Genomic DNA, 57,671 nt, shown 5'->3' on the forward strand with positions numbered 1-57,671 from the left:
TGCTCATGGTGAGCTGCCGGCGCGGGTCGAGCGTGGTGGTGACGTCCTGCTCCAGGACGTTGGTGATCGTGGTGCTGGTGAGCAGACCCGCCGAGTTGATGTTGTACGCCGTGCGGGTCCTGGTGCCGTTGGCGTCGTACGCGGCCGTGGTGTGTCCGTAGCTGTCGAACTCGGCCCGCGACGTCGTCTTGTACGTGTACGCGCTGCCGTTCCAGCCGTCGGCGTGCCGCTCCATCGTCCGCGCGCCCCGCGTCGGCGCCTTGGCCTGCGGGAACGTGGTCGAGAACTCCGGGTCGTCGTAGAAGTAACGCTCGTTGGAGACCACCTGCGCCGGGCGGTTCACGCCGGTCGGGGCGGTCAGGGTGTTGATGTTGCCCGGCGCCGAGGGCTGGCTGCCCGCGGTGTAGCCGCCACACGCCTTGGACACCACGTCGACCTCGGCGAGCAGCCCGACGATGTTGCGATCCTTGTTGATCGGGGCGTACGTGTTGGTGACGCACGTGTCGTACTTGGCGTCTACCGGCACCGAGTGGGTGTAGGTGCGCTGCAGCGTGCCGAACAGCGAACTGTTGACGTCGTCGTCGTAGGAGTTGTTCGTCTGCGAGAGCCGGTAGGACGGGGTCCCACCGGAGTTGATCCGCTGCCGCTGGAACGTCGACGCCTGTGAGATCCAGGTCGCGTTCAAGGCGGGAACACCGGTGCGGGTACGGGTCGCCGACGGCGCCGAGATCCAGTAGGTGTTGATCGTCGACGACTCAGCCGGCCCACCGTCACCGCGGTAGCTGGTCGACTCGAGCACCCGCCCCGACAGGTCGTCGAGGTCCTCGTGCTTGCCACCCTGAGAGTCGGTCAACTGCACGACCGTGGTGTTGTTGTTCTTGCTCATCCCGCGGAAGTAGGTGGCCTCCGACAGCGTCTGCTTGTCGTTGGTGAGGTCGCCGACGCGGGTCTGGACCTTGCCGTACCCGCGGAACTGCCCGTACGTGCGGTACTTCGGCTTGACCAGCTCGTTCACGTCGTAGTGCCAGCCCGCGCCACCCAGGTAGTCGTAGCTGGTCGTGTGGGCGGCAGCGCCACCGGTCGGGTCCGTCTGCGTGACCTTGGTGACGACGTACTTGTTGAACCAGTCGGTGAACGGCTCGGTGTACAGCGGCGGCGTCCAGCGCACCGGGTAGCACGCCGAGGTGTTCGTCGCCGGGGCCAGCGTCACCGGGGCGGTGCACGCGTTCTTGCGGCCGTAGGTGACGGTGATGACCGACCCCGACTCCGTCTTGATCTGCTGCACCCGGTGCCGGTAGAACGCCGGCAGGCCATCGGTGACGGTGTCGACCCGGTTCTGCAGCTTCTCGCTGCTGAACGTCACCGACGGCAACGTGATCGCCGGGCTCCCCGCGTAAGCGGACCGGGTGATCGAGTTCAGCCACAGCGTCGGCGAGGTGCCGTCACCGGTGGCCGGCATCGTGTGCGCCAGCGTGTAGGCGTCGACCCGCTCGTGCTGGCCGGTCGCCGTCGAGTACTGCTTCGTCGTGATCGACGCGAGCCGCACGGTCGCGAAGAACGACGGCGACCAGTTGTCACACTCCGCGCCCGGGGCGCAGATCAGGTCGAACGGCACATCCGGCCAGTTCGCCTTGTTCGTGCTGTTCAGCGGCTGGCAGGTGCCCGACACACAGCGGTCACCGGTGCCGAACACCACCTGGTTCGCCACGGTCCCGTAGGCGTTGCCGTCGGTGAACCCGTAGTCGATACGTTCCAGCCAGCTGTCACGCACGTACGAGGTCTTCGTCGCGCCCTCGTACCGGCCGTAGACGTTGGTGTCCTGGTGGTAGTAGTACGCCATGGCGTTGCCGTGGGCGTCCTTGGTGTAGTCCAGATTCCAGCGGTACGCCGTCGTGCACCACGACTTGTCGAAGCCCGCCGAGTCGTAACACGGGTCCCCCGCGAACGGCGAGTACACCGGCACCGTGTCGACCGAGTTGGTGCGCGGCTTGCCCGACGTCCACCCCGGCAGCTGGTTGCGCCCGAACTGGAACACCGCACCGTTACGCATGGTGACCTGCCAGTACGACGTGTCCTTGGCACCGGACCCGTTGTCACCACCGGCGACCTTGGTGATCACCTCGCCGTTGTCGTCCTCGGCCTTGTACACCTTCTTGGTCTCGTCCCACACCAGCGACGACGACCGGCCATCCAGCGACATGGTCAGAATCGGACCGTTGTGACACTGGTCGTAGATCTTCTTCGGCGCGTCCTTGCCCTGCGGCTTCTCCGAACACGAAACAAACGTCTGCTCGATGTACGACTCAGGAGTCGACCAGCCGTCCCCCGCCCAGTTCGCCTGCGCCTGCGTCGACACGGTCTGCCCGTCCACGCCCGACGAGTTGTAGCTCAGCGCCACACCCGGCACCAGACCCGACGCCGCCGGCGGCACCGTCACCGGATAGCTGTAACTGAACCCACCGGTACTGCCACCACCGGCCCACGTCCCGGTCGGCGACAGCTTCGTCGCCGCATACGAGCCACCGGCCGCGCCACTCTCGCCGGCGCTCGCCACGGCGGCCAGCACCAGCGACTGCTCCGCGGGCACGTCCACGACCGCCGACACACTCTGCGTCCTGGCGTCGTTGGTCCCCGCCACCTCGGCAGGCTTACGGCACGCGGCCACCTCAGGGGTCGTCAGCGCACACGACGGCAACCGCACCAGCCGCAGACGAGAGGCGAAGTTGCCGCCGTACGCCTCCGCGAACCCGGCATAGTCCAGGCCCAGCCGCGCCCGACCCGCCTTCGCCGACGACGCGCTCAGGACCACGCCGTCGATTCCCAGGCGCCGCGCCTTGTCCTGGCCCAGGACCTGCACGTCCACCTCGGACACCGCGGCGGTCGTGGTCGCCTGGGCGGCCTGTGCCCACACCGGCGAACCGGCCGCCCGCGCCTTCGCGGCCCCGTTGAGACGAATCGACGCGCGCGCGGCTGAGGGAAGCTTCGTCGCGGTCGGCGTGAACGCCTGCTCGGCGGGATCCGGCGTCTTCGCGGCCGTCTTCGGCTTGACCTCGAAGACGCCGTCGACCGCGCGTCCCGGGCTGACCGCGGGCGGTGGCACGGGTTTCGGGGATGCGGCGCCACGGCTCGCCGGACTCGCCACGGCCACGCTGTCGGCGAGCAGAAGAACCGACAGCGTGGCGCAGGTCGTCATGAACAGTTGCCGAGCGATTCGCCGGCGGCGCGTCGGTAAGACCGGATCCGCCCCGGGATCAACTCGACTTCGAAGGGATATCGGTTCGGATGATGAATGCAAATACTTCATTCTCACGCCCGGAATCTCTCACGATCCCGACGCCATCGAAATCCCGCATTTTGTGATTCACGCCACACCTATTTTCAGGCAGAAAACACCCTCAATCCCGGTCCACCGGCCCGTTTTCGGCGCGCCATTTTTCCCAGCGGGACCCGAGGTCGGCAAGGGCACGTTCGGTCAGGCGCGGCCCTGAACCGAGAATCCCGTACCCCCCGAGAATGTTCAGCTCCGTACGGCGTGACTTCCGGTCACCAGGGCGTTGCCATTCGATCACCGGAATCGTCATGTCCGTCAGGGAGGCGACACCCGAGGAAAGCCGCCCCGGCCCGATGAATATCACCTCTGACCAGCGTATACGGTACGTCCGGCCGAGGCGGCGAACGAGAATCCTGTCGTCGGTCACAACAACACCGAGCATCAGACACCGACCTGCGACGATCACCAGCACGACCGTGACGAGCCCAAAGCCCGCAGCGACCATCCTGTTGACGACATCGCTCACGGTCGACGCCTCAGAGGCTGCGGAGGCAGCCGACGCCAATGCCATCAGCAAAGCCGCGAAAGACGAAACAGAATTCCAGAACCACGAACGCCAAACAGACTTCATCCCCGCTACGACTCCCACCTCCTCCTTGGAAAAGGATAAGGAAAATATGCCATCCGCCGGGCCGACTTCGCCAGCGATTGCGTCACCGGCGAAGTCGGCCGAACTGTTACGACGTGCGGTGAGCCGGCCCGTCCTGCCCCAGACGAGTACGGAGCTCCGACCGATGCGCTACATGATCAGGGAGGGGAGAACCTTGGTGAACACCTCTCCCCAGGTCTTCGGAGGGTCGACAGCGACCTGCGCCGACACCGCGGGAAGGGTCCATCCGGTCATCTTCATGGTGAAAGGAAGCGCGCCCAGCTCTTTCCACCCATCGGTCTGTACAGCCCTCAGGGCATCTCTGTACTTGGAGCTCAGGAACTTCATCGGCGTGAAGGGAACCGATGTTCGCACACCCTTCAGGGTCCCGAACTGCGCGAGCCGGAAAGGCGCTGCCAGCCCCGCGCTACCCAAGGTGACCGCCCCATCGACCATGATCCCCTTCTCGTTACCCTTCCAGCCCTCCTCATCGATCTTTTCCCAGGTACGCGCACCGAAGGCGACCACGCTCGCGCCTCCGCACGTGACCCATCCGACACCCGGTGAGAGACAGAACAGAAGCGCGCCCCCGCCGGCAATCGCCCCGCGATGGTCCTTGGCGAATTTCCAGGTGTCCCGGAAGCCGCTCTTGGCGCAGTCCGTGAAACCGTCGCAGCCGACCGGTTTGGCCCGCAGCCTCTGGATCTTGGGCTTGGTGCCGCCCGTTCCGGTGCCGGTGGAGGAGTTGCCGCTGTTCTCGCCCAGGTTGACCGGCGGAACCTCGACGTAGGGCTCGTCCCAGGTGTTGATGTAGCTCGGTTCCCTCGCGTCGTTGCGAAGGCCGGTCGGGTCACTCATCGTCACCGGGCTGTTGTTGGCGTACGCGTAGCCGTTCCAGGACTGGCTGTCTTCCTCGTTGAAGTCGGGGTCGACGCTGATGAACCGGCCGACGACGGGGTCGTAGTTCCGGGCGCCGACCTGCGTGAGTCCCGTCGTGCCGTTGAGGACCTTGTTGAGGAAGCCGCGGTTGTCGGGCACCGTGGCGGCCGCACCGCGCGGAGCACCGTACGGCGTGTACTGGCGCCATGTGGGCGTGGACATGGACGCGTCGAGGTAGACCGTGGGCGTGCCATGGTGGTCGCCGATGGCAAACCCGTAACTGGTCCCGGTCCCGGTGCGGACGGCGTTGCCACCGCCGGGCAGCGGGTAGTAGCGGACGCCGGTCTGCGCTGCCGTCGCGGTGTTGAGCGTGATCTGCTGACCGGACAGGTAGAGCGTCGACTTCCCGGGTTCCTTCTGCAGGAGGACGTTGCCGTCGGCGTCGTGGATGAAGGTGCTGTCTCCCCCGGTGCCGCCGGTGACGGCCGTGAGGCGACCCATGTCGTCCCACTCGAGGCTCTGCGATCCGTTGCCGGCGTTGCGACTGATCATGTTGCCGGCGCTGTCGTAGCTGAAGCTGCTGGTGCCGGCCTTGGTGAGAGTGTGCGGCTGACCCTTGGCGTTGCCGTTGTAGGTGTAGTCGGTGACGGTGTCGGCCCCACCGGACGTCGAGTACTGGGTCTGGCTGGTCCGGTCGCCGAGGTCGTTGAAGCTCCAGCTGGTCCAGTACGCGCTTCCGGCGCCGAGCCGGGAACCGACCATCGCCCGGTTGCCCGTGGTCGGCTCGGTCGCGCAGTCCACGTTCGCGGTCCACGCGGCCCGGAGGCGCCGCAGCTCGTCCACCCGGAAACACTGCGTCTCCTTGAGGGCGGCGTCCCCGGAGCGCGTGTCGGCGATCTGGGTGATGTTGCCGATGGCGTCGTAGGTGAGATCGGTCTGGTTGACGGTCGACGGGCTTCCGGACTGCCGGGTGACCGCCTGGCTGGTGAGCCGGCCGGTGTGCGGATCCCAGGTGTTGGTGACGTAGCCGTAGTTGGGTGAGCTGCCGAAGACCTGCTGCAGCACCCGGCCCTGCGCGTCGTAGGTCACCCCGCTGCCGTAGGCGGCCAGGCCGCCGACGGTGTTGGGCATGTCCATGACGCCGGAGTAGCCGTAACTGACGGTCTCGGCCGGCAGGCCGCCCCTGGCCGGGTAGATCTCCCGGCTGACCAGGCCGGTCACCGGCGTGTACAGCTTGCTGAAGGTGTACGTGCCGGCCAGCGCACCTTCGACGGCCGGAACGGTGACGGTCGCGCCGCGCGAGGATCCGAACTCGTTGAAGTTGTTCTGCTGCACCTTGTACGCGTCGCGGCCGGAACCCCGGTACGCGGTGCTCGACGTGAGCTCACCGAGTGGGTGGGTCATGCCGGGCACGGCGTTGTCGGAGTTGTCGTAGACCCACTCGGCAACCTTGTTCGCCGGGCTCTGCCCGTCGATTGCCGAGGCGTACGTGCCCGTCTTCCGGCCGAGCCTGTCGTACGTGAAGGAGATCGTCTTTCCGCGCGAGTCGGTGGACTGGGTCAGATTGCCGTTGCCGTCGTACTTCAGATCCTTCACGGTGCCCGAGTCGGGGTCGGACTTGGTGAGGATCTGACCGAGCAGGTTGAACGTCGACGTCCACGTGTTACCGGTCTGGTCCGTCGTCGTGTCCTGCAGCCCCTGACCGTTGAAACCGAACGTCGAGGTGACCCTGGAACCGCCACTGACCGTCCAGTCGCCGGTGAAGGTGTTCGCCGGCGCGGTCAGCGTCGGCGTGGACTTGTAGCTGTCGGTCTTGACCGTGCGTCCGAGCAGGTCGACGTGGTCGGTCTTGACCGTGCCACCGGCGGGCGGGAACACCGTGACGGCGTCACCGGCGTAGACCTTGGTCGTCGTCTCCTTCGGCTGGACCTGGTTGTTCTTGGCCTGCTCCTGCTTCACGGCGCGGCCGAGACCGTCGTAGGTGAACAGGGTCTGGGTGTCGACCTGCTTCTTCAGGTCGGCGGCCGAGATCAGGGTGGTGTTCGGTGTCGCGCTGTCGTCCCACCAGTTGTCGTAGGTGGCCCTGGTCCAGCCGCGGCTGTCGTAGAACTTGTCGGTGACCGACCGGCCGCCACGCGGCGTCATCCTCTGGGTCTGCCGTTCCCGCAGCATCCCGTCGTAGATCAGGGTGGATACCTGGTAGGCGGAGGACTCGTTCAGCCGCTCCGTGGTGACCGAGGAGACCCCGGTCTTCGACAGCACATAGGTGTACTTGTAGTTGGCCGGCAGGTCGGTGGTACGGGAGTTGGCCCATACGCCGGTGACCCGGCCCAGAGCGTCGTACGAGCGCGTCGTCACCACGTCGTTGAGGTCCGAACTGGTCAGCGGCAGGTGCCGTCGCGGATCCAGAACGGTGGTCACGTCCTGGCCGAGCGCGTTCGTCTCCTTGGTGCCGATGACCAGACCCACCGCGTTGAGGCTGCGCGTGGTGGCCTTCTTGCCGTCGTTGCCGTCGTACGTCGCGGTCTGGAAGCCGTAGCCGTCGTACTCGGCCCGCGACACCGTGCGGTAGGTGTAGGCCGTGCCGTTCCAGTCCTCGGCCTTGCGCTGCATGGTGCGCAGACCGCGGCTCGGCGTCTTCACCTGCGGGAAGGTGGCGTCGAAGTCCACGACGTCGTAGTAGAACCGCTCGTTCGAGACACGCTGGTCGCGTCCGATGGTTCCGGTGGGGGCGGTGAGCGTGTTGATGCTGCCGGTGCTGTAACCGGCGCAGGCCTTCGACACCGTGTCGACCCCGGCGAGCAGGCCCACCAAATTCTTGGCGGTGTTGACCGGCGCATACGTGTTCGTGACGCACCTGTCGTACTTGGCGTCGACCGGGACCGCGTGCGAGTAGGTGTGCTTGACCAGGCCGAACGTCGGGCTGGTGATACTCGTGTCGTACGAGTTGGCGGTCTCGGTGAATCGATATGCGGCGCTGCCGCTGCTGGTGGTTCGCTGGCGGCTGAGAGTCGTGACCGGTGCGACCCACTTCGCGGTCAGTGCGGTCAGGCCGGTGCGGGTCCGGGTCGCCGTCGCGTCCGAGATCCAGTACGAGGTGATCGTGGAGGAGTCCGCGGGGCCGCCGTCGCCGCGATAGGTGGTGGATTCGAGCACCCGGCCGGCCAGACGGTCGTCGTCCTCGTGCTTCCCGCCCTGGGAGTCGGTCACGTTCACGACGGTCGAGTTGTTGTTGCGGCTCATGCCGCGGTAGTAGGCCTCCTCGCCGAGGGTCTGCGCGTCGTTGGTGAGGTCACCGACGCGGGTCTGCACCTTGGCGTATCCACGGAACTGTCCGTAGGTGCGGTGCTTGGCCTTGACGATCTCGTTGTCGTCGTAATGCCAGGCGATGCCCCCGAGGTAGGCGTATCCGGTGGTCTTGGCGGCGGCCGCGCCGGTGGGATCCGTCTCGGTGATCTTCGTGACGACGTACTTGTTGAACCAGTCGGTGGTGGGCGCCGTGTAGGCCGGCGGGGTCCAGCGCACCGGGTAGCACGACGAGGTGTTCGTCGCCGCGTCGAGCGTGACGGGTGTGGCACAGACGTCGGTACGCCCGTAGGTGGCCGTGATGACGGAACCCGACTCGGTGGTGATCTGCCGGATCCGGTGCCGGTAGAACGCGCTGAGCCCGTCCGTCGTACTGTCCACGCGGTTCTGCAGTTTGACGCTGTCGAACGTCACCGCCGGAAGCGTGATCGCCTGGCCGGCGCTGTAACCGGTCCGGGTGATCGAGTTCAGCCACAGCGTCGGGGAGGTGCCGTCACCGGTGGCCGGCATCGTGTGCTGCAGCGCGTAGCCGTCGACCCGCTCGTGCTGGCCGGTCGCGGTCGAGTACTGCTGTGTGGTGATCGACGCGAGCCGGGCCGTGGAGAAGAACGACGGTGACCAGTTCTTGCAGGTCGATTCGGTGGCGCAGATCAGGTCGAACGGGACGTCCGGCCAGTTCGCCTTGTTGGCGCTGTTCAGCGGCTGACAGGTCCCGCTGACGCATCGGTCACCGGTCGCGAACTCGATCCGGTCGGGCACGGTGCCGTAGGCGTTGCCGTCGGTGAATCCGTAGTCGATGCGCTCGAGCCGGCTGTCACGCACGTACGTCGCGTTGGCGGCTCCCTCGAACCGGCCGTACTTGTTGGTGTCCTGGTGGTAGTAGTAGGCCATCGCGTTGTTGTTGACGTCGGTGACGTAGTCGAGGTTCCAGCGATATGCCGTCTGGCACCAGGACTTGTCGAACCCGTCCGCGTTGTAGCAGGGCCCGCCGGCGTGGGGTGAGTAGACCGGGACCGTGTCGACGGAGTTGGTGCGGGCCTTGCCCTGCGTCCAGCCCGGGAGCTGGTTCCGGCCGAACTGGTAGACGGTTCCGTCGCGTGTCGTGATCGTCCAGTACGAGGTGTCGGCGGCGTCGGACCCGTTGCCGGTGCCGGTCTCCTTCTTGATGACCTCGCCGCTGTCCTTCTCGGCCTTCCACGTCTTCTTGTCCGCGTCCCAGACGATGGAGGACGCCTGCCCGTTCAGTGACATGGTCAGGATCGGACCGTTGTAGCACTGGTCGTAGATCTTCTTCGGTGCCGCTTTCCCCTGCGGTTCTTCCGCGCACGAAACAAACGTCTGCTCGATGTACGACTCCGGAGTCGACCAGCCGTCCCCCGCCCAGTCCGCTTGCGCCTGTGTCGAGGCCGTCTTGCCGTCGACAGCAGAGGAGTTGTAACTCAGCGCGACGTCGGGCACCAGGCTCGAGGCCGCCGGCGGCACGGTGACCGCATAGCTGTAGGTGAAGGCGCCGCTGTTGCCGCCGCCGGACCAGTTCCCCGACGGCGACAGCTTGGTCGCCGCGTAGGTGCCGCCGTCGGCGCCGTCCTCACCGGAACTCGCGACCGCGGCCAGTACCAGCGACTGCGCGGCGGGTACGTCCACGACGGCCGAGACGCTCTGCGCCTTCACGTCGTTGGCCGCCGCGACCTCGGCAGGCTTGCGGCACGCGGCCACCTCGGGGGTGGTCAGCGCACACGACGGCAGACGCACCAGCCGCAGGCGGGAGGCGAAGTTGCCGCCGTACGCCTCCGCGAACCCGGCATAGTCCAGGCCCAGCCGCGCCCGGCCCGCCTTCGCCGACGACGCGCTCAGGACGACACCCCTGATGCCGAGCCGCTGTGCGGTGTCCTGGCCAAGCACGTGAACGTCCAGGTCGGACACGCTCGCGGTGGTTCCGGACGCGGGTGCCGCCTGTGCCCACACCGGCGAACCGGTCGCCCGGGATTTCGTGGATCCGTTGAGCCGGATCGACGCGCGCGCCGTGGAGGGAAGCTTCGTCGCGGTCGGCGTGAACGCCTGCTCCGCGGGATCCGGCTTCTTCGCGGCCGTCTTCGGTTTCACCGCGAAGACACCGTCGACCGCACGCCCCGCACTCACCGCCGGTGGCGGCGCCGGCTCCGGGGATGCGGTGCCACGGCTCGCCGGACTCGCCACCGCCACACCGTCGGCGAGCAGAAGGATCGAGAACGTCGCGCAGGTGGTCGCGAGAAAATGCCGGGCGATCCGGCTTCGAAGGGCTTCCCGTGGGAAGGATGGATGCAAGTACCTCAATCTCACGACCGTGAATCTCGCATGATCATCACCCCCATTTTGTGATCCAGGTCACCAGAAGGCGGCCATGAGAGCCCGGTGAGAGTCCGCTGAGAGCGAGATGAGAGTCGAAGATCAGACGGTATCGGCGTGGCCCGTGCCATAACCACCGGAACGCGCGGCGTTCCGGCCAGGTGATCACCAACTGATCCAGGCAGGGGCATGTCTCGACGCGGACGGACTCCTGCCGCTCTCGTTTGCGGGGAAGACTTCACGATGCCTGAAAACCGTCTGCGGCCTCGTTGGCTGGTCGCGGCAACCAGCCTGGCGACAGTGCTCGCCGGTATAACGATCCCGGCTCCGGCCACTGCGGCCCCGATCATCGGCGAAGTGGCCAAGTCAGCACCGGCACCGGGTCCGCTGACCCAGGAGCAGGCTCTCGCTCAGGCCCGTAAGTCGGGCCGGTCGATCACCGTGGACAGCGCCACGACCCCGACCGACCTGGTGACCGCCAATCCGAACGGCACCCTGACCCTGACCCGCTCGCTGGCTCCGGCCCGTAAGCGGGTGGCCGGCAAGTGGAAGGACCTGGACGCGACGCTGGTCCGCAACCCGGACGGGTCACTGAGCCCGGCCGTGTCCACCACACCGGTCGTGCTCTCCGGCGGCGGCACCGGTCCCCTCGCGAAGCTGTCCGGCGCCGGGCAGTCGTTCGAGCTCGGCGCACCCATGAAGCTGCCGAAACCGTCGATCGCCGGTGACACGGCCACCTACGCCGGCGTGCTGCCGGGCGTGGACCTGGAGGTGCGTGCCACGAAGTTCGGCGGCTTCTCCGAGGTCTTCGTCGTGCGCGACGCGGCCGCGGCCGCCGACCCGGCCCTGAAGAAGCTCACCCTCTCCACCAAGGCGAAGGGCCTCAAGCTCACCGAGGACAAGGCCGGCAACCTGGTCGGCAAGGACCGCGCCGGCCGTACGGTCCTGACCGCACCGACGCCGGTCATGTGGGACTCGGCACCACCCACCCCGGCGGCCTCGAGGAAGCTGGCCGGACTCAAGGGAGCCGGCAACCCCGCGGAGGTCGCACCCGAGTCGTCGAGCGCCGACGGTCCCGGGATCTCGGCCAAGGTGGCGCCGCTGGACATGGCAGTCGCCGCGAAGGGCATCACCCTGAACGCGGAGAAGCTGCTGAAGGACCCGGCGGCCAAGTACCCGATCTACATCGACCCCGAGTTCAACTGGCAGTCCAGCGGGCCCACCCCGTCGGGCTGGGCGACGGTGGCCGAGCAGTTCCCCGGCACGAACTACTGGAAGGACACCACCGACCCGAACAACCGGCTCCAGGTCGGCTACTCCCCCACCGGGTACAACGGCCTGCAGATCAAGGCGCGTACGCTGCTGAACTTCACCGTGCCGGTGTCCTTGCTCAAGGACGCCACGATCTCGTCAGCAGTGATCAACATGACCAACGTCTGGTCGTACAACTGCACCGCCTCGACCATCAACATGTACGCGCCGTCCACGGACCTGACGTCCGGCAACGCGACGTGGAACGCCTGGGACGGTGTCTCGCTCGGCAGCGCGGTGCAGTCCAAGAGCTTCGCCCACGGCTACAACTCCAGCTGCCCCGCCAAGGGCGAGGCGTTCGTCGTGACCAGCACCATCGCCAACGACGTCAAGAACAACAACACCACCCGGACCTTCATGCTGAAGGCGGGCAGTGAGTCCGACGTCGACGGCTGGAAGAAGTTCGACCTGTCGACGGTCAAGATGACCATCCTCTACAACCACCGGCCGAACATCCCGACCGGTCTGAAGACGAGCCCGACCACGTCGTGCTCTGCCAGCCCGTCCACCGCCATCGGTGACGGCCCGGTGAAGCTGTTCGCGACGGTCTCGGACCCCAACAAGGACACCATGGGTCTGGAGTTCAAGCTGTGGAAGACCAGCGACACCAGCCAGACCGCCCTGGCCACGTCCAACATGAAGACGTTCACGGCCGGTAACAACACGACCCCCGTCATGGACATCTCGCCGGCCATCCTGCGGACGGCGTCCGGAGTGCCGGCCGGTCAGACGTCCGGTGGCACCATCACCGAGTTCTCGTGGAAGATCCGGACCACCGACTACGCCGAGGTCCCGTCCGACACCAGCCACCACTCCAAGGACTGGTCGCCGACCTGTAAGTTCCGCTACGACCCCACACGCACCGGTGCTCCCGGCGTGACGGTCGTCGGCGCCCAGATCGGCCGGATGGTCACCATCAACATCACGCGCAACGAGAAGGGCACCGCGCCGGCCGGCTACCTGGTCCAGCTCAACGGCGGCGCTCCGATCAGTGTGTCGGCCGACGCCTCCGGCAACGCCACGGCCCAGGTCGTACCCACCCGGTTCACCAACATCGTCGCGGTGACCAGCAAGTCCGCCGCAGGCAACATCGGTGAGACCGGCACCGAGATCTTCAACGCCGCACCGGCCAAGCCCGCCCAGCCCGACGACCTGACCGGCGACGACTTCGCCGACGTGGTCGCCGTGGGTGGCGGCAACGACCTGCCGCCCGGTCTGTGGGTCGCCGGTGGTGAGAACAACGGCCAGGTGGCCGCGTTCGGCACCAACATCGGCGTGTACGGCAACGGCACCACCGGCACCAAGGCGCCGGCCTCCTACAACGGAGCACAGGTCGTCACCGGCGCGTTCACCGGCAACGGCATGCTGGACGTGATGGTCTACTACCCGACCGGCGAGAAGGCCGGCAGCGGTTCGGTCATCGGCGGCAACGGCGACGGCTCGGTCCTGCTGCCCGACTCGGGTAACCAGTTCACCGTCACCGCCGACAAGCTGCTCGAATTCAGCGACGTCACCAGTGACTATGTCCCGGACAGCCAGCCCGCGCAGATCACCGGCGTCGGCGACATCATCGGGTACGGCGACGTCTACCCCGACCTGCTGGGCATCGCCGGCAACGCCACCGCCGGCCACCACCTGAACTACTACATCACCAGCGGCCCCGCCAGCTTCCAGTTCCCCTACACGCTCACCACGGCGACACCGACCGGCGGCAGCGACTGGAACAACTGGACCATCGCCGCCACGCGGACCAGCGCCGGCACCGAGATGTACCTGTGGAACCGCGGCGCCGGGGCGCTGTACCTGTGGCGCAACCTCGACTTCACGACCGGTGAGCTGACCTACACCCAGCACACCATCGCCACGTCCGGCTGGCGTACCACCGCCGCCACCCTGCAGGCGGCCGACATCGATCGTGACGGCGACGCCGACCTGTGGACGATCGGCAGCGGCGCCACGGTCACGGCACACCTGCTCAGCGACCTGAACGGCACGCCCAAGGTCACCGCACAGCCGAACCAGACCATGGCGACCGGCAACCACCTGTGGCTGCTCAACGACGCCGAGACCGGTGTGGTGGGCTCCGGCGCGGCCAAGGACGTGGTCGGCACCATGAACGCCTCGGGCACGTCCGCCGGCGGTACGGCCACGGCCGCCACCTCCTGGGACACCGGCGACCTGTTCAGCCCCTCGGTCGAGCTCAACGGCGCCGACGTCGCCGCCGCGAGCCGGACCGGCTACCTGACCACCGCGGCACGCCCGATCCGGACCGACACGGACTTCACCGTGAGTGTCTGGGCCAAACCGCTCACCGGTGGCACCGTGCTGTCGCTGGGCGGCGCGAACACGGCCGCGCTCAAGCTCTGGGCCGATCCGTCCGACCAGTCCTGGCGGGCCGCCATGAGCCACAGCGACGTGACGAGCCCGGGGTGGGACACCGCCATCGCACCGGCCGGCAGCGCGACCTGGGGTGTCTGGTCGCAGATCACCGTCACCTACAACGCCACCTACGGCACCTTGATGCTCTACCTCAACGGCAGCAACGCGGGCCAGGCCATCCACAACACCAAGTGGACGCCCGGTAGCGGTGACGCCGGCCTGCGCATCGGTTCGCACCGCAGCGGCAGCGGAACCGCGACCGCCGGCTACTTCGGCGGCAAGATCTCCAACGTGCAGACGTGGAACAAGGTCTGGACCCGGCCGGCACCGATCCCGTCCGCGGCCGCGACCACGTTCGCCACCGGCATGGAGCCCGGCGAGCCCCGCGCCAACTGGCGCAACACCGTCGACATCGGCGCCGGGCACGGCGCGGCGATGAACGTGGGCGGGGTCTGCTGCTCGCTGACCGGACCCGAGCTGGCCACCTCCAACAGCGTGGCGGAGGCGGACGGCGCCCGTACCGGAACCGGCGTGCTGTTCTACTCCGGCAAGGACAACGACCTGACCTACTCGTACGCCTACCTGAAGGCGTTCGATCTGCGGCACCTGACCCTGCGGCGGGACGCGGTCCTGTCGTACTGGATCTATCCGCAGAGCACCGCCACCTCCGGCATGGTCAGCGGCAGCAACAGCACCTGCGTCGCGATCGATCTGGTCTACACCGACGGCACCAACCTGCGCGACTCGAGCCTCGTCGACCAGCGCGGCAACCGGGCGCACCCGGCGTACCAGTGCGGCAAGCTGACGCTGGACACCTGGAACGAGGTCGTGGTGCCGGTCGGCACGTCCGGTGTCGGCAAGCAGATCGAGACCGTGACGATCGGCTACGACCAGCCGGCCAACACCGGCGGCTACCGCGGCTTCATCGACGACATCAAGATCACCAACGTGGTGTCGGCGCCGCAGTTCTTCAGCGGCTCGGAGGCCGGCGAGCCGGCGCTGACCTGGCTCAACAGCCTGGTCGCCACCAACACCTCGGTCAACGTGGGAGGCATCTGCTGCAACCTGCCCGGCGCCGAACTCGTCGGCACCAGCACTCCACCCGGAGGCGCCCACACCGGCACCAACACGGTGATGTACTCCGGAAAGGACCTGACCGACACGGCCACCTCCTCGTACGCCTACACCAGGGCGTACCAGGTCAACAGCGTTCCCATCACACCGACCACCAAGCTCAGGTACTGGATCTGGCCGCAGAGCACCGCCACGAGCAGCATGGTCAGCGGCAGCAACAGCACCTGTGTCGCGCTCGACCTGGGCATCGTCGACCAGGTCACCGGCACCACGAGCAACCTGCGCGACAGCATGGCCGTCGACCAGACCGGTGACCGGGCGCACCCGGCCTACCAGTGCAACAAGCTCACGATGGACACCTGGAACGAGGTCGTCGTCCCGCTCGGCGGCTTCGGCAACGGCAAGCTGATCACCCAGATCAACGTCGGCTACGACCAGCCGGCCAACACCGGCGGTTACCGCGGCTTCATCGACGACGTCCGCATCAGCGAGTAGCACCCGCACACCGCTCCGGGGGTGGTGCCCGCTTTGGCGGGCACCACCCCCGGACCCGTCACACGTCCCTGCCGATCGGAGTCACAGCAACGCGTCGCAACCTCACAACATCTGCGAGGCGGGCGTCGACCGGTGGAGGCCACCAGCCACCAGCCGCCGCCCACCGCCCACCAGCCACCGGCCACCGGCCACCGGCCACCGGCCACCGGCCACCGGCCACCGGCCACCGGCCACCGGCCAGATCTTGTGAGGTTCGGCCGCCCCAGCCACCCCAACCACACAAGATCCGCCGGAAGGCGGGAGACACCCGCCGATCTTGAGAGGTTGCGCCGCCGCAGCAGCCCAAACCTCACAAGATCCGCGCAGGCGGACGGCGGACGGACGGCGGACGGGCGGACGGCGGGCGGCCGGCGGACGGCGGGCGGCCGGCGGACGGCGGGCGGCCGGCGGACGGCGGGCGGCCGGCGGGCGGCGGACCGCGGACGGGACGGGACGGCGGACCGCGGACGGCGGCGGACGGACCGCAGACGGCGGCGGACGGCGGCGGCGGGCGGCGGCGGGCGGCCGGACGGCGGACGGGACGGCGGGCGGGCGGACCGCGGACGGCGGCGGGCGGACCGCGGACGGGACGGCGGGCGGCCGGACGGCGGGCGGGCGGACCGCGGACGGCGGCGGGCGGACCGCGGACGGCGGCGGGCGGGCGGCGGCGGCTCACAGGAACGGCGGGTCAATTCAGCAGGCGGTCGAACCAGGCCCGGGTACGGCGCATCACGTCGAGCTGGTGGTTGCGTTCCCGGAAGGAGTGGCCCTCCCTCGGATAGGTCACGAACTCGTGCTCGACGCCGAAGTGACGCAGCGCCCGATGCAGGTAGATGGCCTGCCCGTACGGCACGTTGGTGTCCTCGGCACCGTGCAGGATCAGAACCGGGGTACGGATGCGGGCGGCGTACGAGACCGGGCTGACCGCGTCGTGCGGGTGCGGCCCGGTCCCCGACCAGCCGACGCTGCCGCCGAGCGCCGCCTCGAACAGCCCGTTCTCGCCGTCGGCGGCGAGCATGCCCCAATCGGCGATACCGGCGCCGACCAGCGCGGCCCGGAACCGGTCGCTCTGGCTGACAGCCCACGCGGCCATGTACCCGCCGTGGCTCCACCCGGCGATGCCGAGCCGGTCCGGGTCCGCCACACCGTCGGCGATGAGCAGGTCGATGCCGGTCAGAATGTCGGTCCACTCCTCCTGCCCGACCCGGCCCGCGACTGCTGTGGCGAACTCGTGGCCGTGTCCCTGGCCACCGCGCGGGTTGGGCAGGAACACCGCGTGACCGGCGGTGGCCAGCCACTGGGCGCTCGGCCACCAGAACAGCTGACAGGCGTCGGCGTAACGGGCGTACGGCCCGCCGTGCACGATGGTGACCAGCGGGAACGGGCCTTCCGCGGCGGTCTTCCCGGCGGGCAGCACGAGCAGGCCGTCGAGTGCGAGGCCGTCGCCGGCGCAATAATGCAGCGGCTGTTGCGTACCCAGAAGGATGCCGTTGATCTCGGGTCTGGTGTCGGTGATCTTCCGCAACGGCCCGGCCGGTGGCCCGGCGTGGACGTTTGCGGGCTCGTGGCGGCCGCCGGTGAGTGCCGCGATCCGCATGCCGTCGACGCTGACGGTGACGTCGTCGAGGCGTCCCGGATGCCGCGCCAGGACGGTGAGACCGATGGCGTCGAGGCAGGCCACGGTCGTGTTCAACCCGTCCGCGAGCACGACCAGCGGTGCCGCGCCGGTCTGGCGGAGGGCGGTCGGGCACACCGGCGTGCCCTCGGTGCGGTTGCTGCGGACTCCGCTGGTCAGGGCCAGGTCGAACACGGCCGTGCCGGCCTGCAGCACCGGCGGCGTCAGCGCGATCCAGCCGAGATGCCAGCCGTCCTCGGCGGTCCACCAGGCGAGCGAGTACGCGTCCGCGTCGACCGGTCCGAGGTCCTCGGCGCTGCCGGTGACCGGATCGAACAGGTGCAGCCGGCCGGTCCGCGGGCCGTAGTCGCTGTCGGCACTGGCACGGGTCAGCACGGCGAGCGGGCCACCGCCGGGCCGTTGCCGCAGCTCCACGACGTGCCGGCCGGCGAACACGTCAGGCGTGGTGATGACGCCGGTACGCGGATCGAGCAACCGCAGGCGGTCGTGCGCCTCACTCTGACCCGCGACCACGGCGTCGTCCCGCTCGCGGGCCCGGCGCTCGTCCTCCTCGGTGGGTTCGTCCTCGGCCAGCAGCGCGATCAGGCCGGGGCCGGCGAGCGGCAGATGGCCGGAGACACCGGCACGCCAGCCGGTCAGGACGGTGACCTCACCGCCGGCGAGAGCGTGCAGCTGCGGCGTGCCGCGTTCCGCCCGGTCGGAGAGGAAGAACAGCGTCTCCGAGTCGGCCGACCAGCACGGCTGCGACACGGTGGCCGGGTCCGAGGTGACCCGCCACGGCACGCCGTCACCGTCGAGGTCGGTGAGCCACAGCTCGGTGTCGAGACGGTCGCCGGTCACACAGCCGGGCGAGACGATGTGGCAGAGCCGGCGCCCGTCCGGTGAGATCACCGGCGCCCGCGGAACACGGCCGTCGACCACGAGTTCAGCGCTGAGCTCCGTCATGCGGGCCAGTCTGCCAACATCGATCGCCCTCGGCCCGCCATTAAAATCCTGCCATGTCGCCTCGTCCCACCCGCAGACTCGTCCTCGAGCTACCGGCTGATCTCATGGACAGGATGGCGGGCGCCGCCGAGCTGTCGCACCGGACCGTGGACCGGTTCGTGCAGGACGTGCTCGCGGCCGAGCTGGACCGCTACGACGCCGCGTTTCCGCTGCCCGCCCCGGCGCAGGACGTCCAGCAGGCCCTCGACGCCAATCCGGCGGCGGCCGAGTTCTTCGCCACGATCAGCCGCACCAACCATGCGGCCATCCTGAACAGGATCGACGAGGCGAAACGCCCGGCGACTCGGGCGAGGCGCATCGAGCAGGCGATCGCGATGCTCCTGGAGGGCAGGACTCCCTACCGCGACTGACGCGCCAGGCGAGCCGCACCGTCAGCGGGCGTGCCGCAGCGCCCAGTCGAGGACCTCGTCGGCGATCTGCTCCCAGCCCTTCTGCGCGGGCAGCAGGTGGGCGTATCCCTCGTACTCCCGGCGTTCGGTGATGGTGTCGGACTTGTAGTGCCTGGCGTTGGACTCCTGGATGGCCGGCGGCATGATGTGGTCCTCGGAGCCGGAGACGAACAGCAGCGGCGCCCGGTCGTCGTTGCGGTAGTCGACCCAGGTGTCCTGGTGGCCGGGCTGGAAGTTGGCCAGGACGCTGCCCCACAGGATGCCGCCGTTGGCCGGGATGGCGTACCGCTCCCAGAGCGCCCGGGACTCCTCGGGAGTGAACGTGTTGGTGAACGCGTATGTCCACTCCTCCAGGCTCAGCGGCACCGCCCGGTGCCGGTTGCCCGGGCTCTTCAACACCGGGAACGTCGACTTGACCTGCGAGAGCGGCACCACCCGCACGCCCTCGGTCGGTGCCGAGTTCAGGGCGACACCGGCCGCGCCGTAGCCGTGGTCGAGCAGGATCTGGGTGAACGCGCCGCCCGCCGAGTGGCCCATGATGATCGGCGCCTCGGGCAGGGCTTTGATCACGTCCTCGAGGTGGGCGATGATCTGCGGGACCGTGACGTTCACGATCGGTGACGGGTCGGCGTTCAGCGCCTCCACCTCGACCTCGAAACCGGGATACGCCGGCGCGATCACCCGATGCCCCTTGGCCTCGTAGTGGGCGATCCAGTTCTCCCAGCTACGCGGGGTCACCCAGAATCCGTGGACGAGAACGATGGGCTTCATGCGAGACATCCCTTCGATGAGGTGTGCGGGTCGTGACCGGCCTGCTTACTCAACGTAAGGTTGAGGGGCGTCCGTTCGCGTACGTAGGTCTACGTACTGTGCGAGTTCCCCGCGCGACTTGATGCCCAGCTTCGGGTAGATCCGGTACAGGTGTGTGCTGATCGTGCGCGGCGACAGGAACAGGCGCTCGGCGATCTCCTTGTTGCTCAGTCCGTCGGCGGCCAGCCGGGCGATCTGTTGCTCCTGCAAGGTCAGCGATCCGGCGTCGTCGCCGGCCCGGCGCAGCGACTCACCGGAGGCGCGCAGCTCGGCGCGGGCGCGCTCGGCCCAGGGGGCGGCGCCGAGCGCGTCGAAGGTGGCCGCCGCCGACCGCAGCAGCGGGCGTGATTCGGCGGAGCGGCGCCGGCGGCGTAACCACCCGCCGTAGGCACGTTCCAGTCGGGCCCGCTCGAACGGCCACTCGGACAGGTCGGCGGCCAGGGCCGCCTCGTACGTCCGCCCGTCCCCGGACAGCACGGCTTCGGCATATCGCAGCGCCACCACCAGCGACGGCGAGGCGGATTCCCGTGCCACGCCGGACAGCCGGTCGATCTGCGCCCGCAGCGCCTCCTCCTGCCCGCTCCAGATGGCGGCCTCGATCAGGTGCCCGAACGTCACGAGCGGCAGGTACGCGTGGTGAGCGACGTCGCCGGGGTCGAAGATGCGGCACAGCTGGGCGTACGCGTCGGCAGGCCGTCCCGCGGCCAGCGCCGCGACCCCGCGGATGAGCTGGACGAGGGCCAGCATGGGCAGCCTCCCGCCGGGCAGAAGCACCTGTTCGGCCCGGTCGGCGGCGTCCAGGGCGGCATCGGTGTCGCCGGCGAGCGCGTGGGCGTGACCGAGCGTCAGATGTGCCGTCAGGGTCCACGCGGGCTGGCCGGTCTCGGCGGCGAGCGCCGCGGCCTCGGCCGCTGTCGGACGGGCCATCCGGGTGTCGCCCTGGCACGCGGCGGTGAAGGCCTGGCTGGTCAGCAGCTGGGCGAGGACGCCGACCCGGCCCTGCGCGCGGATGCCGGCAACCGCGGCGGAGAAGAACTGGGCCGACAGCGGCAGCGCCCCGATGCCGCCGGCGCTGAGTCCGAGGTGTTGCTGCTCGGCCGGGGTCAGATCGAAGCGGGCCCGCAGCTGTGTCATCCGTTCCAGCGTCACCGCGCCGCGCTGCACCGGCGCGATCAGTCCCACGGCCGCGGTCAACCGCGGGTTCTCCTTGGACGAGTCGAACTCGTCGGCGACGGCGAGGTAGGCCTGGATGGTTTGCACGGGCGGGTTGGACCAGTAGAAGCGGAGGCTCATCACGATCAGCGCGTCGATCGCCCGCTGCTGGTCGCCGTCGCGGCGCAGCGCGTCGATGAGCTCAGCGAACAGCATCAGCCGCGCGGTTCCGGACCACCCGGTGATGAAGAAGGCCTCCCGCAGGTAGGACAGCCAGGCCTGGTCGGCGGGCCGCAGGTGCTCCTCCGCGACATCGTCGATCAGCTGCCGCGCCGCCGCGATGTCGCCCTGCTCGGAGGCGACCTCGGCGGCTGCCAGGAGCCGCCGGCCGCGTTCGGCGGGGTCCTCGCTCAGCTGCACGGCACGCTGGAACGCGGCCAGGGCAACACTCGCCGCCTGGCGGTCACCGGCGCGGGTCGCCGTCTCGGTCAGTTCGCGGGCCAGGGCCTCGTCGGGGCCGGCCGCCGCTCCGGCGCGGTGCCAGACCCTCCGGTCGAGGTCGGTGGCGATCACCTCGGCGAGCGCGGCGTGGACACGACGCCGATCGGCCACGCCCGCCGACTGGTACAGGGCCGAACGCAGCAGCGGGTGCCGGAACCGTAGCCGGTACGTGTCGTCGACCCGGACCAGCCGGGTGGTGACGGCGGGTTCGATGTCGGCCACGGTCACCGGCCGTCCGGCGAAGCGGCTGCCCGCCGCGAGTATCTCGTCGAGACCGTCGCCGTCGTCGAGGGCCGCCACCAGGAGCAACGACCGGGTGGCCGGCGGCAGTTCGGCGACGAGGGCGGTGAAGGTACGTTCGACGCGGGTGCTCAGCGGCAGCCACGACGGCAGCAGCGCCGCTCCTCCCGAGGTGGCCGCGACCTGGCCCAGCTCGACCAGGCCGAGCGGGTTGCCGGCCGCCTGCGCCAGCACCCGGTCCCGCAGCGGCGGCGACAGTCCGGGCGCGACCGTGTCCAGCAAGGTTCCGGAGTCGGCCGGGGTCAGCGGTTCGAGCCGCTGTTCGGGTAGTCCGGCCTGGGCCAGGAGCCGGTCGACGTCCTCACCGTCACGGATCGTCAGCACCATGGCGACCGGCTCCGAGCCGAGACGGCGGGCGGCGAACGTCAGCGCCTCCCAGGAACCGCGATCGAGCCAGTGCGCGTCCTCCACGGCGATCAGGGCCGGCTCGTCGCGGGAGCCGATCAGTGCGAGCAGGGTCATGGCCGCGGTGTAGGGCGACTCGATCCCGGTGCCGCCTGCCGACCGGTCCCCGCCGAGCAGCCACCACAGGCGGTGCAGTCCGGCGTACGGGATGTGCACCTCGGCCTGGACACCGGCCACCGCGGCGACTCGGACACCGCGGGCAGCGGCCAGCTCGCAGCCGTACGAAAGAATCGTGCTCTTGCCGATGCCCGCCTCGCCGCACAGGACCACCGCGCCACCCGCCTGCCTCTGCGCCTGATCGATCAGAGCGGTGACCGCCGCGATCGGGACATCGCGTCCGACGAGCATTCAGACTCCGCGTGCGGAAGGGTCGAGCTCGCGCCAGCGGGTCGGCGTGCAGCCGTATCGCTGCTTGAAAGCGCGAGCGAACGACGAGTGGTCGGAGAACCCCGACGTCCGGGCGATGGCCGCGACCGACACCAGCGCGTTCGCCGGATTGGTGAGCGCGCGGGCCGCCCGATGGAGCCGTTCGGTGCGGATCCAGTCGCCGAGGCTCACGTCCATCCGGGCGAGCACCGCGTACAGATAGCGCTTGGAGATGCCGAAGTGGGCGGCCAGCAGGTCGGCGCTCATGCCGGGGTCGGTGACATGCTCGCGGAGGAACATCATGATCCGCGTACCGAGGGTCTGGCTGAGCGGCTGCCGGCTGAGGAACTCGTCGCCGCCCGCGGTGGTCAGCAGCGCCCGCAACAGCCCGATCGTCGGGTCGGCCAGTGACGCCGCCTGGGCGTCGGACAGCTCGGGGAGCCCGGCCAGGTCGGTCACGTGCCGGCGGAACATCGGTCCGAGCGGGCTCTCGCCGATGTTGCGGACCATGACGTCGCGCAGAAACAGGTGCGGCAGGCCGAGCTCGCTGAGTGCGACGGTCAGCGACCAGGCCTCGACCGGCTCGTCGGCCTGCAGCCGCAGGGCGCCCCGGCTCGAGTACGGCACCATCGATCCGGACGGCCTGCGGTCCAGGCGGTCGTCCTGCTCGATCCTGTATGCACCGGACGAGATCGTCAGGATCAGCCGGGGCTCGTCGTCGCGGCGGGCGAGACTTGCCGACCGGAATCCGTAGAAGTTGCCGAGCCTGGTCCGGGTGACGTTGAGGCCACCGAAGTAGCGGTCCATGTGCCGGAACCGGACCAGGCGTCCCCGGTCGGCGGGCCGCGCCCGGAACGGCACCGAACAGGCGCGGGCCGCCTCGTCGAGGATGTCGGCCCGCAGCGACGGCTCGGCGTCGGTCAGATTGAAGTGGCGCACCGTACCGCCCTTCCCCAACTCGCGCGGCCAGCTCGGGAAGCCTATCGCCGCACGCTCGGGCGACGCGCCCGGCGAGGTGTGCATCTTTCTGTGCGAGACGTGCACCGCAACGGGGGCCACCGCCGGCCGACGGCGATAGCGGCCTGGCTCACGCCGGCGCGCTGCTCGCCGTCAGTGCAGATCCGCCATGAACTCGCCGGGGTGATCGGGGCAGACGAACAGGCGCAGCTCCCCGAAACGGCCGACCGTCGTGCCGACGGTGTCGTCGCTGGCGATCGTGAACAGCAGCACCAGCATCCGGCCGCAGACCTCGCAGCCGAACGAGTTCACGCCGGTCAGATGCCAGGTCGGCCAGCCGCCCACCTTCCAGCCGGAGACGCGCGTGATGACGTCGCCGCCGCCGGGGCTCGTCCGCTCGACCAGCTGCCGCAACCGCGGCAGCAGGTCCTCGGGAAGCTCCTCCCGGAACGGGAAGTCGACGATCGGCTCGGTCGTGATCGTGCACGGCGTCAGCACGTAGAAGTCCTCGTCCTGGCGCGCCGGCTTCGGCGGGGCCGCGAGAACGTCCCCGACATCGGCCTCCCGGCGCCACCGCAGCGCGACTGCCGGGCTGTCCGGAGCCTGGTTCGGGGCCGACTCGTCGTGGCCGTTCGGGCACCACAGGATCTGCAGCACATCCAGGCCTTCCGGCCACCAGGGACCGGGCACGTCGCGGGCGAAGATCTGCGCGACCGGCACCATGGACACCGGGGGAAGACCGGAGGGCTCGAAGTCATCGGGTACGGAACACGCGGGCCACGGTTCGTCCCGGGGCCAGAGCAGCGGCCCACCGAGCGAACTGTCCCGCACCCCCGGCATGCCCGGCTCCGCGTCGATACGGACGGCGTCCCTGCCGTACGGCTCGAGCTCCGGCATGATCCTCAGGATCTCGTCGACGGGCGGACGCTGCACAGACACTCCTTCACACGGCGGGCGGGGCTCCGTACCGTACTGCAGCAGTGATCATCAGCGCTGCCCCAGCGGACACGACATGGCGCGCTCGATGACGTCAGGATGGTCGGGGTGGGGCATGGACTCATCGGTCATCTCGAAGCCGTGACGCCGGTACAGCCGCTCGGCCACGGTGTTGCCGTCCACCACCCACAGATCGACACTCGGGTGACCGTTCTCGGTCGCCCAGGCCACGACCTCGCCGACCAGCAGGTCACCGACGCCCCTGCCACGCCACTCCGGGCGTACCCACATGCTGTAGAGCTCCACCGCACCGCCGCGATCCTCGGGCACCCAGCCACCCACCAGCCCGGCGTCGTCGTCCGCCACGGCCTTCAGCCCGCGAGCGGGGTCGAGCCGGTCACGCCAGTCGCTTTCGGTATAGCCCTGCTCCCTGGCCAGGGAGGACGAGAACGCACGTGGCGATTCCGCCAGCGCGGCCAGCCTCACCTCACGCCAGGTCCGCCAGTCATCGGGTCCGAGACGACGCATCAGCCGTTCCTTCCGTCGGGGTGCGCCGACGCTATGGACTTCCCGCCCACACCACAACCGAAATTGGCCACCCGGCGCTCCCCACCGGCGAGCCACAGGTCACCATCTTGAAGGCACCGCAGGAGCGCAGCCCGCACCCCGATAGGGTCGGCCGGTGGCTGGGGGCGACAAGCGCTGGGTGAAGAAGGCGGAGAGCGACGGAATCGAGGAGATCGCGCTGCTCCTCCTGGAATGGCTCGCGGAGCAGGGTGTGGACGCCATGCTGCGTGTCGACGCCCAGCGGCTCAGCGACCGGCGGCCCGCCTGGACATTCGCGGCCGGTGGTGGGCCGCTCAGCGTGGGGGTGCGTGCCGACGGGGCCACCGCCGGGCAGTGCCTGGCGCGGGCGGTGGCTCAGCTGCGGGAACGGGGCGTGGAGGTCCCGTACTGATCCGTATCGGACGCCAAGGCCCCGGCCGGCCACCTGCACCATCGCCGCAGTCGGGTCCTGCCCGTCAGGTCATCGGTGACGCCGTACGGCTCCGAGCCTGCGATGTCCCTCCGGAGCTGTCGCGGCGGCGATAGCGTCGGCCAGCTCGCCGACGGTCTCCAGAGACGCGAACGCCTCGAAGTCGACGGCGATGCGGTAGTGGTCCTCGATGGCGATCAGCAGTTCAAGCTCGTCGGCACTGGTTTGGCCGAGGTCGGCGAATCGCGCGTCCGGCGTGATCAGCCGGTCGTCGATGTTGACGACTTTGAGCAGCAGGGTGGTGAGCTCGTCGGGAACGGTCGTTGTCATCTCGGATTCTCTCCCTCGTTGCGGCGAACCAGTGGGCGGGCGGTGACCTCGCGGGCGCACCGTTCGGCCAGGTCCCTCTGCCGCCGGTCGGCGGCGGCGAACTGCTCGGGGTACGCCCGCTCGTACCGCGCGTACCAGTCCTGCTCCTTCAGTGCTCGCAGCACGGCGGCGTCTCTGGTGTCATCGCCCTTGCTGTGCGGGCCGAGCCGGATCGTCTCGAACTCGATCACCAACGGGCGCGGATGTGTGCGCACCCGCATCATCGGCTGGCGCAGCCGCTTGCGGATGGCGGTCACGTCCGTGCCCCGCACGCTGATGTGATCGATACCGAACGCGTGTGCCCGGCCGGTGATGCTCCCGGCGAGATGCTCGGCGGTCGGGGTGGACTGCGCGATGCCGTTGTTCTCCACGACCAGGACGAGCGGCAGCCGCCACAGCGACGCCATGTTGAGCGCCTCGTAGATCGCGCCCTCACCCCAGCTGCCGTCGCCGATGTGAACGAGTGCGAGCTGTCCCGGCTCACGACGCTTCAGCGCGAGGGCGGCACCGGCGGCGACCGGCACGTTCTGGCCCTGAACACCGGTGGACAGGAAGCGGTCACGCCGCAGGTGCTGGCTGCCGCCGATGCCGTGGCAGACCGCACCCTCGCGCCCCATGATCTCCGCGAGCAGACTGTGCGGGTCACCGAACCGGGCCAGGTAGTGCCCGTGGCCCCGGTGGTTGCTGAATACATGGTCGGCGTCATCGATCAGCGGCCTCAACGCCACCGGCACGTGTTCCTGGCCCAAGCAGGTGTGCGTGGTGCCGCCGATGAGGCCCGACTCGAACAGGCGCAGCAACGTCAGCTCGAAATGTCTGGTCATCAACAGAAGATCCAGGTCGGCGTCCGCAGGCCGGGTTACCGCCGTTTCGATCCGCTGGACGGTCACGACGCCGCCTCCTCGTCGGAGAGGTCAGCGGACTCGAGAGCCGCCTTCAGCCCGCCGAGGAACCGGGCAGCGGCCCGGCCGTTGATCAGCCGATGATCGTAGGCAAGCCCCAGCAACGCGACCTGCCGGACCACCGGTTGCCCGTGCCCGTCCGGGATCACCTCGGGATGGGTGGCGCCCAGTGCCAGCATGCAACTCGTCCCCGGCATGATCAGCGGTTGCGCCAGCAACACGTCGCCGGCTGGCAACGACAGGCCGATCGTGGCCCCGGTGAGGTCAGCCGCGGTGAACTCCTCCCGCAGCGCTTTCGCCCGCAGACCGGCCATGGCGGCGGTGACCGTCGCCAGCGAGGTCACCGCGTCAGCGCCGATGACCGGGAGGTAGAGGCCGCGGCCGATGTCGATGGTGACGCCGACCCGGACCTGGCCGGCCAGCACAGCGGTGCCGTCCTCCCGAGCCGAGGCGAAGAACATCGGATAGGTCTCGACGAGGCCGGCCAGGCGGCGGATGAGCAGCTCCGGAAGCCTTGCCGCGATCTTCTGCCGATCGGCGTAGCCGCGCAGCGCCGCCAGTGCGGCGTCCACGACGACCTTGACCACGGCGTACGCCGCGGGAATCGTGTGATGCGACTCAGCGACCACGGCCGCTACCGCGAGTTGGCTCTTGCCGAGATGCTGGATACGCGAACCGCCGACATCGGCTTCGTCGATCAGCCGCTGCACGTCCACCGCCCGGATCACCCTGGTGCTCAGTGTTCGGATCGCGTCCTGGCTGATCCGGTACCGGTCGATCAGACTGCGGGCCGGCTCAGTGATGACCACACCCGCCAGGTCGGCCGCTGGCTCTTCGGAACGGCCGATGAGGAACCGCTGACGCTGCTGCTCGTCCGGGAACAGCCGCCCGATGACCTCGCCCGGTCGGCACTCCTGCATCTCGGTCAATCCGCGCTGCAGGACACCACCGACCTCGCTGCTCAGCTCCTCGGCGGTCTTCGATGTCTCGATCTCAACCACCGGGGCGCTGGCCGGAACGACGTCGCCGTCGCTGTAGTGCCAGGCGGTGAGCAGGTAGCCGGAGTCGTTGCTGTTGAGCTTCGGAACGGTGATCTCATGCACCGGCCACCTCCAGAACGGCGTCGTAGACGGTGTCGGCCTGCACCAGAACCTCGTCCTCCAGATGGCGGGCGGCCGGAATGACCCGGTCGGCGGACGTGACGAGCCGGATCGGTGCGCGCAGCCGGCCCCACAGACGCGGATAGAGGCAGGCGGCGACCTCGGCACCCCAGCCACCGCCGGCGGTGCCTTCCTCGACCACCACGATTCGGCCGGCCCCGGCGATTGCCGGCGGCAGTGATGACGCGTCGAACGGATAGAGCTGCACCGGCACGAGGATCAGGCAGACGATTTCGTGCTCGAGGAACAGCCGGCGCGCCGCGTCGAGGACCCGGCCGGTCAGCCCGCCGGGAGCGATCACCACTACGTCCGCAGCGTCCGGACTGCCCAGGAAGACTCGCGCGCAGCCGTCCGAAGAGGCCGGGAAGTCGTACGAGAAGAGGTCGTCGACGGTGCTGTCGGCGTACATCCGCTCGGTATAAAGGATCTTGTTTTCGAACAGCACCGCGGGTTCACCGGCGGCCAGCATCCGGCCGAACAGCGCGGAGCAGTCGTGGAACGGCGACAGCTCGTAGAGGTTGAGGTGCGGGATCCCGATGAGGTGCTTCTGCGGGCTCTGGCTGTGCGTCGGCCCGTAGCCGCGGTTACCGCCGACCGGACAGCGAACGACCGTTCGCATCGGCACTCGCCGGCCGTACATCCCGACCGACTTGCTGAGCAGGTTAAGGATCGGATCGAACGCCAGCGCGACGAAATCCCCGAACATGATCTCCACGATCGGTCGTTCGCCGCTGAGCGCGAGCCCGCCGGCCAATCCGACAATGCCCGCCTCGCTGATCGGCGTCGACACCACCTGGTCCGGAAACCGACCGGACAGACCCTTCGTGATCTTGAAGGCGCCACCGTACGGGTCGGAGACGTCCTCACCGATCATCCACACCCGAGGATCCTTCTCCAGCATCGCGTGCAATGCCCGGTTCAGATTCTCCGAGACCCGCTCGCGTTGTGACCGAACCATGACCCCTCCGCTGACTGGATTCTCCGTCGCTTGAATCCTGGTCGTCCGAGCAGCGGTGATCACGGGCCCTCAGCCCTGCCGACGGGGAGCCGTTGGTCGCGAATCCGTCGCCTGCATCCGCACGGCCAGTTCGGGCGGCGCCCGAACTGGCCGTGTGGATCAGCCGAGGTAGGGCGGCGCGACGCCCCAGCCCCAGTGCGGCACCGGCGCCTCGCGTGGCGGGTTCGCGCCCGGCTGGGAGTTGGCGATCGCGAGGCGGGTGCCCCACTCGAGGTAGCCCATGAACGCGGCCCGGAACTCCGGGTCGTCGGGCAGGCCGACGTCGTCGGCGGCGTCGGCGAGCAGGTTCACCCAGCGGCGTCGCTGGGGTTCGGTGATCGCCTTGCCGAGGTGGTGGGCGAGCATGTGCGCGTAGCCGCCACGCTCGTCGGTGTAGCGCGACGGCCCCCCGAACACCTCGGCCAGCCACATGGCGACGAACTTCGGGTGCGCCGGATCCATGTGCGCGAACAGCGGCCCGACCACGTCGTCGGCGGTGACCTTGGCGTAGAACCGCTCGGTCAGCCGCTCGAACGCCTCGGCACCGCCGGCCCACTCGTACAGGCTGGGCACCGCACCGCCGGTGCCGCGTACCGCGGTCGGCTCGTAGTGGCGCATCTCCTCGACCGCGGTGACGTACGGCCGGATCTCCGCCAGGAAGCCCGGGAACAGCTCGCCCTGCCGGAAACCCTTGAGGTGGTCCTCCGGAGAGGACCAGGTGATGCGCAGGATGTAGGTGCCGGGCTCCTCGGTGCAGCGGCTCAACTCGTAGTCGGCGCACTGCGGGGCGAGCGCCAGGAAACGCGCCGCGCGGCCGTAGGCCTGTTCGAACTCCGCCGTGTCGCCGGGAACGCGGTACCGGATGTACTCGACAGTCATGCCGTCCACAGTAGGCCAAGTAAGCCTGTAATCATGTAATCGGCTTCCGAGGGCAACACGGGCTCCGCGGCGTCGCCGGTCGGCACCCGGAAACGGCAGTGCCGGCCGGCAACGCCGCAACACGGCCGGAAGGCGGGCGACCAGATCGTCGCACGTCGAGGTCACCCGCCCGGTAGATCACCCGGCCGCGGTCGCCTCGAGCTCGACCATCTGCCCGGGAATCGCCAGCCGCGTGACGCCGAGCATCGTGGTGGCCGGGGCCACGCCCGCCGCGCCGAGCCGCCCGGCCAGCACGCCGTAGTGCGGGAACAGCGCGTCGACGTCGGTGGTGTAGACGTTGAGCCGCACCACGTCGCCGAGGGACATGCCGGCCTCGGCGAGCACCGCCTCCAGGTTGTCGAGGCTCAACGCCAGCTGGGCGGCGATGTCACCGTCGTGCTGCGGTTTGCCGTGGGCGTCCATCGCGGTCTGCCCGGAGCAGTACAGGGTCCGGGTATGCCCGGAGACCAACTCGCCCTGGTTGAACCCCAGCTCCGCCGACCACGCCCACGGGTTGACCGCCGTTCGTTGCACTGTCACATCAGCTCCCATTCGATCGTTCATGTCGTGCGGATCGGAGCCTGCCGGGTAATCACGACATCCTCTGTCATGTATTGGGTAGGGTTCGCGGATGCGCGCCGATCGGCTGGTCTCGCTCGTCCTGCTGCTGCGGCAACGCGGCCGGATGACCGCCGACGCGCTGGCGGCCGAGCTTGAGGTGTCGACCCGGACCGTGCTGCGCGACATCGAGGCGCTGTCGGCGGCCGGTGTCCCGGTTTACGCCGAACGCGGGCGGCACGGCGGGTTCGCGCTGCTGCCCGGCTTCCGGACCGAGCTCACCGGCCTCAACCACGACGAGACCCTGGCCCTGCTGACCACCGGTTCGGGGCGGCTGTTCGGGCTCGGCCCGGCGTTCGCCTCCGCGCTGCGCAAGGTCGTCGACGCGCTGCCGGAGGGCCATCGGGCGACCGCGAACGACGCCGCCCAGCGGTTCCTCGTGGAGCCCGCGGCCGACCTGCTGTCGCGCCGGGCGCCCGGTGAGGAGGTTCCGGACGCGACCATGATCGAGGTCCGGCGAGCGGTCCTGTCAGGGCGCAAGCTGCGCATTCACTACGCCGCCACGGACCGGCCGGCCGCTTGGCGCACGGTCGATCCGATCGGCCTGGTGACCGTCCGCGAGCGCGTCTACCTGCTGGCGACCAGAGGCGGTGAGGACCGCACCTACCGGCTGTCGCGGATGCTCGCCGCCGAGGAACTGCCCGAGGCGGCCGAACGCCCGGACAGCGTCGACCTGGACCGCGCCTGGAACGAACGCCGCGCCCGGTTCCTGGCCGACGGTCACCTCACGGTGCTGGTTCGGGTGAACCCGGCCCGCCGCGACGATCTGCTGAACACCGCGGTGGCCGTCCGCACCGAGGAACCCGGTGCGGACGGGTGGCCCCTGCTGGAGGTCACCTACCAGGACTCGTGGCACGCCGAGTGGGCGCTGTGGCAGCTCGGCACGCAGGCCGAGGCCCTGGCGCCGGACTCGCTGCGCGCGGCCCTGCACGACCGCGCCGCCGCGATCGCCGCCCGCTACGCGCCCCCTTAGAGCGGGGTGACCTGCACCCACCGGCAAGCCACAGATCACCACACGAACAGCGGCCACCCGCACCGTGGTGACCTACGCCCACCAGCGAGCCACAGATCACCACGCAGGCGGGGGTTTCGCAGTTCACGTCGCCCGCGTACCCGGCCGCTTCGGCCTCGGCCAGCGCGATGGCCTCGTCGAACGAGGAGGCCTTCCAGACCGTCACCCGTTCCTCGTACGTCGCGGGCTTCTCGGGGTCGAACAGGAACAGTCAGCGGACCGAGAACCAGGCGGCTTGAGATGTCACCTCGGCAGTGTGCCGCACATCGATCGATCCGCCCGCACGGTCAAAGGGGAGCAAGCGGCCGCTCCGCTGCGAGCGGCCGGCGGTAGCGGACGATCGGCAGCCCGCGCCACTCGTCGCGGCCGCCGTCGTACCGGAAGCCCAGATGTTCGTAGAAGCCTCTGGCGTGCGGGTTCTGTTCGGCCACCCAGAGCATGCAGGCGGTGCAGCCGGATGCGGCGAGCCCGGCCAGCGCGTCCTCGACGAGGAGCCGCCCGGCGCCGATCCCCCGGGCCGAGGGCAGCAGGTAGACCGCGTTGATGACGCCGGTGCCCTCGGGTTCCTCGCTCTCTGGCGGGCCGCTGACGGCGTAGCCGATCACCGTGCCGTCGCTGACCGCGACCCGGATCCGGTGGGTCGTGCCGGTCGCGGCCCGCGCCCAGTTCTCGCTGGTCTTGTCCAGGTCGAGCCCTTCGACCATGGCCGGGTTGAGGTGCCCGTAGGTGGCACGCCAGGCCTCGAGCTGGATGCGGGCGATCACACCGCCGTCGGTGGCCCCCGCGGGCCGTAACACGGTTTCGGGCACCCGGCCACGCTACCGGCTGCCCACCATGTCGGCGAGCCCCTGGGACGCGGGCCAGTCGTCGTGCGGGCGGCCCAGGTGGTAGCCCTGGCCGAGCGGGATTCCGGCGTCGCGCAGGACGGCGACCTCCTCCGCGGTCTCGACGCCCTCGGCGACGACCGTGGTGCCCAGTGAGGCGGCGAAGGCGGCCATCGCGGCCATCAGCGCACGCCGGGCGGAGTCACGCTCGGCCTGGTCGACGATGCTGCGGTCGAGTTTGATCACGTCCGGCCGCAGCCGCAGGATGTGCTGCATCGAGGCGTAGCCGGCGCCCGCGTCGTCGACGGCGAGCCGGGCACCGCGCCCGTGGATCTCGTCGACGACCGCGACGAGGGCGTCGTAGTCGGTCACCACCGCGTGCTCGGTGATCTCGACGGTGATCCGGGCCGCGCACGGCCCGAGGCGGTCGAGCCGCTGCAGGAACCGCGGGTCGAGCATGGTCTCCGGCGCCACGTTGACCGACAGGTAGGCGTCGCCGGGCACGTCCGCCAGCCGGGCCAGGGCCGCGTCCAGCGCGTACAGCTCGAGGTCGGGGCCGAGCCCGGCCTGCCAGGCCTCGTCGAACCACTCGTTCGGCGGCCGGTACGGCTGCCCGGCGAACCGGGACAGGGCCTCGGCGCCGACCGCCCGGTGGGTGGTCAGGTCGACGATCGGCTGCAGGACGATCCGCAGGCCCTCTCCCCCGGCCAGCAGATCGGTGATGCGGGCGCGGGCGGCGTCCTGCTGCTCGCTGCGGGTGCGCTGTTCGGCTTCGGCGAGTACCTGCTCGGTGATGTCGGCGCTGAACCCGTGGTACCCCCGGATCTCGCCGCGTTCGCCGTACACCGGGGTGACGCTGTTGCGCAGGTGGCGGACCGTGCCGTCGGCGTGCCGGGCCTCGGAACGCCACTCGGATCCGGCCGCCGCCGTCAATTCACGGAGTCCGGCGGTCATCACGGTGTCGAGTTCCACCCCGAGGATCCCGTCCGCGGTCGTGCCGAGCACCGCTTCGACGCCCTCGTTGGAGAAAATGAATCGCAGGTCGGCGTCGAGACGCCACACCCAGCCGCCGACCGTCTGCATGGTGCTGTGGAAGGCCTCGACGGCGGCCCGGGCGGTGGCCTGCATCCGCCGGTACAGCCCGATCAGCCGGATCATGATCCAGGCGACCAGCGGTAGCCAGCAGATCGCGGCGACGGCCAGCCACTCGTCGGCCTCGGGGAGTTCGCCGGTGACGACGACGTCCTCCCACTCCCACACCGAGGCGAGCAGGGTGAGCAGCATGCTGGGGCCGAGCACGACGATGACGGCCGCGATCAGCCGCCTGGTGGCGGCCGCGCTCTCCACATCCGTCGGGGCGGACTCGTCTGACACACCGGGGTAATCGGTCACGGCTCCGGCCACCTAAGGTCAGGCGCGTCCCCGTACCAGAGGAAGAAAGATCTCATCGACGATGTCGACCAGCACCTCGTCGGGCACCGAGGGGACGCCCCGCATCGCGTACTCGGCGCGCAGCAGCATCATCGGGGTGGCGGCGACGCGGGGGTGGGCGGCGGCCGCCGGAGCCTCGCCGCGGGCGGCCGCGCGCTCGATCATGGCGAGCCAGGCGCGGTCCATCGTGTCGGCGCCGGAGCCCTCACGCATCAGGGTGAGCAGCTCGGGCTCGTCGGCTGCGGCGGCGAGCAGGCTGCGCAGGATGACGCCGTACGGCGAGGACCAGGTCTCGTTGGCACGGCGGAGCATGTCGAGGGCGTCCCCGCGAAGGGTGCCGGTGTCGGGGTCGGGCATGGCGGCGTCCGACAGGTGCCGGTAGGCCGCGATGCCGAGCGCGGCGCGCTGCGGCCAGCGGCGGTAGATGGCGTTCTTGTTGGTCCCGGCACGGGCGGCCACACGGTCCATGGTCATGCCCGGGTAGCCGGATTCGCGCAGCTCCTCGGCGGCCGCGTGCAGTATCGCCTGCTCCAGTTCCGCACCGCGGCGTCGGGTACCCACGCATTGCAGGGTACTCGACGTACCTTATAGGGTACGCGTCGTACCTTACGAGCGAGGGGAACCGCCATGCGCGTCTTCGGCATGAACTACGACACCGGCTTCGTGAGCGCCGGTTCGACCACCCACGAGCCTTTCGACCCCGATGTCGTACGCCGTGACCTGCGCACCATCCGTGACGAGCTGCACTGCGACGCCGTGCGGATCACCGGCGGGATCCAGGACCGGCTCGAACTGACCGCGCAACTGGCAGCCGACGCCGGCCTGGAGGTCTGGTACTGCCCGTTCACCAACGGCCTGGACCGCGACGAGCTGATGGCGTTCGTCCTCGACGGCGCCGAGCGGGCCGAGCGGCTGCGCCGGACCGGGGCGCCGGTCGTCTACCTGACCGGCTCGGAGATCGCCATGTTCACCGACGGCTTCCTGCCCGGCCGCGACCTGACCGAGCGCATGGCCCTGTTCACCGATCCCCTGCGGATGCGCGAGGCCGTACCGGCGGCGCGCGCCGCGGTACACGGCTTCCTCACCGAGGCCGTCCCCGCGGTCCGGCAGCGGTTCGGCGGCCCGATCGGCTACGCGTCGATCCCCCTCGAAGCCGTCGACTGGGCGCCGTTCGACATCATCGCCAGCGACGCCGGATATCGCGACGCCACCAACGCCGCGGCGTTCCCGCAGACCCTCGCGGCGGCGGTGGGACAGGGCAGGCCGTACGCGGCCACCGAGTTCGGCTGCTGCACGTTCCGCGGCGCTGCCGACGTGGCGGGCGGGCCCGAGCCGGTGACATACGACGAGCACGGCCGCGCCGACCGGCTCACCGCGGACCTGGAACGCGACGAGGAGGGGCAGGCCCGTTACCTGGTCGACCTGCTGCGCGACTACGAGAAGGGCGGTGTCGAGGCCGCGTTCGTGTACACGTTCGCCAACCGGCACCTGCCGACGACCGACGACCCGGCCCGCGACTTCGACCTGGCCGCCCGCGGCATCGTGCGCGTGCTGCCGGACGGCTCCTGGACGCCGAAGGCCGCGTTCCACGCCCTGGCCGAGTACGGCCGCGAACGGGCTGAACGCCGTTACGGGCGCTGATCCCGCAGGACCTGTTTCCCGGCCGAGGCTCACTGCAGGGCGATCGCCACCTTCTGCGGCTCCGGTGCGGCGATGGTGAAACCGGCGGTACGGCCGCCGTGGCTGAGCTGGTAGTCGCCGAGGAAGCCGGTGACGTCGAGATGTCCCGCCGCGTCGGTGCGCAGGACGGTAGCGGGCAGCCACCACTCGCCTTTGATCAGTCGTCGCAGGGCCTCGTACGCGGGTTTGGGTGTGCCGTCGGAGCGGACGAGGCCGGCGGGCGCGCCGAGCCAGGCACCGTCGTCGGACAGGCCCCAGTAGGTGACGGCCTCGACCGACGGGTGGCCGATGAGCGTCCGGTAGTGCCGCACGATCTCGTCGGCCTGCCGCTGCTCGCCGTCCGGCGTGGAGGGCCACGACGGGACCTGGAAGTCGTTGAGGTCCTCGATCTCCGCCGGCATCAGATCGCCGGAGAGCAGGGTGGTCTCGGTCATGTGGATCGGCAGGCCGTACCGGGCGAACCGCTCGAGCGTCTCCAGTGTCCGGTCCTCACCCCAATAGCCCTGGTGCATGTGGCTCTGCAGGCCGAGCGCGTCGATCCGGACCCCGGCCTCGAGAAGACCTTCGATCAGGCATTCGTACGCCGTGGACATGTCGAAGTCGTTGAGGAGCAATGTGGCGCCGGGGTCGGCCGCGCGGGCCGTCTCGAACGCGAGCCGGACGGTCGCGATCCGGCCCCTGACGCGGGCCAGCCGGGTGATGGCGTTGGGGTGCTCCTCGTTGCGGAACACCGGCATGATCACCACCTCGTTGATCACGTCCCAGGAGTCGATGACGTCGGCCATGCCCGCCACCTCGCGCCGGATGCGGGCACGGACGGCAGCCTCGATCTCGTGGATCGGCTTCTCCCGCAGCCAGCTCGGCGCCAGGGTGTGCCACACGAGCGGGTGCCCCTTGACGCGGCAGCCGTGTCCGGCGAACCACTGCGCGGTCCGGTGCAGACGTTCGGTGTCCGGCCGGCCGGGCTGCGGCTCGAAGTCCGACCAGTAGAACGGCAGGGTCGCGGTGTTGAAGACGTCCAGCCACAGGCCGGCGTGGCCGGGCGGGCCGGCCCCGTCGGCCACGGTCATGAACTCGAAGCCGATGTTGCCGAAAGCGAACGCGTGGGATCGCTGCTCGACGATGACCTCCCGCTCGCCGAGCGGCCGGCCGCCCTCGTCCAGCACGGTGAGCAGCGCCTTGCCGTACCGATGCGCCGGTTTCCCGATCGTCAACACGCACCTCCGGGCCTCGAAAGTTTCGGATACTGCTGGTAGTTGCGACAACTTGCCGTCACCCATGGCCATCTGATGACCAGCACAGGTCTTACGCATAGCGTCCATTTTCGCTGCGGTCATTATCTTGACACGCCCGTTGACCTCTTCATAGTTTGAGCGCCATCTTTCCGAAACACTTCGAAACTTTCGCTACCGAGAGGTGGGCTTTCATGGCACGAAAAATGAACCTCGCAGTGGCTGCCGTGGTCGCGTTGAGCGCCATGGGGCTGGCGGCCTGCACCGGCGGGGACGATGAGGGCGGAACCTCGGGCGGCAGCGTCACGATGGACTTCTGGCACAACGCCACGACCGGCCCCGGCAAGGCGTTCTGGGACAAGACGGTGGCCGACTTCCAGACCGCCAACCCGAACGTCAAGATCAAGATTCAGCAGGTGCAGAACGAGGACCTGGACGGCAAGCTGCAGACCGCGCTGAACTCCGGCTCGGCGCCCGACATCTTCCTGCAGCGCGGCGGTGGCAAGATGGCCGCGATGGTCGAAGCGGGCCAGCTCAAGGACATCACCGCCGACATCACCGACGCCACCAAACAGGCGGTCGGCGAGGCGGCCCTCAAGACCGGGCAGGTCGACGGCAAGGCGTACTCCGTGCCCGTCTCGATCCTGCCGGGGGGCTTCTGGTACAGCAAGGACACCTTCGCCAAGGCCGGAGTCACCGCCCCGCCGACCACTCTGGACGAGCTGAACCAGGCGGTGACCAAGCTCAAGGCCAACGGCACCCCGATCGCCCTGGGCGCCAAGGACGCCTGGCCGGCCGCCCACTGGTACTACTTCTTCGCCCTGCGCGCCTGCACCCCGGCCGCCCTGGACGCCGCAGCCAAGGACAAGACCTTCACCGACGCCTGCTGGACCAAGGCCGGTGAGGACCTCAAGGCGTTCGCCGACACCAAGCCGTTCAACGAGGGCTTCCTGACCACCTCGGCCCAGCAGGGTGCGGGCAGCTCGGCCGGCCTGGTCGCCAACTACAAGGCCAGCATGGAACTGATGGGCGCCTGGGACCCGGGTGTCATCGCCTCGCTGACCAAGGACACCAAGCCGCTGCCCGACCTGGGCTTCTTCCCGTTCCCCGCGGTGCCCGGCGGCCAGGGCGACCCGCTCGCGATCATGGGCGGCGCGGACGGCTACTCGTGCTCGACCGACGCGCCGAAGGAGTGCGCCACCTTCCTCAACTACATCCTCACCAAGGACGTGCAGGAGGGCTACTACAAGGCGTTCAACGCGCTGCCGGTCAGCAAGGAGGCCCAGGGCGCGGTCACCGAGGACTACCTGAAGGCGGTTCTCGACGCCTACAACAAGGCGCCGTACGTCTCGCAGTGGCTGGACACGATCTACGGCCAGAACGTCGGCAACGCCCTGAACGTGGGCGTGGTGAACCTGCTCGCCGGCAAGGGTGACGTCGCCGGAATCCTCAAGGCCGTCAACGACGCAGCCAAGAAGGGCTGAGAGGTTTGGTCTCCGTGACATCCGGCACGCGTGTCCGGGACGGGGGTGGCGTCGCGGCGCCGCCTCCGGCCCGGCCCCGCCGGCGCGGCATCAGCTGGGCCCAGCGCCTGGAGATCCTGGCGCTGTCCGGGCCGGCGATCCTGGTGTTCGCCGGCTTCGTGATCACCCCGGTCATCCTGGCCGGCTACTACGGCTTCTACCGCTGGAAGGGGTTCGGGCCGCCGACGAACTTCGTCGGGCTCGACAACTACGTCACCATCCTGCAGGACAAGCTGTTCCACGAGGCACTGTGGCACAACGCCCAGATCGTGGTGCTGTCGCTGGTCCTGCAGGGCCCGATCGCGATCGGATTGGCGCTGCTGCTCAACCGGCGGATGCGCGGTCAGTCGCTGATCCGGGTGCTGATCTTCGTCCCTTACGTGATCTCCGAGGTCATCGTCGGGACGGCATGGGCCCTGCTGCTGCAGTCCCAGGGCGCGGTCAACGGCATCCTGCGGTCGATCGGGCTGGACGGGCTGGCGAAGGACTGGCTGGCCGACCCGAGCCTGGCGATCTGGACCCTGATGCTCATCCTGACCTGGAAGTACGTCGGGTTCGCGGTGATCCTGTTCCTGGCCGGCATGCAGAACATCCCGGAGGAACTGGCCGAGGCCGCCGCGATGGACGGCGCCTCCTACTGGCAGACCCAGTGGCGGATCACGCTGCCGCTGCTGGGGCCGACCATCCGGATCTGGGGCTTCCTGTCGGTCATCGGCGCGCTGCAGCTGTTCGACCTGGTCTACATCATCTGGGGCCAGTACGTTGCATCGACCGCCGGCACCTCCACGATGGCGACGTACATGGTCTCCGAGGGTCGTAACGCAGGCAACTACGGGTACGGCAACGCGGTGGCGGTCGTGCTCTTCATCATCTCGATGATCATCGCGCTCGTGTACCAGCGTTTCGTGCTGCGCCGGGACACCGAGGGCGCGCTCACCGGAGGACGGTAGAAATGGCCACGGCCACCCAAACGCGGCGCGGAAACCCGACCGCCTACGTCGCCGCGCTGGCCCTGATCGGCATCATGCTGGGCCCGGTTGTCTACATCATCATCGGGGGCTTCCGGACCAACTCGCAGATCACCACGGACCCCGCCGGCCTGCCGGACCCGTGGCAGTTCGGCAACTACCTCGACGTGCTGACCGGCGACACCTTCTGGCTCCAGGTCACCAACTCGACGATCGCTGCCGTGGTCACCACGGCCGGGGTGGTCGGGATGGGCGTGATGGCCAGCTATGTGATCGCCCGCTACCGCTTCCGCGGGCGCGGGGCGATGTACGCGCTGTTCGCGGCGGGTCTGATGTTCCCGCCGACCGTCGCGATCACGCCGCTGTACGTACTGATCAAGAATCTCGGTCTGGTGAACACACTGCCCGGGATCATCCTGCCGCAGATCGCCTTCAGCCTCCCGACGACGATCATCATCCTGGTGCCGTTCCTGCGGGCGATCCCCCGGGAACTGGAGGAGGCCGCCTTCATCGACCGGTGCAGCCGGCTCGGCTTCTTCTGGCGGATGGTGCTTCCGCTGTCGGTGCCGGGCCTGATCACCGTCGGCATCCTGGCGTTCGTGAACAGCTGGAACAGCTACCTGCTGCCGCTGTTCATCCTCAACGACCAGGAGTCCTTCACGCTGCCGCTGGGCGTGCAGGCGTTCGCGTCGCAGTACTCGGTCGACACCGCGAAGGTCCTCGCCTTCACGTCCCTGTCGATGATCCCGGCCCTGGTGTTCTTCAGCCTGTTCGAACGCCGCATCGTCGGCGGCCTGACCGGCGCCGTCAAGGGCTAGGTGTGCTGCTCCACGGAGCGGGCCATCTGCCGCAGCGTGGCCGCGAAGGCGGCCCGCCCGGCCAGCGAGACCAGCGGGCCGGCGTAGCGGGTGATCCGGCGCGGGGACACGGTCACGTCCTCGAACCAGAGCACCCGGCAACGCCGGCCCGGCAGCGGTGTCACCGTGAACCAGGCGCTGCCGCGGATGACACGGCCGTGCTTGACGATCTCGCACCGGGCGGGCGGGTCGCCGGGGTCGTCGCCGGACGGCGGCTCCCAGCCCACCACCTCCATCGGGTCGTCGAATCCCAGCGGGCCGAGACCGGTGCGTGCCACGAAGTAGGCGCCGACCCCGTCGGGCCGGTCGCTGCGGACCCGGACCTCGGTCAGCGGCACCCAGTCGCCGTGACGGGGCCAGTCAACCAGGGTGTTCCAGGTGTCGGTGGCGGTGGCGCGCACGTGCCGGGTGACGGTGAAGCTGGTCATGCCCTTATCTTCGTGAAGATCGGCCGTTCCCGCACACCGGGCGGCGGGTAACACACCCCGGGTGGATCAAATGCGACTGCGTTTCGAGGGCTGGATCGCCGGGCTGGGCACGGCCGGCGGCACACGGCTGGTCGTCGGGCACTGGCCCGGCTCACCGTTCGGGCCGGTCACCGACGTCATGATCGAGGACCGGGCGGGCCATCGGCTGCTGTTCGCCGAGAGCGAAGAGCTGGCCCAGTTCGTCGCCGAGACCTACTCCTTCGATGAGGTACGGGTGGTGCCGTTCACCGTGCGGCGCGAGCCCACGGCCTGGACCGTCACGGCGGGGCCACTCACGCTCCGGTTCACCACCGGCGGACGCGGCCCGCTCGGCCTGCTGCTGCGCGCTGTCCCGGCGGCGCTGGCCAGGCAGCTGTGGTGGGTGCGACTGATCGACCTGCCGGCGCGGATGTTGCACGGTGTGCGCACGTTCGGCAGCGCAGGCAACGGACGGCGCGAGTGGTACGCCGTCCGAGACCTGCACCGCATCACCGCGGCCGACGCCGTGCTGGACGGCGCCGGCCTCGGCTCCCTGACCGATGTCCACCCACCGGTCCGGTTCGGTTTCGGCTCGACCCCGCCGTCCCCGGCACTCGTGCGCATCACGACGACCGTCGAGGTCCCGCACGCCTGACGGCCGGTCACCAGCGGACCGGCACCTCCTCCAAGCCGCCGACGAGCAGGCCCTGCCGGCGGCGCAACTCCTCGACCGGCACCGCGAGCTCCAGCGCGGGCAGGCGCTCCAGCAGCACGGCCAGGACGGTCCGCAGCTCGATCCGGGCCAGCGACTGGCCGAGGCAGGAGTGCGGGCCGGCGCCGAAGGTCAGGTGCGGGTTCGGCGAGCGGGTCAGGTCCATCTCCTCCGGGCAGGTGAAGACCCGTTCGTCGCGGTTGGCCGACGGCATCGCCGACAGCACGGTGGTACCGGCCTCGACGACCGTGCCGGCGATCTCGGTCCGTTCGGTGACCAGCCGGTGCGTGCCGAATCCGAGGTTCGCGTCGAACCGCAGCACCTCCTCGACGGCCGACGGAATCAGACCGGGATCGGCGAGGAGCTGTTCCCAGCGTTCGCGGCGCGCCAGAAGCAAGGCCGCCATCTTGCCGATCATGTTGGCGGTCGTCTCGTGGCCGGCGACCAGGAGCGCCTGTCCCGTGAAGATCGCCTCCTGCTCGGAGAGGCGGCCGTCCTCGGCGTCGACGACCGTGACGAGCTCGGACAGCAGATCGTCGCCCGGTTCCTTGCGCTTGCCCTCGACGTGGGCCCGCATGTACGCCCACAACTCGCGCCCGGACTGCTGCACCTCCTCGGCGCCGAACCGGGTGATGTTGAGGAACCGGTCCGACCAGTGGGCGAACCGGTCGCGGTCCTCGGCCGGCACCCCGAGCAGGTCGCAGATCACGTAGACCGGCAGCGGGAAGCCGAGCGCGGGCCGCAGGTCGGCGGGCGGGCCGTGGCGGACCATCTCGTCGATCAACTCGTGCGCGATCCGCGCGATCCCGGGCTCCAGGGCGGTCATCCGCTTCGCGGTGAACGAGCGGCTCAGCAGGCGCCGCCACCGCAGGTGCGACTCGTCGTCGGCCATGAACGCGGCCTGCCCGCCCAGGGCGTTGTTGCCGGCCGGCGTGTTCCGCACGAACCGGCGGTCGGTGATCATCATGCGCACGTCGTCATACCTGGTCAGCAGCAGCGCCTCGGTGCCGGCGGCGGTCCGCACGTGCGCGACCGGGCAGGTGGCGCGCAGGTCGCTCCACTCCCCCGGCGGATCCAGCGCGGTCGGGGGCGTGAACGGGTAGTCGAGCACTTTCTCCTGATCCGGCATGCCGTCTCCCTGAGATAAACGCTTGATTACTTGGTACGGTACGGCAGGACGACCGGGCAGCAAACAGTCAAAACACCCCTGGGAGGTGCCATGAAGATCTCCGTCGACGAAGAGAAATGCATCGGCGCTGGCCAATGCGTTCTGACCGCGCCACAGGTGTTCGACCAGCGCGACGAGGACGGCGTGGTGATCCTGCTCGAGGACACGCCACCGGCACCGGATCAGCCCGCGGCACGGGACGCCGCCGTCCTCTGCCCCGCTACCGCCATCACCGTCACCGAGGACTGACCGTTGCCGCGTTACCGTGCCGCCCTGCTGCTGGCCACCCTGCTCCTGTCCGGCTGCACGGCCGACGACCGCTCACCAGCGGGCAACGCCGCGTCCGCGGGCACCACAACGTCCGCGGCTGCGGAGAGTGCCACGACGACCCCCGCGACGGCCGCGCCGTTCCCGTACACGGTCAGCCGCCGGGGCGGCTTCGCCGGGGTCGACGACCGTGCCCAGGTCTCCGCGGACGGCACCGCCGTCGTGACGACCGGGAACGGCTCGGCAGCGGCGAAGGCCCTGCCCGTGGCCACCATGGACGAGCTGCGCGGGCTGCTCACCTCGCCAGGCTTCACCTCACCGGCGACCGTCGCGAGCGCACCGACGTGCGCTGACGGCTTCGAGTACGAGATGGTCACCCCGGCGGCGGCGTTGACCGTGCACGACTGCGGCGACTCGCACGGTCCCACCGTCGACCGCCTCATCGCGATCAGCGCCGACCTGTTCAAAGCCTGATCGCGGCGCCCCTCACCGCACCATGACACGCCGGTAGGCCTCGTCGGCGACCTCCTGCTGCGGGTGTCCCCGCAGCAGGAGCAGTGCCTCCGGCCACGGTTCGCTCCAGCGGTCCGCCTGGCCGGCGGACTTGATCAGGCCCAGCGCGAACAATCCGCCCGCCAGGTCGCCCCGGTCCGCCAGCCGCCGCGCCTCGGCCGGGATCTCGTCGAGCCGGGCGGTGTCCGGTGGGGCGTCGGCGATGCGACCGGCCAGCCGCATGGCGAGTACCGGCCGGTCGGCGACGAGGTCGGCGACCTCGGCGAGCCGCTCGGCGTGCGAACCGGCCAGGGTGAGGAGCAGATGGGCGCCCTCGACGAGGAACGCCGGTTCGGCCGCGAGCCTCCGGGCCGCCGCACGCGCCGGTCGCAGGTCACCGGCCGGATGGGCCTTCACCCACTTCGACACGTCACCGGCGATCCGGGACACGCAGCGGCGGGCCGGGCGGTCCCGGTGCGGCGAACCGGGATCCGGGTCCAGCCGATCGAGGGCGATGAGCCGGTCGAGCACCGGTTCCAGCGTGCCGGCATTCTCCAGCAGGGCGAAGACCAGCGACTTCAGGATGTCGCGCGGCCAGAAGACGGCCGGGCCGGTGAACTCGGGATCGGCGAGCACGCCGGTGATCACGCCGATGGCGTCCGGCGCCCACGGGACCCACGGGGCCAGGTACTCGAACGCGTCCTTCGCGATTCTCCGGTCAGGGCTCGCACAGGCGGTCAGGACCAGAGAGGCGAACCGGGGACGATCAAGATCGGGCAGATCCTGCGGTACGACGGCGAGCAGCGCCCGAACCTCGGCGGGCGCCGCAGAACCCGCTGCCTCGGTGAGGATCTCCCACACCGCCGGCGACAGCGGTGCACCGCGGACCGCGGTGACGATCGCGGCCCGTACATCGGGATGGGTCTCCGGGGTGTGCCACACCTCGGCGAGCAGCTCCGTCGACTCCGGTGGGCCGAACCGGGCGAGGAGCCGGATCGCGGCCCTGCGACTGGACACCTTGACCCGCGACGAACCCAGCAGCACGTCCCGCAGCAGGGTGAGCAGGGTGGACGCGTTCACGAAGCGGGCCGCGCGGTCGGCCGCCGGCAGCGCGGCCCGGGCACGGTCACCGCCCGCGTAGCCGAGCAACGTCGGCAGCGCCTCGTCCGGCCGGTCGGTCCAGGGCAACGCGCCGAGCGCCGCCTCGGCGATCGGGACCTCCGGGTCGTCGAGGAACCGCGCGAGCAGCTCACGGCCGGCGACCGGCACCCGGGCGAGGTTCTTCACCGCGGCCGTACGGGCACGCTGGTCCGCCTCGGTGTCGGCGGCGACAGCGGCGACCGCCTCGGCGTAGGCACGCTGCTGCCCGGGCGCCCACCGGCGTACGTACGACGGCGGGCCGATCAGCGCGGGATCGCCCAGCACCGTGTCGAGCAGCGTGGTGCTCCAGCCGGTCACCTCCCGCCACACCGGCGCGAGCCGGACGGCCGAAGGGTCCTCGCGCAGCAGCTCAGCGACCCGCTCGGCCCTGGTCCGCGGGTCGTCGAGCCACCACCGCGCGGCCTGCTCCCGGACATCGGCGGGCGACGACGGCGCCAACGCCCGGCGCAGCAGTTCCTGCAGCTCGGGCACGTGCCGGGCGCGGACCCCCAGCAGGTCGGCCAAATTGAACAGCTCCACCGGATCGGCGGCGACCCGCTTGCGCAGGGCCGCCGTGAGCCGGTGCTCCTGGCCGTGCCGCAGCGGCGTCTCCAGGTAGAAGATGACCGGCAGCCGGGCGATCATGCCGAGCGCCCATCCGGTCAGCTCCTCGCTGTCCGGCCGGCGGGCCAGGACCGCGTAGGCGAGCTCCTCCAGCTGATCCCGGGTACGCGCGGACAGGTCGCGTGCCTCCAGGGTCGCGTCGGTGATCGCCGTCAGGGTGGGTGCGTCCGAACCGTTGAGGTGCGGGATCAGCGAGCGCAGCGACTCCAGGACCTCCCGCTGGATCCCCTCGCGCTCGTTGCGGATCCGCAGCAGCCGCTGCAACACCTGCGGCACGGTGGCGGGTTCGCGGCGGGCCACAGCGATCATCGACTTGTACGCGTCCTCGCGCCGGTACAGCTCCGCGTCGCGAACCTGCTCGTCGAGCCGGGGAAGCACCTCGGCGGCCGGCAGGTAGAGGCTCCACCGCTCGGTCGCGTGCTCACTCTCCGCGATGTGCGGCAGCGTCAGCATCCGCCGCGCCTCGCTGACCCGCAGCGCCTCCGGCAGCAGGCCGACCCGGCCCGTCCACGGGTCGTCCGACGGCGGCATCAAGGCGTAGACCTCGGCCCGCCGGTCCGGCGGGAGCAACTCGAACAGTTCCGGGTATTCGATCACTTTGAGGGTCGCCAGCTCGCCGGCGCCGAGGCCCAGCAGGTGACGGAGCACTCCGGCGTGCAGCAGGCCGTAGAAATCGGAGTGGGAGACGACCCGGCCCCGCAGGAGGGCCGCGACCCGTTCCGGGAACCGCTTGGCGGGCGACCGGAGACCGACCGCGGGCAGTGACGTGGACGTGTGACGCTCCAGCAGATCGAGCACCCGGGCCGGTTCGGTCGAAGCGCACGCGCCGACCGCGGCCTCGAACGGTGCCCAGTCCGGTTCCGGCGTGGCGGCCAGACCGGCGTCGGCCCAGTCCAGGATGACCGCGCTGTGCCGCCGGGCGAGGACCTTCCACGAGTCGATCGAGCGGGCCACGGCGGGCAGCAGCCGGGCCACCGTCGCGGCGGTGCAGGCCGGGAGGAGGGTGGCCGCCTCCCGGTCGCCGTACCGCTCGTGGACCAGGTCGATCACCGCGTCACCGGAACCGGGCCGCTTGCGCAGCAGCCGCAGAATCAGGCGGCGCAGCACGGGCGGGGCATCGGCAAGCAATTCCCCGCCCGTCGTCCAGCCGAGCCGGAGCGCCTGTTTCGCTGCCTCCGCCCGTACCGATGGATCCGGGTCCTTCAAAGCCTCGACCACCACCGGGCGGAAACCGAGGGCAGCCGCCGCCGTCACCGCCAGAAAGCGCTCGTGAGGGCCGCCCGACGCGAGTTCGGCGATCCGTGTCCGCGGTTCCGCCTCTTCACGCAGCAGACCCAGAAGAGCCGGAATCCTTTTCGGGTACGGCAGCGCGTCGAGCTGTTCGGAAAGCACCGGTGGATTGTGCCCTATGGGATCTACAGGCCCCAGCCGTACCTGATTCGGTCACGCCCCGACGTGTTGCGGACCGCGAGGTTGAGGTTGGTGCCGCTGCCGCTGAAGGCGAACATCGAGTAGTAGTCGAAACCGGAGGTGCCGGTCGGTTTGCCGCCGAGCGCCGGCCAGTAGACACCGCCCATCTGGTTGTCGCGCATCACCTGGGTGACCGCGCGGATGTGCCGCACGAAATTGTCGGTGCTGCTGGCGTTGGCGTAGTTGAGGCCCGTCGACATCGGCGCGCCGTACTCGGTCACCACCGCACGGGAGGCGCAGTTCCCGAGACGCGTCTGAATGTGGGTGCGGAACGCGTCGTACGTCATCGCGCTGTAGAAGAAGGCGTAGTGGTGGAAGGAGAGCAGCGTGCCGGCGAAACGGCTGTCGTTGCAGACGTCCCGCAGATCCTGGCTGTACCCGGTGCCGCCGATCAGCGTCCGGCTCGGCACCGCCGAATAGTGGTAGCTCATCCAGTTCGCGGCGACGTTACGCCATTCCGTCGACGAGTAGCCGTGCGGCTCGTTCATCGGCTCGAAGTAGACGTTCGTGTTCGCGCCGTAAAGGTAGGTCACGTTGGACCACATCGTGTTCCACGCGGCGATGTTGTTGATCCGGCCGCCGGACGCGGCCCCGTCCTCCCAGTAGGCGAGGATCACCTTGAAGCCGCGGGCGGTGGCCGCGTCGATGGCGCCCCGGTAGGCGTTCCACCACGTGGTGCCGACGGTGTGCGTGTTGATCGGCAGCCGGACCGTGTTGACGCCCATCGTCGCCATGTCGTCGTAGAGGGCGTTCGCCTTGGCACGGACCGTAGCGTTGCTGTCCGACTGGCTCAGACCCTGCACGACCAGCGGGCCGGTGCTGAAGTTGTCACCCAGCACCGCCCAGTTCATACCCTTGAACTGATTGGTGACCGCCGCGGCCGGCGACGCACCGCTGACGACGGCGACCGGGACCAGCGCCATCGCGGCCAGGGCGCTGGTGATGACACGACGCAACTTTCGGGGATGGTTTCTCATGCCTCGTCCTTCCGCACAGGGGGATGTGCCTAAGGACAGTTGTTAATCACCGATGAACATCCAAGCGATCCTTCAAACCCACTCGCACACAAACATTCACAACCGAACATCGCGCTTGGCGCTTCACCCACCGCGCGGATCTTGTGAGGTTCGGCTTGAGCTGAGGGCCGAACCTCACAAGATCTGCGGCGATCAGCAGGTCACCAGTCGAATTCCGGGCCTCGGACCGTGCCGCGTGGGAGCAGGGGACGGCCGGTGTACTCCCAGGTCTGCACGATCACGTAGCGACGGCCGTGCGGGGCCTGCAGCTCGGCCGGGCCGCAGCTGTGCTTGAGCATGAAGTCGGTGAACATCACGCCCTGGCAGTGGTGCGGACCGGCGACGATCTCGTCGGTCACGGCGTCGTGCACGGACAGCGCCATGTCGGCCTGGACGCCGGGCATCGCCTCCATGTCGCCACGGACGCGGATCGTCGAACCCAGCGCATGGCACGGCTGCACCAGCACGGGGTGGCCGAGATCCCACGAGTACTGCTCGCCGCAGCGCCACGGGCCGAACGCCAGCTTGCCGCCGACCTTGCCCGGACCGGCGGTGGCGCCGACCTGCGCGGGGCCGGCGGTCGCGCCGATCTGCGCTCCGGCCCCGGCGGGCACCCGGACCCCGGCCTGATCCGACGCACCCTTGCCGGCGGCGGGCGGGGCCATGGACGCGGCACCGGGATTCAGGCCCAGCCCGGCCGGGACGACCGTCGGCGACGGCCGGAGCGCCTCCAGCGACGGGGCCACACCGGGCAGCGCGCCGCCGGCCGGACCGCCTCCGATCGGGCCGCCGCCCGCCCCCTGCGACGGCTGCGGGCCCGCGGCGGTGCTCTCGCCGGCGCGCTCGTCACGCAGCTGCCAGGCGCTGTATCCGCCCCAGCCCGACGCGGCGAGCGTACCCACGACCAGGGTGACCACCAGGCCGTGCCGGCCGAACAGCCAGCTTCGGGGCCCGTTGCGCGGCCGCTTGCGGAACGGGCGGACCCGGTCGGGATGCGGCGGGCGGCGATCGGCCTTCAGCGAGCCGGTGGTCAGCCCCCGCGGTTCGGTGGGCACCGAGTCCATCGGGGAGGCAAGAGCGGGGATTCCTGCGGTACGCCGCGCGAGCTCGCGCAACGTCTCGTGCAGCTCGGCGGCCGGCGGGCGGCGGTCCGGATCCTTGTCGAGGCACTCCTCGATGACCTGCCACACCTCGTCGGGCATGCCGGCCGGCCGCGGCGGCGCGTCCTCGAGGTGGCCGTGCAGAACCGCGAACGGCTCGCCGGTGAACGGCGTGTGCCCGCAGACCAGCTCGTACAGCGTCACCCCGAGCGCGTAGACGTCGGCGGGCGGCGCGGCGTCTCCCCCGCTGATCGTCTCGGGAGCCATGTAGTACGGCGTACCGATCACCGCGTGCGGCGTGGTCAGGCCCGCCGCGTCGAGGACCCGGGCGATGCCGAAGTCGGTCAGCCTGATCTCGGTGCTCTCACCCGTACCGTCGAGGAGGATGTTGTCGGGTTTGACGTCGCGATGCACCACGCTGAGCGCATGCGTCTCGGCCAGTGCGGCCGCCACCTGGGCCAGCAGGCCCGCCGCCTCGGCCGCCGGCAGGGTGCCGGCACCGCGCAACCGGTCGCGGAGGCTGCCGCCGGACACGTAGTCCATGACCAGGCCGATCGACTCGCCGACGCTGAACAGGTCGCGGACGCCGACGATGTTCTGATGCTTGACCATCATGAGGATGGTGCGTTCCTGCACGAACCGGGTGACGAGTTTCGGCTGCCGTAGCAGGCCCTCGTGCAGGAGTTTGACGGCTACCTGCTCGCCGGTGGCCCGGTCGATGCCGCGCCAGACCGTGCCCGTGGCGCCCTGCCCCACGGGGCAGACGAGGATGTACGAGCTGCCGACGCAGCGGCCGCTGAGGTCGACGGTGCCGGGCTCCACGGGGCCGGAGCCGGATCCGTTGAGTGAGAGGGACGGCTGCACGTGTCTGCAGATCCTTCCTGTGGCGGGACGAAGCGGGTCGAAGCGACGCCGATCGTGGCCTCGCCGAGCCTCGATGGCAACCCAGCGTTGTCCGAACCGTCAGGAATCGTCAGCCTTGTAAGGAAGTCGTCACCCGTGCACGAGCCCGTTCGTTAGTCCCGCATCGGTACGTCCGTGAACGTCGCGGGAACCTCCAGCATCCGCATCCGCGACGGAGGCCAGTAGGTGGCGAAGGCGCGGCCGATCAGACGGTCGGTCCGGACCATGCCGTCGTCGGCGAACAGGTGCATCCGGGAGTCGCCGGACTCGCTGCGGTGGTCGCCCAGGACGAAGATGTTGCCCGCCGGGACGGTCACGTCGAACGGGACGTCGGACGGCGCGTCGCCGGGGAACAGGTAGTCCTCGGCGAGGGGCTTGCCGTTGACCGTGACCTTGCCGTCGCCGTCACAGCAGACGACCCGGTCGCCGGCCACGCCGATGATGCGTTTGATGTAGTGCTGGTCCGGCTCGGCGCCCCAGGAGGACGGCGGGGTGAACACCGCGATCTCACCACGGCCGGGCTCCTGCCCGAACTTGTAGGCGGTCTTGTTGACCAGGACCTTGTCGTCGATGAGCAGGGTCTGCTCCATCGACTGCGAGGGAATGAAGAAGGTCTGCACCAGGAACGTCCGGACGCCGAAGGCGACGACCGCCGCCACTGCGATCAGGATGACGTACTCACGGAGACGTGACTTGGCGGTGGCACGGGATTCGGTCTGTTCGGGCATCAGCCGCAGCGTACAAGCCACCCGCCACCGGCTCGCGATGGCGGGTGGGCCTGTGCGGTGGATCAGTCGGTGGGGTTGAGGACGACCTGGGCGGATCCGACCTGGCCGTCCGGGTCGGTGTACTCGGCCACGAAGACGGCTGTCAGATTGTCCTGACCCTCGTGGCCGGGGTCGACGAACGTGGTGATCGAGCCGGTGCAGCCCGACGTCGTCGACAGCGGGTGACCGTGCTGGTCGTGGCCGAGGATGTAGGAGACCTCGACGTTCGCGCAGTTCACCGGCACGTCGTCGACCACGTTCACCTGGAAGGTGACGGTGTCGCCGAACGCGAACTCCTGGCCCGGGGTCGGCGTCACGAACGACACGGTGGGTGCGACCGGGCCGACGTGCAGCAGGAACTCGGCGGACGCGGACCGGCCGGTCGAGTCGGTGACCTTCAGGGTGGCCCGGTAGTCGCCGTTGACAGTGTACGTGTACGTCGGGTTGGCCGCCCGCGAGTCCACGTCACCGTCGGCGTCGAAGTCCCACGCGTACCGCAGGGCGTCGCCGTCGGGGTCGGTGGTGCCGGCGCTGGAGAAGTTGACCGGGAAGGGTGCCGAGCCGACCGTCGGCGTGGCGCTGATCTTCACGATCGGGGTCTTGTTGCGCGGCGCGTAGTCGACCCGGGCGAGCTGTGCCTCCGGGTTCTCGGCGAAGTATCCGTCGCCGTACTCGAGGACGTAGAGCGCGCCGTCGGGGCCGAACTCGAGGTCCATCGGGTTGTCGAAGACGATCGACGGCAGCACCGACTCGATCGCGGTGACCTGGTTGCCGGCGCCGAGCGTGAACGCCTTGACGTAGTCGCGGGTCCACTCGTAGAACAGCGGCTTGCCGGCGAAGTCGACCGGCCATTTGAACGGTGAGCGGCTGCGCTTGTCGTACTGGTAGGCGGGTCCGCCCATCGGGCCGATGCCGCCGGTGCCCAGCTGCGGGAACTGCGTGCTGGCCGCGTACGAGTAGACGACCTCGGCCTTCTCGACCGGCGGCAGGGTACGCAGACCGGTGTTGTTGGGCGACTCGTTGACCGGCGCGGCGCAGTTGAACGGCTGCCCGGACGTGTTCGTGGCGAAGTCGAAGTCCACGTAGGGCAGATCCGGGGTGACGCAGTACGGCCAGCCGTAGTTGGCGGGCTTGTCGATGGCCATCCAGCGGCCGTGCCCGGCGGGCCCGCGACCGGGGTTGGGCTGGTTGGCGTCGGGCGAGTAGTCGGCCAGGTACACCACGCCGGTCTTCTCGTCGACGTCGAAGCGGAACGGGTTGCGCAGACCCATGGCGTAGATCTCCGGCCGGGTCTTGGCGGTGCCCTTCTTGAACAGGTTGCCCTTCGGGATGCTGTAGCTCCCGTTCGGCTTCACCGTGATCCGCAGCAGCTTGCCGCGCAGGTCGTTGGTGTTGGCGGAGCTGCGCTGGGCGTCGAACGCCGGGTTGCGGTCGGGGCGCTCGTCGATCGGGGTGTACCCGCTGGAGGCGAACGGGTTGGTGTCGTCGCCGGTGGACAGGTACAGGTTGCCGTGCCTGTCGAAGTCGATCTTTCCGCCGACGTGGCAGCAGATGCCACGGTCGACCGGAACCTGCAGGATCTTCTGCTCACTGCGCAGGTCCAGGGTGTTGCCGCGCAGCTTGAACCGGGACAGTTGCAGGTGGCCCTTGAACGGCGCGAAGTCGGCGGCGGTGCCGTTCTCGGGGGCGTTGCCCTCGTTGACGGTCGGCGTGGCCGGGTCGTCGAGGGGGGTGTTCAGCACCGGCGAGTAGTAGACGTACACCCAGCGGTTGCGTTCGAAATCGGGGTCGACGGCGATGCCCTGCACGCCCTCCTCGTCGTGCTGGTAGACCGGGATGGTCGCGGCCAGCACGTTACGGCCGGTGCTGGGCTCGTGGATGCGCACCTGGCCCTTGCGGGCGGTGTGCAGCACGCGCTTGTCCGGCAGGACGGCCAGGGCGATCGGCTCGCCCGGGAAGTCGTTGAGCGTCACCTTCTGGAAGTCGGAGTCGGGCGGCGGCGCGGCGGCGGCCTGGGCGGCGGGGCTGCCGAGACCGGAGGCCATGGTGGTGACGAGCAGTGCCGCCGCGGCGGCGGTGAGCAGGCGCCGCATCTCAGTACCTCAGTCCGGTGAGGTAGTTGTAGCCGACCCGTGCGGTGTCGAGAGCCTGCGCGGGCGTGCGTGGCGGGCTGCCCGCGTCGTCGCGTTCCACGATGTACTCGACGAGTCCCGCCTCGTTGGCCCGGCGGAAGACCCGCTCGAAGTCGATCAGGCCGTCGCCGGGGTCGGCGAAGCCGCTGCCGACGTTCATGTCCTTGACGTGGACCTGCTTGATCCGGCGGCGATTCTTCTCGATCAGGTCGACCGGGTCCGCGGCGCCACGCCACGCCCAGTAGATGTCGACCTCGAGGTGCACGAGGCGCGGGTCGGTGTCGTCGGTGAGGATGTCGAAACCGGTGATCTCGGTGCCGGTCTGGCGCAGGAACTCGTTGTGGTGGTTGTGGTAGCCGAAGCTCAGCCCGGCCCGGCGGGCCAGCTCACCGGCCTTGTTGAGGTCGGCGGCGAACGCGCGGTACACGGCGGCGTTGCGGATCGGCCCGTTGGCGTCGGTGCCGAAGTACGGGTGGACGATGAACTTGTTGCCGACGATCGCGGCGTCCTCCAGCGTGCGCTTCCAGGATTCGGCGTTCCACGGCTGCGGGATGCCGGCGTGCCCGGAGGTGGCCTTCAGGCCGGCGTTGTCGAGGGCGGCCCGGAACTGGGCGGCGGTGCGGCCGACGAACCCGGCGTGCTCGACGCGCTTGTAGCCGATCGCGGCGAGCTCGGTGAAGCTGCCCTCGAGGTCGATCGTCAGCTGGTTGCGCAGCGTGTAGAGCTGCACGCTGATCTGATCTCGCGGTACCCGGTGTGGGGATCCGCCGCCACCGTGGGCCGCGGCGGGGGAGGCGAGGACGGCGGGCGCGCCGATGGCGGCGGCTCCGGCGGCCGCGGCGCCGAGCAGGTTACGGCGGCTCAGCGAGGTCGGACGGGACGGTGACTCGTGCATGGGTGGTGCCTCCGGTTTCAGTGGTGAACACGGATGGGCGCGCTTTCGTGCAGAGTTGCTTCCGGTCCGGACGTTACAACGAATTTACGCGTGTCTCTAGTTAAACAACTCGATGAAACAATCGAACTTTTGTTACAGCCAGCAAAAGGCATGGCGGTGAGGCCGGGCGCGTTGCGCCCGGCCTGACGACCCGAAACGGATTACTGGTTGGAGGAGAAGGCGGCGTCGAACGCCGCCGTCGGAGCATCGAACGCCAGGCGGCGCACGAACTGCAGGGCCTCGGGAGCGCCGATGAGCCGGTCCATGCCGGCGTCCTCCCACTCGATCGAGATCGGGCCGTCGTAGCCGATGGCGTTCAGCGCCCGGAAGCAGTCCTCCCACGGCACGTCACCGTGGCCGGTGGAGACGAAGTCCCAGCCGCGCCGCAGGTCGGCCCACGGCAGGTGGGAGCTGAGCCGGCCACGGCGGCCGTCCCCGGTGCGCACCTTCGCGTCCTTGCAGTCCACGTGGTAGATGCGGTCCGCGAAGTCGAAGATGAAGTTGACCGGGTCGAGCTCCTGCCAGACGAAGTGCGACGGGTCCCAGTTGAGGCCGAAGGCGGGACGGTGCCCGATCGCCTCCAGGGTCCGCTTGGTCGTCCAGTAGTCGTAGGCGATCTCGCTCGGGTGCACCTCGTGCGCGAACCTGACGCCGACCTCGTCGAAGACGTCGAGGATCGGGTTCCATCGGTCGGCGAAGTCCTGGTAGCCGCGCTCGATCATCGACGGCGGCACCGGCGGGAACATGGCCAGGGTGTGCCAGATCGACGAGCCGGTGAAACCCACGACGGTGTTCACGCCGAGCTTGGCGGCCGCGCGGGCGGTGTCCTTGATCTCCTCGGCCGCACGCTGACGTACGCCCTCGGGTTCGCCGTCGCCCCAGATCCGGGCCGGCAGGATGTCCTGGTGCCGCTCGTCGATCGGGTGGTCGCAGACGGCCTGCCCGACGAGATGGTTGGAGATCGCGAAGACCTGCAGGTTGTGCTTCGCCAGAGTCTCGCGCTTGCGATCGATGTAGCCGTCGTCGGCGAGTGCCTTGTCGACCTCGAAGTGATCGCCCCAGCAGGCGATCTCCAGGCCGTCGTAACCCCACCCGGAAGCCAGCCGGCACACCTCGTCGAACGGCAGGTCGGCCCACTGACCGGTGAACAGGGTGATCGGTCGTGCCATGTTTTCACTTCCTCGCAGAGTGAACTTGTTCAACTGGAGCGGGATTCAGCGCCTGCGCGAGGAGCAGGCGGGAGCGCGGTGACCGGTCGTCACAGGCGGCGGGACTGCCGGGTGGGTTGCGCCTCCCACCCGGACCGCTTGTGACCGCGATCACCGCGCTCCACTCTATTAGGCCGCCGCCCCGGAGGGAAGGCGCCACACCTGGTTGGCCGCGCCCAGGCAGTCCCAGATGTGGATCTGCTGGCCGTCGGCGGAGCTGTTCTGCGACACGTCCAGGCAGCGGCCGGACTGCGGGTTGCGCACCGTGCCGTTGCTCTGGGCCGCCCAGTTCTGCGCGCCGCTGCCGTTGCAGGTCCACAGCTGCGCCTTGGTGCCGTTCGCGGTCGCGCCGCCGGCCACGTCCAGGCACTTGCCGGAGTTCGGGTTGCGCCAGACCTGACCGCTGACCTGCCAGTTCTGCGCAGCGGACCCGTTGCAGGTGTACAGCTGGATCTTCGTGCCGTCGGCGGTTCCGCTGCCGCTCACGTCGAGGCACTTGCCGGCCAGGCCGACGACCGGCCCGGCTCCACCGGTGCTGGTGCCCTTGACGGGGGTGAAGTCGTCGAGGTCGAAGAGTCCCGTTCCGGTGCCGGTGAAGGTCAGGAACAACGTCTGAGATCCGGTGGGTACGTTGCTCAGGCTCCCGGTCACGTCGGCGTAGGTGCTCCAGCTCCCGGTGTTGGGCACCGCGACCGTCCCGAGGACCGTCCCGGTGGCCGAGCCGGTGCGTACCTGAATGGTTCCGCCCGGACCGCCGGAGACGACCCGCGCCTTGATCGACGTGACGCCGGTCAGATCCACGCCCGCGTAGGAGGCCCAGTCACCCGGGTCGATGTAGCCGAGGGTCTGACCGTTGTTGGCACCCGCCTTGGTGAACGCCTGCACACCGTTGGCGCTGGTGAACGACTCGGCCTGCACCGTCGAACCGCCACCGCCCGGGGTCAGCTCCTTGACCCGGATGTTGCGGAACGACGCGTCGTCGCCCGTGCCGTGGTTCTGGATGCCGATGTGGCCCGCGAGGGACCGTACCGGATCGGTGTTGGTGAAGTCGTTGATCTTGACGCTGTTGAGGAAGACCTGCAGACGCTCCCCCTCGACCCGGATCTCGTAGGTGTTCCACTCCCCCGGCGGGTTGAGCGCCCCGTCGCGTGCCGCGATGTCGGCGGACTTGAACGTGTAGACCGCGCCCGTGGTCCGATCGGCCGCGTCGGTGGCGTCGATCTGGATCTCGTAGCCGTTGTTGACGGCCGACCACGGGTCGCTCGACGGCGGGAACCCGATGAAGACACCGGTGTTGTCGTCCCCGGCGAGCTTCCAGTCCATCTTCAGCGAGTAGTTGGTGAACTGCTTCGCCGAGTACCAGTACAGCCCCATGCCGCCGGTGGAGGTCAGCGTGGCGTCGGTGTTGGTGAAGGCGCCCGGCCCGGCCTGCGACCAGCCGGTCGTCGAGCCGTTGTAGAGCGCCGTGTATCCGGTCTCCGGACGGCAGTCGGCGTGCGCGCGCTTGGCCGTGTAGCGGATCCCGCCGAGCAGGTGCGCCCGGAACGCCGGCTCGCTGTAGGCAGACTGGGTGTGCCCGCCGCCGGTGTAGAACGAGCGGCCCGAGTCCAGCGTCTTGCACCAGGAGTGCGGGTGGTCGGCGCCCATCTGCCCGCCGGAGTACGACGACTCGTCGAGCGTCGACAGCACGTGCGCGGTGCTGCGGGCGTTGGTGCGGTAGTCGTACCACTCGTCGGTGCGCTGTAGGCTCTGCGGCAGGTGCGCGGTCGCGGCGTGCCCCCGGTCCTCGACCTTGACGGTCGCCTGCTGGACCGCCGGATGCGAGGCGAAGTAGGCGCCGACGAGCTGACCGTAGAACGGCCAGTCGTACTCGGTGTCGGCCGCCGAGTGGATGCCGGTGTAGCCGCCACCGCCACGGATGTACGCCTCGAACGCGCTCTGCTGGGTCGCGTCGAGGATGTCGCCGGTGGTGTTCAGGAAGACGACGGTCTCGAAGCGGGCCAGGTTGGTGGCGTTGAACTGGGTCGAGTCCTCGGTGGCGGTCACCGTGAAGTTGTTGGCCGCGCCCAGGTCACGGATGGCCTGGATGCCGGCGGCGATCGAGTCGTGCCGGAAACCGGTCGTCTTGGAGAAGACCAGGACGTCGTACGGGGTGTCGGCCGCGACGGCCGGTGTCGGTGCCGCGGTGCAGGCCAGGGTGGTCAGCGCTGCGGCGAGTACCAGGGAGAGTCTGCTGCGCATGGGATCCCTCCTCACAGGTTCCACTGCTGGTTGGCGGCGCCCAGGCAGTCCCAGATGTGGATCTGCTGGCCGTCGGCGGAGTTGTTCTGCGACACGTCGAGACAGCGGCCGGACACCGGGTTCCGGACCGTCTTGTCGGCCTGTGCCGTCCAGTTCTGGGCGCCGGTGCCGTTGCAGGTCCACAGCTGCGCCTTGGTGCCGTTCGCGGTCGCGCCGCCGGCCACGTCGAGACACTTGCCCGACTGCGGGTTGCGCCACACCTGACCGTTGACCGTCCAGACCTGCGCGGCGGACCCGTTGCAGGTGTACAGCTGGATCTTCGTGCCGTCCGTGGTGCCGCCGCCGGCCACGTCCAGGCACTTGCCGGCGAGGCCGACGACCGGGCCGGTACGGGCAGCGGCACTGGTGTTCAGCGTGAACGCGTCGACGTCGAAGAGCGCGCCCGCGCCGCCGCTGAAGGTCAGGTAGAGCGTGGTGGTGCCGGCCGGTGCGTTCGCGACCGCGCCGGAGACGTCGGTGAAGACGTTCCAGCCGCCGGTCACCGGCACTGTGGCCGAGCCGAGGACGGTCCCGGTGGCCGAACCCGCGCGGACCTGGATCGTGCCGCCGGCACCTGCCGACGAGACCCGCGCGGTGAAGCGGTTGACGTTGCCGAGCTGGTAAGGCTGGAACGCGATCCAGTCGCCGTTGTTGATGTCGCCGACGGTCTTGCCGCCCTCGGCCTCCGGCTTGTTCATCACCGCGATGCCGCCGGAGGTCTTGTAGTGCTCGGCCTGCCGGTGCGCGGGCTGCAGGGTGTGCTGGGTGTGGGTGGTCAGGCCGCCCGCGTCGGTGTACTCGGCGTCGAAGACCGCGAAGATGTTGGCCGCCGTGTCGTGCTCGCCGTCGACCGGGATGGTCAGCGTGCCGTTGCAGCCGGTCTTCGAGGTGATCTGGTGTCCGTGCTGGTCGTGGCCGAGCACGTACGTCATCTTGACCTTGGCGCAGTCGATGCCCGGGTCCTCCGGGTCGGTGACCGTGACCGAGTAGGAGATCGTGTCGCCGAACGAGAACACCGTGCCGTCACCGGGCGCGTTGATCCGTACCGTGGGTGCCGTGTTGCCGACGCCGATCTGCACGTTGGCGCTGCCCGTGGCGCCCTGCGGGTCGGTGACCGTGAGCTTCGCGTCGTAGACGCCGTTGGCGGTGAACGTCTTCGACGGGTTGGCGGCCGTGGAACTGGTGCCGTCACCGAAGTCCCAGCGGTACGTCAGTGCCCCACCCTCCGGGTCGCTGGAACCGGCCGAGGAGAACTGCACGGTCAGCGGCGCCTGGCCGGAGCGCTTGTCGGCGTTCGCCACTGCGGTCGGGGCCCGGTTGCCGCCGCCGACGTAGTCGTAGCGATACAGCGCCGAGTTCT

The 57,671-nt window shown here is 69.6% G+C and carries 41 protein-coding genes (2 of these 41 running past the window's edge); 11 read left to right on the plus strand and 30 right to left on the minus strand.

Features of this window, described 5'->3' with window-relative positions; translation table 11 throughout:
* The 3 genes from CLV67_RS15675 to CLV67_RS15685 form a co-directional block, all read right to left on the minus strand.
* Window positions 1–3,193: the 5' portion of an RHS repeat-associated core domain-containing protein gene (locus tag CLV67_RS15675; protein WP_203736983.1), read on the minus strand. The gene continues 3,371 nt to the left of window position 1, outside the view; only the first 3,193 of its 6,564 coding nucleotides appear in the window; its start codon is at window positions 3,191–3,193; the stop codon falls past the left edge of the window.
* Between the two features lie 202 nt (window positions 3,194–3,395).
* Window positions 3,396–3,797, minus strand: coding sequence for a hypothetical protein (locus CLV67_RS15680; RefSeq protein WP_146169165.1), 402 nt, complete (start codon window positions 3,795–3,797; stop codon window positions 3,396–3,398).
* Between the two features lie 273 nt (window positions 3,798–4,070).
* On the minus strand, window positions 4,071–10,409 hold the full coding sequence (locus CLV67_RS15685) for an RHS repeat domain-containing protein (protein WP_239166188.1): 6,339 nt from the start codon (window positions 10,407–10,409) through the stop codon (window positions 4,071–4,073).
* Window positions 10,410–10,787: 378 nt separating this feature from the next.
* On the opposite strand from CLV67_RS15685, the gene CLV67_RS15690 reads away from it, so the two are divergent.
* Entirely contained in the window at window positions 10,788–15,689 is a 4,902-nt protein-coding gene (locus CLV67_RS15690; protein ID WP_106318876.1) for a hypothetical protein, read from the plus strand.
* Window positions 15,690–16,416: 727 nt separating this feature from the next.
* On the opposite strand, the gene CLV67_RS15700 is transcribed toward CLV67_RS15690, so the two are convergent.
* A complete protein-coding gene (locus CLV67_RS15700) occupies window positions 16,417–18,309 on the minus strand; it encodes a prolyl oligopeptidase family serine peptidase (protein ID WP_106318880.1) in 1,893 nt (630 codons plus the stop codon).
* A gap of 53 nt (window positions 18,310–18,362) precedes the next feature.
* Between CLV67_RS15700 and CLV67_RS15705 the strand changes: the two genes are divergently transcribed.
* Window positions 18,363–18,719 carry a YdeI/OmpD-associated family protein gene (locus tag CLV67_RS15705; protein WP_106318883.1) on the plus strand — a complete coding sequence of 119 codons (357 nt, stop codon included), beginning with the start codon at window positions 18,363–18,365 and terminating at the stop codon, window positions 18,717–18,719.
* 21 nt (window positions 18,720–18,740) lie between these two features.
* On the opposite strand, the gene CLV67_RS15710 is transcribed toward CLV67_RS15705, so the two are convergent.
* The 5 genes from CLV67_RS15710 to CLV67_RS15730 form a co-directional block, all read right to left on the minus strand.
* Window positions 18,741–19,529 (minus strand): alpha/beta hydrolase, encoded by a 789-nt coding sequence (locus CLV67_RS15710; RefSeq protein WP_106318885.1) that lies wholly within the window; start codon window positions 19,527–19,529, stop codon window positions 18,741–18,743.
* 45 nt (window positions 19,530–19,574) lie between these two features.
* The gene (locus tag CLV67_RS15715) at window positions 19,575–22,274 is read right to left on the minus strand and encodes a helix-turn-helix transcriptional regulator (RefSeq protein WP_106318887.1); all 2,700 of its coding nucleotides are present in this window, start codon (window positions 22,272–22,274) and stop codon (window positions 19,575–19,577) included.
* Entirely contained in the window at window positions 22,275–23,231 is a 957-nt protein-coding gene (locus CLV67_RS15720) for a helix-turn-helix domain-containing protein (RefSeq protein ID WP_170153882.1), read from the minus strand.
* A 171-nt stretch (window positions 23,232–23,402) separates the two neighbouring features.
* Window positions 23,403–24,182, minus strand: coding sequence for a hypothetical protein (locus tag CLV67_RS15725; RefSeq protein ID WP_203736982.1), 780 nt, complete (start codon window positions 24,180–24,182; stop codon window positions 23,403–23,405).
* A gap of 54 nt (window positions 24,183–24,236) precedes the next feature.
* Entirely contained in the window at window positions 24,237–24,713 is a 477-nt protein-coding gene (locus CLV67_RS15730) for a GNAT family N-acetyltransferase (RefSeq protein WP_106318891.1), read from the minus strand.
* Window positions 24,714–24,867: 154 nt separating this feature from the next.
* Between CLV67_RS15730 and CLV67_RS15735 the strand changes: the two genes are divergently transcribed.
* Window positions 24,868–25,143, plus strand: a complete 276-nt coding sequence (locus CLV67_RS15735; RefSeq protein WP_106318893.1) for a hypothetical protein — start codon at window positions 24,868–24,870, stop codon at window positions 25,141–25,143.
* A 69-nt stretch (window positions 25,144–25,212) separates the two neighbouring features.
* Here the strand turns inward: CLV67_RS15735 and CLV67_RS15740 are convergent, their stop codons facing one another.
* From CLV67_RS15740 to CLV67_RS15765, 6 genes are all read right to left on the minus strand, one after another.
* Window positions 25,213–25,491, minus strand: coding sequence for a phosphopantetheine-binding protein (locus tag CLV67_RS15740; protein WP_106318895.1), 279 nt, complete (start codon window positions 25,489–25,491; stop codon window positions 25,213–25,215).
* Window positions 25,488–26,354, minus strand: a complete 867-nt coding sequence (locus tag CLV67_RS15745) for a thiamine pyrophosphate-dependent dehydrogenase E1 component subunit alpha (RefSeq protein ID WP_106319135.1) — start codon at window positions 26,352–26,354, stop codon at window positions 25,488–25,490. The genes CLV67_RS15740 and CLV67_RS15745 overlap by 4 nt, the downstream gene beginning before the upstream one ends.
* A 62-nt stretch (window positions 26,355–26,416) precedes the next feature.
* Window positions 26,417–27,535 (minus strand): 2-oxo acid dehydrogenase subunit E2, encoded by a 1,119-nt coding sequence (locus CLV67_RS15750; RefSeq protein ID WP_106318897.1) that lies wholly within the window; start codon window positions 27,533–27,535, stop codon window positions 26,417–26,419.
* Window positions 27,528–28,550, minus strand: a complete 1,023-nt coding sequence (locus CLV67_RS15755; protein WP_106318899.1) for an alpha-ketoacid dehydrogenase subunit beta — start codon at window positions 28,548–28,550, stop codon at window positions 27,528–27,530. The genes CLV67_RS15750 and CLV67_RS15755 overlap by 8 nt, the downstream gene beginning before the upstream one ends.
* Before the next feature lie 159 nt (window positions 28,551–28,709).
* Window positions 28,710–29,468, minus strand: coding sequence for a group II truncated hemoglobin (locus CLV67_RS15760; protein ID WP_106319137.1), 759 nt, complete (start codon window positions 29,466–29,468; stop codon window positions 28,710–28,712).
* A 177-nt stretch (window positions 29,469–29,645) separates the two neighbouring features.
* Entirely contained in the window at window positions 29,646–30,047 is a 402-nt protein-coding gene (locus CLV67_RS15765) for a RidA family protein (RefSeq protein WP_239166187.1), read from the minus strand.
* Between the two features lie 91 nt (window positions 30,048–30,138).
* Here CLV67_RS15765 and CLV67_RS15770 point away from each other — a divergent pair, with 91 nt between their 5' ends.
* The gene (locus CLV67_RS15770) at window positions 30,139–31,098 is read left to right on the plus strand and encodes a helix-turn-helix transcriptional regulator (protein ID WP_106318903.1); all 960 of its coding nucleotides are present in this window, start codon (window positions 30,139–30,141) and stop codon (window positions 31,096–31,098) included.
* Window positions 31,099–31,424: 326 nt separating this feature from the next.
* Here CLV67_RS15770 and CLV67_RS15775 read toward each other — a convergent pair whose 3' ends face one another.
* From CLV67_RS15775 to CLV67_RS15785, 3 genes are read right to left on the minus strand one after another with little or no spacing between them, the layout of a single operon-like run.
* On the minus strand, window positions 31,425–31,946 hold the full coding sequence (locus CLV67_RS15775) for a GNAT family N-acetyltransferase (protein ID WP_106318905.1): 522 nt from the start codon (window positions 31,944–31,946) through the stop codon (window positions 31,425–31,427).
* Between the two features lie 9 nt (window positions 31,947–31,955).
* Entirely contained in the window at window positions 31,956–33,353 is a 1,398-nt protein-coding gene (locus CLV67_RS15780; protein WP_146169169.1) for a sensor domain-containing phosphodiesterase, read from the minus strand.
* Window positions 33,354–33,371: 18 nt separating this feature from the next.
* Window positions 33,372–33,953 (minus strand): TetR/AcrR family transcriptional regulator, encoded by a 582-nt coding sequence (locus CLV67_RS15785; RefSeq protein ID WP_106318909.1) that lies wholly within the window; start codon window positions 33,951–33,953, stop codon window positions 33,372–33,374.
* A 66-nt stretch (window positions 33,954–34,019) separates the two neighbouring features.
* On the opposite strand from CLV67_RS15785, the gene CLV67_RS15790 reads away from it, so the two are divergent.
* Window positions 34,020–35,033, plus strand: coding sequence for a hypothetical protein (locus tag CLV67_RS15790; protein WP_106318911.1), 1,014 nt, complete (start codon window positions 34,020–34,022; stop codon window positions 35,031–35,033).
* A 29-nt stretch (window positions 35,034–35,062) separates the two neighbouring features.
* Here CLV67_RS15790 and CLV67_RS15795 read toward each other — a convergent pair whose 3' ends face one another.
* Entirely contained in the window at window positions 35,063–36,286 is a 1,224-nt protein-coding gene (locus CLV67_RS15795; RefSeq protein WP_239166186.1) for an endo-1,4-beta-xylanase, read from the minus strand.
* Window positions 36,287–36,498: 212 nt separating this feature from the next.
* Here CLV67_RS15795 and CLV67_RS15800 point away from each other — a divergent pair, with 212 nt between their 5' ends.
* The 3 genes from CLV67_RS15800 to CLV67_RS15810 are packed head-to-tail and all read left to right on the plus strand — an operon-like array spanning window position 36,499 to window position 39,613.
* The gene (locus tag CLV67_RS15800) at window positions 36,499–37,788 is read left to right on the plus strand and encodes an ABC transporter substrate-binding protein (RefSeq protein WP_106318913.1); all 1,290 of its coding nucleotides are present in this window, start codon (window positions 36,499–36,501) and stop codon (window positions 37,786–37,788) included.
* A 14-nt stretch (window positions 37,789–37,802) separates the two neighbouring features.
* Window positions 37,803–38,777, plus strand: a complete 975-nt coding sequence (locus CLV67_RS15805) for a carbohydrate ABC transporter permease (RefSeq protein WP_203736981.1) — start codon at window positions 37,803–37,805, stop codon at window positions 38,775–38,777.
* A 2-nt stretch (window positions 38,778–38,779) separates the two neighbouring features.
* Complete coding sequence (locus CLV67_RS15810) at window positions 38,780–39,613, plus strand: carbohydrate ABC transporter permease (protein WP_106318917.1); 834 nt, start codon at window positions 38,780–38,782, stop codon at window positions 39,611–39,613.
* Here CLV67_RS15810 and CLV67_RS15815 read toward each other — a convergent pair.
* Window positions 39,610–40,080, minus strand: coding sequence for an SRPBCC family protein (locus CLV67_RS15815; RefSeq protein ID WP_106318919.1), 471 nt, complete (start codon window positions 40,078–40,080; stop codon window positions 39,610–39,612). The two genes, CLV67_RS15810 and CLV67_RS15815, sit on opposite strands and share 4 nt — an antisense overlap.
* Before the next feature lie 70 nt (window positions 40,081–40,150).
* On the opposite strand from CLV67_RS15815, the gene CLV67_RS15820 reads away from it, so the two are divergent.
* Complete coding sequence (locus CLV67_RS15820; RefSeq protein WP_170153883.1) at window positions 40,151–40,753, plus strand: hypothetical protein; 603 nt, start codon at window positions 40,151–40,153, stop codon at window positions 40,751–40,753.
* A 7-nt stretch (window positions 40,754–40,760) separates the two neighbouring features.
* Here the strand turns inward: CLV67_RS15820 and CLV67_RS15825 are convergent, their stop codons facing one another.
* The gene (locus CLV67_RS15825) at window positions 40,761–41,939 is read right to left on the minus strand and encodes a cytochrome P450 (RefSeq protein WP_106318923.1); all 1,179 of its coding nucleotides are present in this window, start codon (window positions 41,937–41,939) and stop codon (window positions 40,761–40,763) included.
* A 90-nt stretch (window positions 41,940–42,029) separates the two neighbouring features.
* Here CLV67_RS15825 and CLV67_RS15830 point away from each other — a divergent pair, with 90 nt between their 5' ends.
* Entirely contained in the window at window positions 42,030–42,227 is a 198-nt protein-coding gene (locus tag CLV67_RS15830) for a ferredoxin (RefSeq protein WP_106318925.1), read from the plus strand.
* Between the two features lie 3 nt (window positions 42,228–42,230).
* A complete protein-coding gene (locus CLV67_RS15835; RefSeq protein ID WP_106318927.1) occupies window positions 42,231–42,719 on the plus strand; it encodes a hypothetical protein in 489 nt (162 codons plus the stop codon).
* Window positions 42,720–42,731: 12 nt separating this feature from the next.
* On the opposite strand, the gene CLV67_RS15840 is transcribed toward CLV67_RS15835, so the two are convergent.
* The 9 genes from CLV67_RS15840 to CLV67_RS15880 all read right to left on the minus strand — a co-directional run.
* Window positions 42,732–45,893 (minus strand): HEAT repeat domain-containing protein, encoded by a 3,162-nt coding sequence (locus CLV67_RS15840; RefSeq protein ID WP_106318929.1) that lies wholly within the window; start codon window positions 45,891–45,893, stop codon window positions 42,732–42,734.
* A gap of 23 nt (window positions 45,894–45,916) precedes the next feature.
* On the minus strand, window positions 45,917–46,948 hold the full coding sequence (locus CLV67_RS15845) for a glycoside hydrolase family 5 protein (RefSeq protein WP_239166185.1): 1,032 nt from the start codon (window positions 46,946–46,948) through the stop codon (window positions 45,917–45,919).
* A 200-nt stretch (window positions 46,949–47,148) separates the two neighbouring features.
* Window positions 47,149–48,951, minus strand: a complete 1,803-nt coding sequence (locus CLV67_RS15850; RefSeq protein WP_106318931.1) for a serine/threonine-protein kinase — start codon at window positions 48,949–48,951, stop codon at window positions 47,149–47,151.
* A 152-nt stretch (window positions 48,952–49,103) separates the two neighbouring features.
* Window positions 49,104–49,721: a signal peptidase I gene (gene lepB, locus CLV67_RS15855; protein ID WP_106319141.1), complete on the minus strand. Its 618-nt coding sequence runs from the start codon at window positions 49,719–49,721 to the stop codon at window positions 49,104–49,106.
* Between the two features lie 59 nt (window positions 49,722–49,780).
* A complete protein-coding gene (locus CLV67_RS15860; protein WP_106318933.1) occupies window positions 49,781–51,850 on the minus strand; it encodes a PQQ-dependent sugar dehydrogenase in 2,070 nt (689 codons plus the stop codon).
* A 1-nt stretch (window position 51,851) separates the two neighbouring features.
* Window positions 51,852–52,784, minus strand: coding sequence for a sugar phosphate isomerase/epimerase family protein (locus CLV67_RS15865; protein ID WP_170153884.1), 933 nt, complete (start codon window positions 52,782–52,784; stop codon window positions 51,852–51,854).
* Between the two features lie 200 nt (window positions 52,785–52,984).
* Window positions 52,985–53,992 (minus strand): sugar phosphate isomerase/epimerase family protein, encoded by a 1,008-nt coding sequence (locus CLV67_RS15870; protein ID WP_106318934.1) that lies wholly within the window; start codon window positions 53,990–53,992, stop codon window positions 52,985–52,987.
* A 168-nt stretch (window positions 53,993–54,160) separates the two neighbouring features.
* Window positions 54,161–56,272, minus strand: a complete 2,112-nt coding sequence (locus tag CLV67_RS15875) for a ThuA domain-containing protein (RefSeq protein WP_106318936.1) — start codon at window positions 56,270–56,272, stop codon at window positions 54,161–54,163.
* A gap of 11 nt (window positions 56,273–56,283) precedes the next feature.
* Window positions 56,284–57,671, minus strand: the final stretch of a protein-coding gene (locus tag CLV67_RS15880; protein WP_106318938.1) for a PQQ-dependent sugar dehydrogenase. The gene runs 1,414 nt beyond the window's last position; the window shows 1,388 of its 2,802 coding nt (coding positions 1,415–2,802); its start codon lies beyond the right edge, outside the window; its stop codon occupies window positions 56,284–56,286.

The organism is Actinoplanes italicus, from assembly GCF_003001815.1.
Taxonomy (GTDB): Bacteria; Actinomycetota; Actinomycetes; order Mycobacteriales; family Micromonosporaceae; genus Actinoplanes; species Actinoplanes italicus.

Bases quoted from the DNA above. Each gene is read 5' to 3' on its own strand.
- CLV67_RS15700 (WP_106318880.1), bottom strand. From the start codon at position 18,309: ATGACGGAGCTCAGCGCTGAACTCGTGGTCGACGGCCGTGTTCCGCGG.
- CLV67_RS15705 (WP_106318883.1), top strand. From the start codon at position 18,363: ATGTCGCCTCGTCCCACCCGCAGACTCGTCCTCGAGCTACCGGCTGAT.
- CLV67_RS15710 (WP_106318885.1), bottom strand. From the start codon at position 19,529: ATGAAGCCCATCGTTCTCGTCCACGGATTCTGGGTGACCCCGCGTAGC.
- CLV67_RS15715 (WP_106318887.1), bottom strand. From the start codon at position 22,274: ATGCTCGTCGGACGCGATGTCCCGATCGCGGCGGTCACCGCTCTGATC.
- CLV67_RS15730 (WP_106318891.1), bottom strand. From the start codon at position 24,713: ATGCGTCGTCTCGGACCCGATGACTGGCGGACCTGGCGTGAGGTGAGG.
- CLV67_RS15740 (WP_106318895.1), bottom strand. From the start codon at position 25,491: ATGACAACGACCGTTCCCGACGAGCTCACCACCCTGCTGCTCAAAGTC.
- CLV67_RS15745 (WP_106319135.1), bottom strand. From the start codon at position 26,354: ATGACCAGACATTTCGAGCTGACGTTGCTGCGCCTGTTCGAGTCGGGC.
- CLV67_RS15755 (WP_106318899.1), bottom strand. From the start codon at position 28,550: ATGGTTCGGTCACAACGCGAGCGGGTCTCGGAGAATCTGAACCGGGCA.
- CLV67_RS15760 (WP_106319137.1), bottom strand. From the start codon at position 29,468: ATGACTGTCGAGTACATCCGGTACCGCGTTCCCGGCGACACGGCGGAG.
- CLV67_RS15770 (WP_106318903.1), top strand. From the start codon at position 30,139: ATGCGCGCCGATCGGCTGGTCTCGCTCGTCCTGCTGCTGCGGCAACGC.
- CLV67_RS15790 (WP_106318911.1), top strand. From the start codon at position 34,020: ATGCGCGTCTTCGGCATGAACTACGACACCGGCTTCGTGAGCGCCGGT.
- CLV67_RS15800 (WP_106318913.1), top strand. From the start codon at position 36,499: ATGGCACGAAAAATGAACCTCGCAGTGGCTGCCGTGGTCGCGTTGAGC.
- CLV67_RS15810 (WP_106318917.1), top strand. From the start codon at position 38,780: ATGGCCACGGCCACCCAAACGCGGCGCGGAAACCCGACCGCCTACGTC.
- CLV67_RS15815 (WP_106318919.1), bottom strand. From the start codon at position 40,080: ATGACCAGCTTCACCGTCACCCGGCACGTGCGCGCCACCGCCACCGAC.
- CLV67_RS15820 (WP_170153883.1), top strand. From the start codon at position 40,151: ATGCGACTGCGTTTCGAGGGCTGGATCGCCGGGCTGGGCACGGCCGGC.
- CLV67_RS15825 (WP_106318923.1), bottom strand. From the start codon at position 41,939: ATGCCGGATCAGGAGAAAGTGCTCGACTACCCGTTCACGCCCCCGACC.
- CLV67_RS15830 (WP_106318925.1), top strand. From the start codon at position 42,030: ATGAAGATCTCCGTCGACGAAGAGAAATGCATCGGCGCTGGCCAATGC.
- CLV67_RS15845 (WP_239166185.1), bottom strand. From the start codon at position 46,948: ATGAGAAACCATCCCCGAAAGTTGCGTCGTGTCATCACCAGCGCCCTG.
- CLV67_RS15860 (WP_106318933.1), bottom strand. From the start codon at position 51,850: ATGCGGCGCCTGCTCACCGCCGCCGCGGCGGCACTGCTCGTCACCACC.
- CLV67_RS15865 (WP_170153884.1), bottom strand. From the start codon at position 52,784: ATGCACGAGTCACCGTCCCGTCCGACCTCGCTGAGCCGCCGTAACCTG.
- CLV67_RS15870 (WP_106318934.1), bottom strand. From the start codon at position 53,992: ATGGCACGACCGATCACCCTGTTCACCGGTCAGTGGGCCGACCTGCCG.
- CLV67_RS15875 (WP_106318936.1), bottom strand. From the start codon at position 56,272: ATGCGCAGCAGACTCTCCCTGGTACTCGCCGCAGCGCTGACCACCCTG.